The organism is Cellulosimicrobium sp. SH8 (genome assembly GCF_025818875.1).
Classification (GTDB): Bacteria; Actinomycetota; Actinomycetes; order Actinomycetales; family Cellulomonadaceae; genus Cellulosimicrobium; species Cellulosimicrobium cellulans_D.
This window is the reverse complement of record NZ_JAMXMH010000002.1, coordinates 57033-113864: the sequence shown is the minus strand read 5'-3', so window position 1 is coordinate 113864 and position 56832 is coordinate 57033. Positions and strand designations below refer to the sequence as shown.

The following is a 56832-nucleotide window of genomic DNA, read 5'->3' as shown; positions in this document are numbered from 1 at the left end:
GGATGGACACCGAGATCGAGAACACGACCGACGTCCTCGTCACCCTCGGTGCGGTCGCGGCGGGCGTCCTGCTGGCGTTCGTCCTGGGGACGGTGATCTCCGCGGTGGTCCGCCGGGCGGGCCGGCGCAGCGAGCTCGCCCGCGACCTCTCGCGGCGGCTGCGCCGGCCGGACCGGGCGGTGCTCACCGTCGTCGCGGTGTGGATCGCGGTCCGCCTGACGACGGACGCGTCCACGCCGTGGCGCCCCGCGGTCGAGCACCTCCTGCTCATCGCGCTCATCGTCGTCGGCGCGTGGTGGGTGGGCGCGATCGCGTTCGTGCTCGAGGACTCCGCGCTCCAGCGCTACCGCATGGACACCGCGGACAACCGGCACGCGCGCCGCGTCCGTACCCAGATCACGGTGCTGCGCCGACTGACCGTGGCGGTGATCGTCGTGTGCGCGGTCGCGGGCATCCTGCTCACCTTCCCGGCGGCGCGCGCCGCCGGGGCGAGCCTGCTCGCGTCGGCGGGGCTCATCTCGATCGTCGCGGGCCTCGCGGCGCAGACGTCGCTCGCGAACGTGTTCGCGGGCATGCAGATCGCGTTCACCGACGCGATCCGCGTGGACGACGTCGTGGTCCTCGAGGGCGAGTGGGGCCGGATCGAGGAGATCACCATGACGTACGTCGTGGTGCACCTCTGGGACGACCGCCGCCTCATCATGCCGTCCACGTACTTCACGACGACGCCGTTCCAGAACTGGACCCGCCGCGCCGCCGACCTGCTGGGGACCGTCGAGCTCGACCTCGACTTCGAGGTGCCGGTGGGCCCGATGCGGGCCGAGCTGCGGCGTCTGCTCGCGCTCACCGACCTGTGGGACGAGCGCGTCGGCATCCTCCAGGTGACCGACGCCGTCGGGGGCCTCGTGCGGGTCCGCGCCCTCGTGAGCGCGCACGACGCCCCGACGCTGTTCGACCTGCGGTGCTTCGTGCGCGAGGGCCTCGTCGACTGGCTCCAGCGCGCGGCGCCGCAAGGTCTGCCGCGCACACGGCTCGAACGGGCGGCGGACGCCGTCGACGTGGCCGACGACGGGTCGGTCGCCGCGGCGAGCGACGGCGCCCGAGGCGACGTGGCGGGCCCCGCCGAGGGCGGGGACGGAGCCCCCGTCGCCCCGGCGCGCCCGCCTCGCCTGCCCGCCGAGCGTGGCTCGCGGCGGGCCGACGCGCCCGTGGTCCTCGGGACGATCCGGCGCGCGGGGGCGGGCGCGGGCGCCGCGCCGAGCGAGGACCCGACGCGCCTCGTCGGGGTCGTGCCGGGCCCGGTGGGGCGACCGGACGAGCGGGACGTCGGCGCCCGCACCGGACACGACGCCGAGGTGCCGGGAGGGACCCGGCCGCTCCCCGTCGTCGGGCACGACGACGCGACGCCCGAGGCTGCGGAGTCCGCCTTCTTCAGCGGGACCCCCGAGGGGGAGGAGCGGTCGCGCGCGTTCGCGGGACCGGGCCAGGACGTCATCGAGGAGCGCGAGCGCACGGCCGAGCACGGCGCCGTACCCGACGAGGACACCACCGACGAGGCGAGATCGGGCGACCCCGCCGACGAGAAGGACGGCGTCCCCGGGGACGACGGGGACGGCGACCCGGGGGACGGCGACCGCCGCCCCCGAGGCTGAGGACCGGACCCGGACGCGTCCCCTTGCTCGACCGACCCCACGAACGGGTTCAGGTCAGGCCAGGGACCTCGACCGTCGCGTCGGCGTACGGCGCGACGAGGAGCGTCGCGGTGGCCCAGCCGCGCGTGAGCAGGCCCGTGTCGGAGTCGGGCTCGGAGTGCCGCTCCGTGCCGGAGTACTGGAGCACCAGGTGCCGGTCGCCGTCCTCGTGGATGTTCGCCTGCACGAGCCCGAACGTCGCGAGCGGAGCCTGCCGCAGCCCGCGCAGCCGGTCCGGCGGGACGTCGGGGACGTTGACGTTGAGCGTGCGCCGGTCGAGCGGGACGTCCCGCGCCGCGTCGTCGTCCATCCACGCGAGGACGTGGTCGGTGACGAGCCGCGCGGTGTCCCAGTGCTGCGGCTCCGCGGCGTCGACCGAGACGGCGAGCGACCGGATCCCGTGCGTCATCGCCGACAGCGCCGCGCCCACCGTCCCGGAGTGCAGGATCGCGTTCCCCGTGTTGGCGCCCTTGTTCGCTCCCGAGAGCAGGAGGTCCGGCCGGGGGCCGAACCCGCCGTAGGCGGCGACGAAGGCGATGAGCGCGGGGGCGGCGCGGACGGCGTAGGAGGTCACGTCGTCGGGCAGGCCCGGCGCCCGGCGGGGCTCGACGGCGAGCCGGCCGTCGCGCTCGGCGCCGAGCAGGGACGCGCTGGCGCCCGACGACTCGCGAGCGGGGGCCGCGACGACGACCTCGTAGCCGGCGTCGAGCGCCGCCCCGGCGAGCACCGCCAGGCCGGGGGAGTCGATCCCGTCGTCGTTGGTCACGAGGGCGCGCACGGTGGTTCTCCTCTGTGGTCGGGGGTCGGGGTCGGTCGGGTTCAGGTGCGGGCCTCGCGCACCGTGATGCGGCGCGCGAGGCGCTCGATCTGGTCGCGGCGGCCCGTGCCGAGCCCGCGCCGCGTGACGTTGAGCGCGCCCGCCGCGGCACCGAGGCGCACGGCGTCCGGGAGCTCGAGACCGCGGCCCAGCCCGACGGCGATGCCCGCCGTCATGGAGTCGCCCGCGCCGCGGTGGTCGACGGTCGTGATGCGCGGCGTGCGCACGGTGTACGTGTGCTCGCGCGTCACGAGCAGCGAGGGGTCGTGCGCGCGCGACACGACGACCGCGCGCGGCCCGGCGTCGACCATGCCGCGCGCGGCGGCGAGCAGGGCCGCCTCGGTGTCGTCGTCGGCGAACCCGCCGTCGACCATCTCCTCGTGGCTGATCTTGAGCACCGCGCCGGGTGCGTCGGCCACGGCGCGCGCCTGCTCCCCGGAGAGGTCGGCGACCACCTGGCGCTCCGAGGCGTGCAGGTCGCGCGCGAGCCGCCCGAAGAACGACGCCGGGACCCCGATCGCGGTCTCCGACCCGGTGAGGATGGTCACCGCGGCGTCGAGCCCGGACACGAGCACCGTCCCGTAGAGGTCGTCGACCTCGTGCCGGTTCAGCGGGAACGGGTCCATGGTCACGACCTCCTCCCGGTGCCCGCTGCGGCGGTCGTGGACGTACGCGCCGTTGCCGCCGGTCGTCGTCGCGCGCAGGTCGAGGTGCTCGGCGCGCGCGAGGTGCGCCGCGACCGTCCCCGTCTCCCCGCCGAACGGCCCGCACACCACGACCTGCGCGCCGAGCGAGTACGCCATGCGCGCGAGCCACAGGCCCTGGCCGCCGGGGTGGACGTGCACCTCGGGCGACGTCTCGAACGGCCCGGCGGGCTCGATCTCCACGGTGAGCAGCGGTGTCAGCGCGAGCACGCACACCGCCGGGACGCGTGCGGGTCCCTGTCCGGACGGGTCGGGCGGGGTGGGGAGCGGACCGGGCGAGGGCGTCGGGGTGGCGCTCATCCGTCCACGCTAGGGGCGCGGTGGCGGGCTCACCCGTCGAGATCCTCGAACCGCGCGTCGAGCCAGCCGGTGAGGCGGTCCGGGCGGTCGGTCATGATGCCGTCGACGCCCTGCACGAGGAGGTCGTCCCACTCGTCCGTCGTGTTCGCGGTCCAGACGTGCACGCGCAGCCCCGCCTCGTGGAGCGTGTCCACGAGGCCTGGCTCGTGCGCGAGGAGCGCGACCTCCGGGTTGCAGGCCACGACCCCCAGGTCGGCGCACACGCTGACGAGCTCACCGAGGCTGTCGGGGTGCAGCGCGAGGAGCAGCGCGCGGTCGAGGTGCCCCGCGGCGTCGCGCAGGGCGGCGACCGTGGGCGGCCAGAACGACTGGACGAGCACGCGCCCGGCGAGGCCCGCGTCGTCGACCTGCTTCGTCACGAGCAGGGTGTCCTCCACCGTCCAGACGCCCTTGAGCTCGACCAGCAGCCCGAGCCCGGGCCGCGCGGCCACGAGCCGCGCGGCCTCCTGGAACGTGGGCACGCGCTGGCCCGCGAACGCGCGCGAGAACGACGACCCGGCGTCGAGAGCGCGCACCTCGGCCAGCGTGAGCCCGTCCACGCGGCCGGTCCCGTCCGTCGTCTCGTCCACGACGTCGTCGTGCAGCACGACGACCTGCCGGTCGGCCGTGAGGTGCACGTCGAGCTCGATCGCGTCCGCGCCCGCGCGCGCCGCGGCCTCGAACGCCGCGAGCGTGTTCTGCGGCGCGACGGACGAGTTGCCGCGGTGCCCGACGACGAGCGGGCGGCCCCCGCGGTCCGCGGCGGGCTGGAGCAGGCGGGCGGGGTGCGGTGTCGTGCGCTGCTCCGGGGGACGACCGGCGGCGGTGGAGGGCATGGGGCCAGTCTCGCGCGCGACCGGCGCCGACGTCCTGCCGGGCCCGCCGCCGGGCGGACCGTTCCGCGAACGTTCACCCGGCGTGCGACCGTCAGCGGCGGCGGCCCGTGAGCGCGAGAAGGTGCGTGAGGTCGTCGGCGCCGTCGTCGACGTCGAGCGGGCCGCGGAACAGCGGGCCCGGCTCGAGGAACGTCGAGCGCGCCTCCGCGTAGTGCAGCGCCCACGCGACCAGCGCGGGCTCGCCGGTCTCGTCCGCCCCGACGGCGCGGGCCAGGTCCCACGCGTGCACCACGAGGTCGAACGTCATCTGGGCGCAGTACTCCGCGCCCGACTCGTCGCCGTAGGACAGGTGCACCCGGCGGTCCAGGGCGTCGGGTGCGAGGAACGCCTCGCGGGCCTGGACGGACGCGTCGACCCACCGGTCCACCGGGTCGTCGCCGAGCACGTCGCCCTCGAAGACGGTGCCGACGTCCTCGACCCAGCGCCCGGCGAGCAGCTCGGGCGCCCAGAGCTGCTCGGCCGTGAGGTGGTTGACGAGGTCGCGCACCGTCCAGTCGGCGTCCGGGGTGGGCAGCGACCACTGGTCGTCGCGCAGCGGGCGGACGAGCGCGTCGAACGCGCCGATCGCGTCGCCGTGGGCGGCGAGGACGTCCATGCGCACCTCCGGGTCCTCGTGAGCCTCCACCGTGGCACGCCGCGCCGCGCACCGCAGGTCGAGCGCAGGCGGAGCGGTCCGGTCGGTCAGCCCGCGCCAGCAGCGCGGCCCGCGGCCCCGGGGACGGTGGGGCCGCGGGCCGCCGTCTCACACCGACACGACGATCTTCACGTGGTCGTCCTTGTGGTCGATGAGCTCGCGGTACCCCTTCTCCACGACGTCCTCGACGGCGATGCGGCCCGTGACGAACGGGGCGAGGTCGACCTTGCCCTCCTGGACGAGCCGGATGACCGCGGGGTGGTCGTCCGCGTACCCGATGGCGCCCTTGATGGTGAGCTCGCGCAGCAGCACCGTCATGACGTCGAGGGTCGGCGGCGCGGAGAACAGCGCGACGATCTGGAGCGTCCCGCCCGCCTTGAGCGCGTGCGTCAGCGTGTCCAGCACCGGCTGCGCGCCCGAGCACTCGATCGCGACGTCCGCGCCGCGGCCGTCGGTGAGCTCGAGGACGCGTGCGGCGACGTCGACCTCGCGCGGGTCGAGCACGAGGTCGGCCACGCCGGTCTCCAGCGCCTTGGCCTTGCGCGCCCCGCTCACCTCGGTGACGACCGCGCGCGCCCCGATCGCCTGCAGGACGGCGCACGTCAGCAGGCCGATCGGCCCCGCCCCGCCGACGAGGACCGTGTCGCCCGCCCGCGCCCCGGACAGCCGGACGCCGTGGTACGCGACCGCGAGCGGTTCGATCAGCGCGGCCTGGTCCAGCGGGACGTCGCCCACGGGGTGCACCCAGCGGCGCTCGACCACGATGTGCTCGGACAGCCCGCCACCCCGGCCGGAGATCCCGATGAAGCCCATCTTCACGCACGCGTTGTAGAGGCCGTCGCGGCACGGCGGGCACTCGCCGCACACCATGAAGGGCTCCACGACGACGGCGTCCCCGACGGCGAGCCCGTCGACGCCCTCGCCGAGCTCCTCGACGACCCCGGAGAACTCGTGGCCGAACACGACGGGCAGCGTCTCGCCCGACAGCGGGTGCGGCTGGGTCTCGGACGGCGCGGGCGGGAACGGGCCCTCGAGATAGAGGTGGAGGTCGGATCCGCAGATCCCCGTCCACGCCGGCCGGATCTTCACGGTCCCCGGCCGGGTCTCGGGCTCCGGGACGTCCTCGATCCGGAGGTCTTCCTTGCCGTGGTACCGCGCCGCCTTCATCGTCCTCACCTCGTCCGTCGGGCCGCGCGCACCGCTCGGTGCGCGGCGGGCGGTCCCCGGACCGGTCCTCGGTGAGACCTCGGCGGGCCGTGGCGACCGACCGCACCTCCACGCTAGGCCGCGGTCCGGTCGGCACGCCGCGCCGAAGGTCCTCGGGTACGGGGCCGGTCGTCGTCGGTGCTCGCGCGAGAGCCGGAGGAGCACCGGGCACGAGCGCGGTGCGGTGCCGGAACGCGGTGCCTGAACGCGGTGCCGGAGCGCGTGCGAACGCGGCACCGGAGCGCGGTGCCGCGGGAGACGCCGCGATACTGGGGCGCGTGACCACGACCCCCGCCCGCGCACGCCGAACCGTCCCCGAGCCCTGCGGGGTGCGCGCGTGATCGACCGGTGGACGTGGCCGGCGTACGTCGGCGTGATCGGCGGGGCGCTGCTCTTCGCGGCGTTCCTCGTGCCCGCCCTCGCGTGGCAGTCGCGCCGGTACGGCGGGCTCAGCGGCCGCCGCCTGGTCGGGGCCGCGGCCGTCGCCGTCTACGGGGTGGCCCTCGTCGCGTACACGCTCCTGCCGCTGCCGAGCGGGGATCTCGCCGAGTGGTGCGCGCGGTACGGCGTCGCGGGCGCCGAGCTCGTGCCGTTCCACTCCCTGGCCGACATCCGTCACGACACCGCGGGCCTCGGACCCGGCGCGACCCTGCGCAGCGCAGCCGTGCTCCAGGTCGTGTTCAACGTCGTCCTGTTCGTCCCGTGGGGCCTCCTCGTGCGCCGCTACCTGGGGCGCGGCGTCGTCGTCGCGACGCTGTCCGGCCTCGCCGCGTCGCTGCTCGTCGAGACCACGCAGTACACGGGGATCTTCGGGATCATCCCGTGCTCGTACCGCGTCGCCGACGTCGACGACGTGCTGACCAACACGCTCGGCGCGCTCCTCGGGGCGCTCGCGGCCCCGCTCCTGCTGCGGTGGATGCCGCGCGCGGCGGAGCTCGAGGCGCGCCGGGGCGAGGCGCGGCCCGTCACGGTGTGGCGCCGCTGGCTGGGGATGCTGCTCGACGCGCTGCTCGTCACCGCGCTCGGCGTCGTGCTGCAGGTGGGCTACCGCACGGTGCTCCTCCTGCTCGGGCGTCCGCTGCCCGACGGGACGGACTGGCCGCAGTGGCTGCTCGGCACCCTCGTCCCGTTCGCGCTCGTGTTCGTCGTGCCCACGTTCCTCGGCAGCGGGGCGTCCTGGGGGCAGCGGACGGTGTGGCTCGCGCCGCGCTGGGCGGGCGGGCCCGGCGCGACGGCGCAGCGCGTCGCCCGCGCGGCCGCCGGGGGCGCGCTGTGGGGGGCGCTGGGCCTGCTCGCCGACCTGCCGACGGGCGTCCCGGCGGCGCTCGCGGTCGCGGGCGACGTGGCCGCGCCGGTCGCGTGGCTGTTCGCCCTGGTCTCGGTGGTCGCGGTCCCGTTCACGCGCGGGCGGCGCGGGCTCTCCGGGGTGGTGTCCGGCGCGGAGGTCGTCGACGCGCGGGACGAGGCGCTCAGTCGTGCGTGAGGAGTCCGACGGTCAGGGCGATCGCCCCCCAGATCACGAGGCCCCCGCCGACGGCGATCGCCATCCCGTTCGCCCCGGTGGACCCGGCCCGGCGCACACCGCGGGCGGCCGTCGCGGCGATCGCGAGGCCGGACACGACGAGCACAGCCCCTGCCACGATCCAGAACATCGCGAACACCGTCCCATACGTCCCCAGTGCTCCGCATCGTGGACGGGCGTCCAGGACAGCCGGACCGGGGAGCGCTCGCGCACGTGCACCGCGGCGACCTGCGGGTTCTCGGGTCGCCGCGCTTCACGGAGAGCGAACAGGTCGACGGCGGGGCGTGCCGAGCCGTGAGACGGGTTGCGCCGAGGCGCGGGCACCCCGCACGGTGTGCGGGTGCACCCGACCCCCGACGGCCCGCCCGTCCGCCGCGTCCTGTTCCCGGGGCGTCACCACGTCGTCACGCGCTACCAGGTCGACTACCTGCGGGCCATGCGTGCCGGGCTCGTCCGCGACCTCGACGGGCGCCGCGTGCGCTGCGCCCCGGACGTCGAGGTCGTCTGGGTCGTCACGTCCGCGAACCACGCGGGCACGCGCCGCAACCCGCTGCCGGGCCACCGCCGCGAGGCGCTCGTCGAGAACGTGACGACCCGGGAGGGGCTCCGGTCCGTCGTCGTGCCGGTGCCCGACGTCGCGCCCGACGACCGGTTCGCGCACCTCGTCGTGACGAGCGTCGCGACGGCGACGGGCGTCGCGCCAGACCCCGCCGACACCGTCGTCGCGTGCTCGACCCCCGCCCTCGTGGAGGCGTACCGCGCCCTCGGCTACCGCGTCGCGGGCGTGGAGCTCGACGCCGCCGAGCCCGGCGGCCGGCACCCCGCCCGGCCGTGGGACGTCGTCGAGCAGATCGCCGCGGGCGACGAGGGCTGGCGGGAGGTCGCGCACCCGGCCGTACCCGAGTTCTACGCGCGCTACCGGTTCGTCGAGGACGTGCGGCGGATCTTCGCCGACCCGGTCGTCTCCGGCGACGGCGACCTCACCTCGACGCGCGACTACCGCACCTACGCCGCCGCGTTCGAGGACGCGTCCGCGCGCAAGTGGGCCCAGGTGGCGCCGCACGTGCGGCCCGGGCGGATCGTCGACATCGGCTGCGCGACCGGCGGCCTCCTGGAGCACGTCGCGCGCGAGCCGCGCCTGCACGAGTCCGACCTGTTCGGGGTCGACGTCGCGCGGCACCTCGTCGCGGAGGCCGAGCACAAGAAGGCCCAGGGCGTGTTCGCGAACCCGCACGTCTGGTTCGTGCAGGCGAACATCCTCGACCGGTCCGTGATGCCCGACGCGACCGTCGACACGACCCTGACGATCGCCCTCACGCACGAGGTCTCGTCGTACGGCGCGGGCGTGCGCGACGTCGAGACGTTCGCGCGTCGCGTCCACGCCCACACGCGGCCCGGCGGGTTGTGGATCAACTCCGACGTGTGCGGCCCCGCCGAGCCGGACCGCGTCGTCGTGCTCACGCTGCGGACCGACGACGGCGCCGCAGCCACAGGGGACGGGCCTGGCGGGGCGCGGGCCGACCTCGACGACCTCGCCCGCGCGGACGTCGCCGCGTGGGTCGGGGCGCTGTCCACCGACGCGCGCCTGGTCCAGTTCGCGCACGACTTCCCGCGCCTGTCCGGCGCCGCGTTCGCGCCCGCGCGGCTGGGCCCCGGGTCGTGGCGCCTCACGCTGCGCGAGGCCATGGAGTTCCTGACCCGCAAGGACTACGTCGACAACTGGCTGTCCGAGTGCCACGAGCGGTTCTGCGACCTCACCGGTCCGCGGTGGGCGGACCTGCTCGCAGACGCCGGCTTCGAGCTCGAGCCGGGCAGCGGCGCGTGGCGCAACGAGTGGGTCGTCGACCACGCCCTCGCGCCCGTCGCCGCGCTCCACGACGCGGCGACCGGCGAGCCCGTCGACTGGCCCGACACCCACGTCCTCACCGTCGCCCGCCGCCCCGAGCTCGCCTGACCGGTCCCCGCTCCCTCGGGAGATCGGGGCGGCGGCGTCGTACGCTCGGAGGCGTGCTCCTCGACGCCCGCACGCTGCGCGGCCTCCAGGACGGGACGGTGACGCTGGCGTTCCGCCGCTGGACGACGCCGCGCGTGAAGGTCGGGACGCTCCAGCGCACGCGGGTCGGCGTCGTCGAGGTGACGTCGGTCGAGCGCGTACCCACCGGCGCGGACGGCGCGCCGCTCGTGTCCGACGACGAGGCACGCCTGGCCGGGATGGCCTCCCCGGAGGGCGTGCTCGCCCGGGGCGCCGCGCGCGAGGGCGACCTCTACCGCGTGGGCATCCGGCTCGCGGGCCCCGACCCGCGCGTCGCGCTGCGCGAGGATGCCGACCTGGACGCGGCCGCCGTCGAGCAGATCCGCGCGGCGCTGGACCGCAAGGACCGTGCCGCCGCGGCGCCGTGGACCCGGCAGTACCTCGAGCTGGTCGCGGCGAACGAGGGCGTCGTCGCGCGCGAGCTCGCCACAGGGCTGGGGATGGCGCGCGACGACTTCAAGGTGCGCGTCCGCCGGCTCAAGGAGCTCGGCCTCACCGAGAGCCTCGACGTCGGCTACCGCCTCTCCCCGCGCGGCAGGGCCTACCTCGACGCGACGACCCCCGACCCCTGACGGGGCGGAGGACGGACGCTTCGACGTGTCAGCGAGTGGTCGCGCTCGACCGCGACGACGCGCTGACAGGTTCGCCAGGGTCGCCGATCGCGGGGAGGCCGTCGATGCTCGTGGAGTTCTTGGTGACGCGGTAGTCGTCGAGCTGCTCGGGCGTCTTGCGACCGGCCCAGCGGTCGAGCAGGTCGCGGTCCTCGACGAGCTCGAGGTGCGGGACGGAGAACCCGCACGAGTCGGAGACGCGCGTGACGTCCACGACGACGACGCCGCGCTGCCCGGCGGTCTCCGCCTTGGCGAAGTGCCCGCGCAGCGCGTCGAACTCCGCGCTCCCGGCCTCGACGTACCGGCCGGTGCCGTGGAACCGGACGATGTTGGGCGGCCCGGAGAACGCGCAGAACATCACGACGATGCGGCCGTTCTCCCGCAGGTGCGCGGGAGCCTCCGCGCCCGACCCGGTGTAGTCGAGGTAGGCGACGCGGTGCGGGTCGAGCACGGCGAACGTGCCCGCCATGCCCTTGGGCGAGACGTTGACGTGCCCGTCGGCCGCGAGCGGCGCGGTGCCGACGAAGAACACCGGCTGCGCGAGGACGAACGACGCCAGCCGGTCGGTGATCTCTGCGTGCACGGTGCCCATGGGGGCGAGTCTGGCACCGGCGTGGGAGGGCGTCGGTAGTGTCCGGTGGATGAGCACGAGGACGGCACCCGACCACGACCCCAAGGCCACGCTGCTGCGGTACCTCGGCCGGGAGCGCGACGCGCTCCTCGCCAAGGCGGAGGGGCTGAGCGAGTACGACGTCCGCCGTCCCCTCACACGCACCGGCACGAACGTCCTGGGCCTGGTGAAGCACGTGGGCAGCGTGCAGCTCGGCTACCTGCACGAGGCGTTCGGCGGCACCCACGACCTGGAGCTTCCCTGGTTCGCCGACGGCGCGGAGGTGAACGCCGACATGTGGGCCACGGCGGACGAGAGCCGGGAGGAGATCCTGGAGCTCTTCCGCCGGTCGTCGGAGCTGTGCGACGCGACCGTGGCGTCGCTCGACCTCGACGCGCCCGGGCACGTGCCGTGGTGGCGCCCGGAGAACCGCGACGTCACGCTCCACCAGGTGCTCGTGCACGTGCTCGCGGAGGTGGCGCACCACGCCGGCCACGCCGACATCGTGCGGGAGCTCGTCGACGGCGTGGCGGGGGACGGACGGGGCAACCTGCCTGCGCTCGACGACGACGAGTGGGCCGCCTACCGGGAGCGGCTCGAGGCGTCCGCCGTCGAGGCCGCGCGGCGCGCGGGCGAGCGACCCTGACCGCGAGACCGACCCGCCCGCCGCCAGATCGGCCGTCGGAGGGTCGATCTCGGAGCGGGCGTCGCGACGACGCCGCGGTCAGGCGCGCTCGAGCAGGACCGCGACCTCGTAGTGCGACGTCTGCGGGAACATGTCCAGCACCCGGGCGGCTCGCGGGCGCAGCGACGGCATGAGCGCCAGGTCGCGCGCGAGCGACGTCGCGTTGCAGCTCGAGTAGACGACGTGCCCGACGCCGGACTCCTCGAGCCACGTGCTGAGCGTCTCCCCGATGCCGCGCCGCGGCGGGTTGACGACGACGAGGTCGGGCACGTCCTGCCGCGACAGCGCGAACGCCGTCGCGTCCTGGGCGAGGAACGCCGTGCGGTCGAGGCCTGCGTCCCGCGCGGTGAGCCGTGCGCTCGCGACGGCCTCGGCGCTCGTCTCGACGCCGACGACGTCCCTGTCAGGCCCGGCCACGTGCAGCGCGAATCCGCCCACCCCGCAGTAGAGGTCCCAGACCGTGGCGGGCACGGCGTCGTCCACCCACTCGCGGCCCTGGCGGTAGAGCGCCGCGGCGACGTCGGTGTTGGTCTGGAAGAAGCTCTGCGGGCGCAGGTGCAGGTCGATCCCGTTGACGCGCATGCGCAGCGTCTCGGCGTCCGTGAGGAGGATCTCCGTCTCGCCCTCGACCACGGCCTTGTGCTCGGGGTGCAGGTTCGCGGAGACGACGCGCAGCGACGGGAGCGCGTCGAGCAGGCTCGGCAGGTGCTTGCGGACTCGGGGGAGCGACTCCGTGGACCGGAGGACGAACCGCGCCATGAGGTCGCCGTCGGGGGAGAGCGTCACCAGCACGTACTTCAGCTCGCCGCGGCGGGTGCGCACGTCGTAGGGGACGAGCCGCGCGCGCGTGACGAACTCCGCGAACGCCGGGAACGACGCCTGGAGCGCGGGCGGGTAGAGCGGGCAGTCGGTGAGGTCGACGCCGCCGCCCTCGCCGAGGATGCCGAGCACCGGGGCGTCCGTCGTGCCCGTGACGACCATCTTCGCCTTGTTGCGGAAGCCCGACTCCGCCGAGTCGACCGTGGGCAGCCAGGTCAGGTCCGGCGCGAGCGGCGCGAGGAGGTCGGCGCAGTGCTCCTGCTTGCCGGTGAGCTGCGCCGGGTACGCCAGCTCGAGGAGGCTGCACGACCGGCACCGGCCGGCGTCGTAGTGGTGGCACTGCACTCGTTCGAGTCTACGGGCGTGCCGGAAAGGGTTCCGCCACCGCCGTGGGAGCGCTCCCTAGCGTGCGCGGCCGCAGTCCGCTACGGTCGTGGCAGCGCTCCCACACCGGTGTGGGACGGCGCTGTCGCCGGGCCGGTCCGGCGAGTGCGGTGACGACGGAGTAACCGAACAAGGAGCAGATCCGGCATGAATCTCGACAGGCGGAGAAGGAGCAGACGAGCGTGGGCCGCGCTGTGCGCGGCGGTCCTCGCGGTGAGCGGGGCGGTCGTCGGTACGGCGGCCCCCGCGAGCGCGGTCCCGGCGACCATCCCGCTCACGATCACCAACGACTCGGGCAAGGGGCCGATCTACCTGTACGTCCTCGGCGAGCGCGACGGCGTCGCCGGCTGGGCGGACGCGGGCGGCACGTTCCACCCGTGGCCCGGCGGGGTGGGGCCCGTGCCCGTCCCGGCACCCGACGCGTCGATCGCGGGCCCCGGCCCCGGCCAGTCCGTGACGATCCAGCTCCCGAAGCTGTCCGGGCGCGTCTACTACTCGTACGGGCAGAAGATGACGTTCCAGATCGTGCTCGACGGGAGGCTCGTCCAGCCCGCGGTCCAGAACGATTCCGACCCCAACCGCAACATCCTCTTCAACTGGACCGAGTACACGCTCAACGACGGCGGCATCTGGATCAACAGCACGCAGGTGGACCACTGGTCCGCGCCGTACCAGGTCGGGGTGAAGCGGTCCGACGGGCACGTCCTCAGCACGGGCATGCTCAAGCCGAACGGCTACGAGGCCTTCTACACGGCGCTGGAGGGCGCCGGGTGGGGCGGCCTCGTGCAGCGCGCGCCCGACGGGAGCCGCCTGCGCGCGCTCAACCCGTCGCACGGGATCGACGTCGGCAAGATCTCCTCGGCGTCGATCGACTCGTACGTCACCGAGGTATGGAACTCCTACCGCACGCGCGACATGGTCGTCACGCCGTTCTCCCACGAGCCGGGGACGCAGTTCCGCGGGCGGGTCGACGGCGACTGGTTCCGCTTCCGCAACGGGTCCGGGGCCGAGGTGGCGGCCTTCAAGAAGCCTGACGCGTCGAGCGTGTACGGGTGCCACAAGGACCTCCAGGCGCCGAACGACCACGTCGTCGGCCCGATCGCCCGCACGCTGTGCGCCGCGCTCGTCCGCACCACGGCGCTGACCAACCCGAACCAGCCCGACATGAGCAACGCCGGCTTCTACCAGGACTCGCGGACGAACGTGTACGCCAGCCTCGCGCACCAGCAGATGGCGAACGGCAAGGCGTACGCGTTCGCGTTCGACGACGTCGGCGCGCACGAGTCGCTCGTCCACGACGGCAACCCGACCGCCGCGTACATCAAGCTCGACCCGTTCACGGGCACCGCGACGCCCATCGGCGACGGCGGTGGCGGCACCGAGGAACCGAATCCGGGCGGCGGGCTGCCGACCGGCACCGGGACGATCCGCGCCACCACCGCGCTGTGCCTGGACGTGCCGTGGGCCGACCCGACCGACACCAACCAGGTCCAGCTCGCGAGCTGCAGCGGCAACGCGGCGCAGCAGTGGACGCGCGGGTCCGACGGGACCGTGCGAGCGCTGGGCAAGTGCCTCGACGTCGCCCGCAGCGGGACCGCGGACGGCACCGTCGTCTGGATCTACACGTGCAACGGCACGGGCGCCCAGAAGTGGGTGTACGACGCCGCGTCCCAGGCCCTGCGCAACCCACAGTCCGGCAAGTGCCTCGACGCGCAAGGCGGAGCGCCGCTCCACGACGGCCAGAAGGTCCAGCTCTGGACCTGCAACCAGAGCGCGGCCCAGCGCTGGTCGTTCTGACGCCGTGGGGTCCCTGACCCGGTAGCACGCCCGGTGCCCGATGACGCCCGCTCGCGGGACGTCGTCGGGCACCGGTGCGGGGCGCGACCGGGGCGACCCGCACGGTGTCCGCGGGGCGTCAGGCCGGCTTGGTCGCCTTGCCGTCGAGCCACAGGGTGTCGGACTCGTCGCGGTGCGTGCCGTCGGACCCCACGTGCTTCGACGAGATCTGCGGGCCCTTGGTGATGACGTGCACGATCGCCATGCCGTGACCGCGCCCGAGCCCGTAGTCGTCCTTGAGCCACTCGAGGATCGGCGTCGCCTTCGTGGACTCGTCGAACCCACGCACGTGCGCGAGGTCGACCAGCTGGCGCGGGGTGAGGCCGGTCTTGTCCTCGACCGCGTCGAGATAGGCCTGGAAGGACATGCGTGCTCCTCGTCGTCGGGGGCGGGCCGCTCGACCCGCCGGTGAACCTACCGACGGTCGCCCACACGTCGACTCATCGGTCGAGCCGCGGAGTCCTCCGAATGGGGCGGCGTGGTCGGTTGCCTGATCGCAGCACGTCCGTCACCGCGTTCTCCACCAGCACGGGGACGAAGTCGCGCACGTGCGCGGTCTGGTACCGCCCGAGCTCCGCGAGCACCTGGTCGCGGACGTCGTCCACCGGCACCTCCGGGAAGCGTGCGCTGATCCGCTCGACCACGACGTCGATCTCGCGGTCCTCGTCCTCGATCGCCATGACCCGACGTTCCGGCCCCGCAGCGTGGCGCACAACCAACTGCGGATGAACAGACGGCGCACGCGCCGCGCCGCCCGCATGCGGTCGTTGGATCCCGGTACGCTCGGGCAACCGATGTGGACGATCCTCGTGCTGTGCGCGTTCCTCGCAGCCACGACCGCGATGCTCGCCCTGGGCCTGATGCTCGACCGTGGCGCCTCGCGACGTCACCGACGACGGACAGCGGTACACGTGCATCGAGGAGCCGCTCGGCGGATTGAACCCGCTGTCGTCCGACGCGACCGACGCGTGCGTCCAGACCAATTGGATGACCGTCGCGCTCGTGCTGCTCGGGTGCGCGGCCCTGGTGGCCGCGGAGCACGTCGTCCTCCGCCGTCGTGCACGCTGACACGGCGCAGGATCCTTGCCGATCCGCCGACGTCGGTCGCGTCGGGAAGGACGCCTCCGTGATCGGGGAAGCCCTTCTGGGACGTTCCTGGTGGGCCCCGTGGGGCTCGAACCCACAACCTACGGATTAAAAGTCCGCAGCTCTGCCAATTGAGCTAGAGGCCCTGGACGCTCGGCGTCCAGGCACAGGTTACCCGCGCGCCTGAGGCGGCGGTTCGTGGCGAGTTCGGAAGCTCCGGTCGAGATCGGCAACCGGGATCGCCGACGTCGGCAGGAGCTGCCGACCTCGGTGTAACGAGCGCGCGGGCGCGGACCCTACGCGCGTCGTCGGGCGCTGTCACGCGCGGTCTTGCTCCGTGAGAAATTCGGTGAGAATCGGGCGATTCGCTTGCGAGTCGAGCCCGTTCTTGTTTCGGTGGAGTGGACCGAGGGGCCCGCGGGAGGGTGCACCGACGGCAGGTCACGCCGGCCAGGCGTGGGCCGCACGGACGTGTCCCGCAGGGCTCCGCCCGGCGACGAGAGGAGCTCTCGTGCTCACCCTGACCGACAACGCCCGTACCGCTGTCCACGACCTGCAGACCCAGGCTGGTGTCCCGGAGGGAGGCGGTCTGCGGATCGCCGAGTCCGCGGACCAGGCGGGGAGCTTCGAGCTCGCGCTCGTGCCCGGCCCGCAGCCTGACGACACGGTCGTCGAGGACGGTGAGGCGAAGGTGTTCGTGGAGTCCGCCACGGCCCCGACGCTCTCGAACCTCACGCTCGACACGGACCCGAACGCGCAGGGCCCGGCGTTCGTCCTGACTCCTCAGGGCTGACCCACCAGTTCCACCGGCGCCCGCGCCGGACGATCTCGACGACGCGTCCTCCTCCACGCGCGTCTCTGGTCGCACGACGGGCCGTCCGCTCCGGCGGGCGGCCCGTCGTCGTGTCCGCGGCTGTATCAGGACCTCGCACGACTGCTCCCTCCCTGACGTGGTTGTCCCGATCAACCGAACCCGGCCACCGGGCCGGCAGCGATGGGGGAGAGCGATGACGTCCAGCACCACGACCACCACACTCACTCTTCTCGCCGCGCTCGGCGTGGCGGCGCTCGCCGCCGGTTGCGGTGCGGCGCCCGCACCGGACGCGGAGCCCGCGATGGACGCGCCGACCGCGCGCGCTGCGCACGACTCGGCGGCACCGCCCGCCGAGCAGCACCTCGTCGTCGGCCCCGGGACCGAGGTCGACCTGGACGGGGAGACGGTCGAGCCGACCGCGCACGGGGTCGGCTCCGAGATCGCGTGGGACGGCGACCGGGTCGCGTTCCTCTCGGGCGCGACGCTCGTGGACGGCGACGTCGACCCTGCGTCGTGCGCGGACCGGGTCGCGGGCTACGAGGCGGCCGCGGGGGACACCCGGGACGTGCCGGGGAGCTCGCTGCCCGCGGCGCTGCTCGACGACGGCGCGCAGGTCTGCGTGCGGACGGATGAGGGGACCGTGCTCCACGTCGAGCTGCGTGGGCCGGACGTGCGCGACGAGCTCCAGGTCAGCGTGCGGGCCCAGCTCCCGCGCTGACGGGAGCCACCGGGGGAGCGGCGCTCAGGCCGCCGGTTCCACGATCCACGACCCGCCCAGGACCGCCGCACCGAGCGTGACGACGAGGAACACCCCTACCCAGAACAGCCCGGGCAGGTGGGTGAGGCGCGCGAGGATGTCGGCGTCGGAGGACGACGCCCGTCCGCGTGACCGCTCGCTCTGCAGCTCGAGCACCGGTCGGACTGCGCCGAGCAGCAGGAACCACGTGACGGCGTAGGCGACGGCGCTCTGCACGGCGGGCGTCGCCCACCACGACACGCCGACGAGCGCGGCGCCCGTGACGAGCACGGACCACAGCCCGAACCAGTTGCGGATCTGGAGCAGCATGAGGGCGAGCAGCACGACGAGCAGCCACAACAGCCCGACGGCGTAACCCTGGCGCAGGAGCGCCGCGGCGCCGAGCCCGATGAGCCCCGGGCCGACGTACCCCATGAACGCGGTGAGGATCATGCCGAACCCGCGCGGCCGGCCCGACGACACGGTGAGCCCGGAGGTGTCGGAGTGCAGCCGGATGCCCGACAAGCGCCGTCCGGTGAGCAGCGCGGCGAGCGCGTGCGACGCCTCGTGCGCGATCGTCACGACGTGCCGCGCGACGCGCCAGACGGGGGTCACGAGCACGACGGCCAGCGCGAGCGCGCCCATCGCGACGACGACGGCGGTCGCCGGGGGAGCGACGGGCGTCGTCGCGGCCTCCCACACCTGCCCGACGACGTCCCCCACGGAGGAAGCGACGTCGCCGCCCGTGGTGGTGCCGCCGTCGGACAGCACGGCTGGGGCTACGGCGAGGGAGGGCGTCAGCGCGGGCACGCGCGCCATTCCACCACAGCCTGCTGTGCCCGCGGACGGCGCGACGAGACGCATCTCACCCGTGCTCCGGCGTCGGGCATGAGACACTGGAGGTTCGAGGGCAGCGCGATCCCGCGCGCCCCGCGTCGTGGAGATCCCCCCGGATTGCGTGCGGCGGACCCCGACCTTGAGCCCCGAGAGGCCCATCACCTGTGACTTCCTTTGCCGATTTCGGCCTGCCCACCCCCGTCGTGCGCGAGCTCTCGCGCCAGGGCATCGACTCCCCGTTCCCCATCCAGACCGCCACGCTGCCCGACTCGCTGAAGGGCCGTGACGTCCTCGGCCGCGGCCGCACGGGCTCCGGCAAGACGCTCGCGTTCTCGCTGCCGACCGTCTCACGCCTGTCGTGGGCCAAGTCGTCGCGCCAGCCGCGCCGACCCCGCGCCCTCGTGCTGTGCCCGACGCGCGAGCTCGCCAACCAGATCAACGCCACGATGGAGCCGGTCGCCAAGGCGCTCGGCCTCGTGACGACGACGATCTTCGGCGGCGTCGCGCAGTCGCGCCAGGTCGCCGCGCTCGACAAGGGCGTGGACATCGTCATCGCGTGCCCCGGCCGCCTCGAGGACCTCCTGAACCAGCGCATGCTCACGCTCGACGCCATCGAGATCACCGTGCTCGACGAGGCCGACCACATGGCCGACCTCGGGTTCCTGCCCGGCGTCAAGCGCATCATGGACAAGACCCCCCAGCAGGGCCAGCGCATGCTGTTCTCCGCGACGCTCGACAACGGCGTGGACCAGCTCGTCAAGCGCTACCTCAGCAACCCGGTGCGCCACTCGGTGGACGACGCCGCGGCCGCGCCCCCGCAGATGACGCATCACATCCTCGCGGTGCGCGACGCGGACGCGAAGAAGCAGATCGTGCACGAGCTCGCCTCGGGCACGGGCCGCCGCGTGCTGTTCATGCGCACCAAGCACCAGGCGAAGAAGCTCGCGAAGCAGCTCACCGCGAGCGGCGTCCCGGCCGTCGACCTGCACGGCAACCTCGGCCAGGGCGCGCGCGAGCGCAACCTCGAGGCGTTCTCCTCGGGCGCGGTGAAGGTGCTCGTCGCGACGGACATCGCGGCGCGCGGCATCCACGTGGACGACGTCGAGCTCGTCGTGCACGTCGACCCGCCGGCCGAGCACAAGGCGTACCTGCACCGCTCGGGCCGCACCGCCCGCGCCGGGTCGGAGGGCGTCGTCGTCACCGTCATGCTCCCGGAGCAGCGCGGCGACGTGCGTGACCTCACGCGCAAGGCGAAGATCACGGCCCAGCCGAAGCCCGTCGCCCCCGGCGACGCGACGATCAAGGGCCTCGTCGGCGAGGTCGCGGAGTACGTGCGCCCGGCGGACATCACCCCGCCGCAGACGCAGGCGAAGCGCGGCACCACGTCCACCAACGGCGGGTCGCGCGCGTCGCGCCGCAACCGTGGCGGCCAGGGCGGCGGCCGTCCCGCGGCTCAGGGCGCCGGTCAGGGCACGACGGCGCAGCGCGGCCAGGGCGGTCAGCGTCCCGCGCAGCGCGCGTCGGGTGCAGCGCGCTCCGAGGGCGGCGGCCGGGAGGCCCGAGCCACGTCCGGCGCCGGGAACGGCTCGACGGGCCAGTCCGCGGGCCGTCGCCGCGGCGGCCGCGGCCGCGCGCAGCGCCCGGCCGGCGGCTCGAGCACGGTCTACTCGACGTCCAGCCCGCGCTGACGTGTCCCCCACCCGGTTGTGGGCATGAAATGGGCCCGGTCTTCTCGTCGAGACCGGGCCCATTTCATGCCCACAGCGGGGGGACGTCGGGAACACCGGGGCGGGGCGCGCGGTTGGGATGGTCGGAGGTGGATCATGACCAGCCAGACCCACGACAACCAGCCCTACGAGGTCGTCAAGACCGACGCCGAGTGGCGCGCCGAGCTGTCCCCGCAGGAGTTCGCCGTGCTGCGGCAGGCGGGGACCGAGCGCGCGTGGACGGGCGAGCTGCTCGACGAGAAGCGCGTCGGCGTCTACGCGTGTCGGGCGTGCGGCAACGAGCTGTTCCGCTCGGACACCAAGTTCGACTCGCACTGCGGGTGGCCGAGCTTCTTCAGCCCGCTCGCAGGTGACCGCGTCGAGCTCCTCACCGACCGCAGCCTCGGGATGGTGCGCACGGAGGTGCGCTGCGCGCGCTGCGGCTCGCACCTGGGCCACGTGTTCGACGACGCGCCCCAGACCCCGACGGGCGACCGGTTCTGCATGAACTCGGTCAGCCTGACCTTCCAGGCCGGCGAGGAGTAGCCGACCGGGCGCCGGCCCACGTGTCGACCGCGCACGCGAGCCCGACGCCCACCAGATAGCAGACCAGGTCCCGCACCGCGAACGTGCTGCCCAGCAGCCACGCCGCGGGCGGGACCGCGTCGTTCACGGCCGCGGCCAGACCCGTCGCCTGGAGCACCTCGACCGCCCAGCACCAGCCGAGAGCGACCGCGCCCCCGACGAGGGGGCGCACGCGCGCGAGCACGAGGATCACGAGGACGTACGTCGCGACGGCGTACAGGACGTCACCGCCGACGTCACCCCACGGGTCCGGCACGCGCGTCGCGACGACGAGCCCGGCGAGCACGACGAGGCCGAGCACGAGGGCGACGAGGAGGCGCCGGCGACGGGGCCGCGAGAGCACCGGTGCGACGCCGGGACGGGGCGAGCGGGCGCCGTCGGGCTCCGTCACGCGAGATCAGGGCGAGGCGTCACCTGTTCGCGGCCCAGCGCACGACGGCGTCGGAGTAGCGGTGCAGCAGGTCCGCGAGCGTCGCGACGTCGGCGCGGTCCCAGCCGTCGAGCGCCTCGGTGATCGAGATGACCCGCCCGCTGTGCGCGGCGTGGAGCCGGGCCTCGCCGTCGGGCGTGAGGGTGATGAGCTGCCCGCGCGAGTCGTCGGGGTCGACCTCCCGGGCGACGAGGCCGAGGGCGTGCAGCCGGCTGAGCTGGCGCGAGATGGTCGCGCGGCCGACGCCGAAGTGCGCGGCGAGCTCCGAGCCTCGGACGCCCGGGTGGTCGGCGATGTGCGCGAGGAGGGGATAGGCGCTCGCCTCGAGGTCGGGGTGGATCCGGCGCGCCATGGCCGTGGCGGCCGCTCCTCCACGGCGTAGCAGGACCCGCAGCTCGCGTTCGAGATCGACGTACGCGACGTCCGGCTCGGCGGCGCGGGCGGCGTCGGGAACGGGGCGGGTGGGAGCGGTCTCGGCGGGCACACGCCCATTCTGACGCCCGGGACGGCACGCGGTCACGCCCGTCCGGAAAACCTCACCCCCTCCGGGGCGACGAGACGACGTGGCGGGGTCGAGTATCCTTTCCCGGGCCCGAGGGTGGTCCGTGGGGGAGGTGAAGCCAGGTGAGGCGTCGTCCCGTGCGTACCGTGGTACTCCTCGCGGTTGTCCTCTCCACCATCCTGGGAGGCTGCTCGACGCTGGACGCTCCACGACGCCTCCAGGTCGTCGTCGCACCGCACCCGGACGACGACCTCCTCGGGATCGCGGCGGTAGACGACGACGACTACACCGTCTGGGTCGTCGGGACCCAGGGCGAGTCGACGGGATACTGCGAGCCCGACCTGCTGCGCCCGTCGGTCACGTCCCTCGGGGAGTGGCCCGTCCCGACGCCGGCCGGCCGCCAGAGCGCGGAGTGCCGGGCCGCGCGGCTCGCGTCCTGGCTCGGTTTTCACCGCGACCTCTCGGACCGTCAGGGGAGCGACGCGTTCGGCGCAGAGGCGGGACAGCTCCCGGAGCTCCAGGCGGTTCCCGCGCCGGAGCTGGCCACCGGGATGGTGCCGCGGTCGACCGACACCGACGATCAGGCCTCTCCGATCCTCTACTCCGCAGGGGCGGACGCCGCACTGGTCGCCTTCGACGGCGGCGACGGGAATCTGACGGCCGACGAGGTCGAGTACATGGTGGCGTGGGTGCTGGCACAACGCGGCACCCTCCTGCCTGAGCTCGACCTGTCACGCATCATCGGCGCGTCGTACTTCAACGACCCGTCTCGCGTCGTCGCGACGCCGGACTGCCGCCGGGAGCTCTGCACGGGCAACTCCGCGTTCGCCGACTACCCGCATCCGGATCACCTCGCCGTGTCGTCGGCACTCGCGCAGAACGACTTCGGTGCGGTCGAGGGGAACCTCGTCGCGACGTGGCCCCGGCCCATGGCGATCACCTACCGTCATGCCTTGGACGAGGACGCCTACTGCTCGTTGATGTGCGAGGCCCCGGACGACACCGGCGTGCCCGTCGGGCTGATGCAGTCGTGGTACGGCTGGCTCGCGTTCCCCGGTGACCACTGGCCGCAGACCGAGGTTCCTGTCCAGGCTGGGAACGGGCGGGCTCTCATCATGTCGCGTCAGCAGGCCTTCCTGAGCTACTACGGTGCGTGGAACCGGGTGGCACCGTGACGACCGCCCTTCGCACCCGGCCCTCGACACGGATCGCTGCACTTGACTGGCTCCGCGGCATCATGCTCGTCGCGTCCGTGACGATCAACAGCATGGTGATCCTGCCGCCATCGTTCCACCACTCCCCGTGGGACGGCGTGAACCTCGAAGACGTCATCTTCCCGATCTTCGTCACGCTCTCGGGCTGCGGTCTCGCCTTCGCCCTCAACAGACGTACCGACTGGCCCCGCTTCGCCCGCAGGGTCGTCGTCCTCTTCGGGCTCGGGCTCGTCTACAACTGGGTCGTCGACGGCACGCAGTCTTTGGGAGAGCTGCGCTTTACCGGGGTCCTCCAGCTCTACGCGGTCGTCGTGCTGCTCACGGCGCTAGGACACCAGCTCACCAGGACCTGGCGCGGGTGGCTCGGCTGGACAGCGTTCTACGCGTCCACGTACTCGGCGCTCCTCATGTGGTGGAGCACGCGGTGCCCCGACTCCACGCTCACTCGCGAGTGCAACCCGTCCGGAGCGATCGACAGCGCCGTCTTCGGCAGTCACATGTACGCGGGTGGTCTCCTGGGGCACGACCCGGAAGGTCTCGTCGCGATCTACGGTTCCATGGTGTCGGTCGCTGCCGGAGCGACGATCGGCCACCTGGTGCTCGCGATCCACCGGCGGTCGAATGACGTCCCCTTGCGTCGCTACGTCGCTCCGCTGACCCTTCTCGGCGCAGGCCTGCTGGCCGCGGCCTGGCTCCTTCCGCGTGCGGCCGACGTGCTCGGCACCGACCTCCCGATGATGAAGAGGCTCTGGACTCCGCCGTTCGCCCTGGCGATCGCTGGAGGCGTCGCGATCGCGATGGGCCTGGCGGTCGTCGTGACGCGCAAGATCGAGTCGCGTCCTGTGCTGGACGCCGCACTCCTCTACTGGTTGGTCGCGCTCGGGCGCAACAGCCTGCTCGTCTACTTCGGGTCCCACGTGCTCAGCTCGTTGTTGCGCCGTTACCCGGGTGGGCCGGGGGAGGGTGTCCTCTTTCAGGCCGTGAACGCGCTCGGAGGCGGCTGGGCCGGGCAGATCGCCGTGACACTCGCGCTGCTGCTCTTCTGGACGACGCTCGCCGTCGTGCTGCATCGCCGACGGATCTATCTGACGGCTTGATCACGGCGCACTGAGAGCCGCTCGGCCCAGCGCGAACGAGGGCGGTACCGGACCAGGTCCGGTACCGCCCTCGACGGAGCTGTGCGGGTGACGCTCAGGCCGTCGAGCGTGCCGACCGCTCGTCGTCGACCACGCCCGCGGGCTCGTACGCCTCGAGGAGCGTCGACTCCGTCTCCTCGGCCAGCGTCACGCGGCCGGGGGTCGCGTCGACCGGGGCCTCGCTGCCGGCGAGCGCCGCCTCCTTCTCGAGGCGCTCCTGCAGGCCGGTCTTGGTGCCGAGCGGCACCTCCTTGAGGAACGACACGGCGATGAGCGCGATCAGTGCGAGCGGCACCGCGACCAGGAAGATCTCGGCGATGCCGTCGCCGTAGGACTTCTCGACGAGGTCCTTGATCGGCGCGGGCAGGGTCGAGACGTCGGGGACGGCGTTGCCGCCGCCCATCGAGTCGGCCGGGATGCCGAGCTTGGTCAGGCCGTCCTGGATCGACGTCGTGACCTTGGTCGCGAGCACCGCGCCCAGCACGGACACGCCGATCGCGCCGCCGAGGCTGCGGAAGAACGCGACGGTCGAGGTGCCGGCGCCCATCTCGTCGACGTCGAGCGTGTTCTGCACGGCGAGCACGAGGTTCTGCATGAGCATGCCCATGCTGACGCCCAGGAAGAACAGGTAGACGCTGATGAGCGTGAAGCTCGTGTGGTAGTCGATCGTCGACAGCGCGAACAGCGACGCCACGAGGACCGCGCCGCCCGTGACCATGAAGGCCTTGTAGCGGCCGTAGCGCGTGATGAGCTGGCCGAACAGGGTCGACGCGACGAACGTGCCGATGATCATCGGGACCGTCAGGAGGCCCGACTCGGTCGGGGTCTTGCCGCGCGCGACCTGCATGTACTGGCTGAGGAACACGGCGGTCCCGAACATCGCGACACCCACCGCGACCGACGCGACGACCGCGAGGACGAACGTGCGGTTCTTGAACAGGTGCAGCGGGATGAGCGGCTCGGGGGTCACGCGCTCGACGAGCACGGCACCGACGAGCGCGAGGACCGCGCCGCCGACCATCGCGAACGTCTGCCACGACAGCCACTCGAAGTTCTGCCCGGCGAACGTCACCCACAGCAGGAGCGAGGACACGCCGGCGCTGATGAGGATCGCGCCCCAGTAGTCGATGCGCACGACGCGGCGCGCGACCTTCGGCAGGTGCAGCGTGCGCTGGAGCACGATGATCGCGGCGATCGCGAAGGGCAGCCCGACGAAGAAGTTGAGGCGCCAGCTCACCGCGTCCGTGAGCACGCCGCCCAGGAGCGGGCCGCCGATCTGGCTGACGGCCATGATGCCGCCCATGAGGCCCATGAACTTGCCGCGCTCGCGCGGCGAGATGATGTCCGTGATGAGCACCGTGGCGAGCGCCATGAGGCCACCCGCGCCGATGCCCTGGAACGCGCGGAGCGCGATGAGCGTCCCGACGTTCTGCGAGAGCCCCGCGAGCGCGGAGGACACGACCGCGACGACGAGCGCGACCTGGATGAGGACCTTGCGGTTGGTGAGGTCGGCGAGCTTGCCCCAGATCGGGGTCGAGATCGTCATGGCGAGCAGGGTCGACGTGACGACCCAGGTGTAGGACGACTGCGAGCCGTCCAGGTCGCTGACGATCTTGGGGAGCGAGCTCGAGACGATCGAGCTCGCGAGGATCGCGACGAACATGCCGAGGAGGATCCCGGAGAGGGACTCCATGACCTCGCGACGGGTCATGGACGACTCGGTTCCGCCGGGCGGGGCGGTGCGTTCTGGTGTGGTGCTGGTCATGAGGCGCTGAGGTTCCTTGCTCACGGGGCCGTGTCGGAGGGCTCGCGTGTCGTGGGGCGGTGTCAGGTGGTCTGGTGGCCGGTCCGCGCGGCGGCGCGGTCGGCGGTCGGGGGACGTGCCCGACGGCGGTGGTGCCGGCGGGCGCTGTCGGTCACCCGGTCGTACGGGGTGCGGCGTGGCCGGCGACGACCGCGGAGGCCACGCGCTCGATCTGGCGCGTGGCCTCGACGATCTCCTCGTCGTGCCACTCGGCGAACGTCGTCGCGGCGAGGGCGTCGATGTGCTCGTACGCCCGCAGGACGAGCCCGCGCCCCGCGTCGGTGAGCTCGACGGTCCGGGCGCGCCGGTCGTCGTCGTCCACGGTGCGGCGGACGAGTCCCTCGTCGACCAGGTGGCTCACCTGACGGCTGGCCACGGACAGGTCGACGCGGAGCTTCGCGGCGACGTCCCCGAGCTGGACGGGGCCGCACCGCTGGAGCATGCGGAGCAGCCCGAACGACGAGCGCGGGATGTCGAGGTCCCGTGCGATGCGCACGGCCGACTCGCGCTGGGCGCGGGCCAGCTCGTCGAGCGCGCGGATGAGGCCCGCCGCGGGGGACGGGTCGGGTGCGAGCTCAGGGTCCGCGGCGGTCGCGGGGGTGATGACGGGCACGGGCACTCCTTGGTTGCTGCAGGCAAGCATACGCCTTGCAGTTGCTTTCAGCAACCATTGTGCGGAGCAAGGAATTCCCGGGTGCCGCGGGTTCGGCCGGAAGGTGTTAGTGCGCGGCGCGACCCACGCGCTCGTCGCCCATGTCCTCGAGCTCGATGCCCTTGGTCTCCGGGACCTTGCTGAACACGAACACGAACGACAGCGCCGCGAAGATCGCGTACATGAGATAGGGGATCGAGGCGCCGAACGCCGACAGCATCGGCGGGAACGTGAGGGTGATCGCGAAGTTCGCGAGCCACTGCGCCATGGCCGCGACGCCGAGCGCGGCCGCGCGGATGCGGTTCGGGAACATCTCGCCCAGCAGCACCCAGACGAGCGGCCCCCACGACGCCCCGAAGAACACGACGAACGCGTTCGCCGCGACGAGGGCGATGGGTCCCCACGGGTCGGGCAGGGTGATGTTGTCGCCGCTCCCGCTGGACTGCGTGAACGCGAGCGCCATGATGCCGAGGGAGAGCGTCATGCCGGCGGAGCCGATGAGCAGGATCGGACGACGGCCCACCTTGTCCACGAGCGCGATCGCGATGAACGTCACCGCGACGTTCGTCACGGACGTGATCGTCGACACGAGGAACGACTGGCTCTCGTCGAACCCGACCGCCTGCCACAGCGTCGTCGAGTAGTAGAAGATCACGTTGATCCCGACGAACTGCTGGAACACCGACAGCAGGATGCCGACCCACACGATCGGCTTGAGCCCGAACGACGAGCCCTTGAGCGTCCCCTCCTGGGCGTTCTTCTCGTCGACCGCGATCGAGCGGTGGATCTGCGCGATGCGGTCGTCGACGTCCTCCTCCGGACCGAGGACGGACTCCAGCACCGCGCGCGCCTCGTCGTCACGACCCTTCGCCACCAGGTAGCGCGGCGACTCGGGGATGCGCAGGGCGAGGATGCCGTAGACGGCCGCCGGGATCACGCAGACGAGGAACATCCACCGCCACGCCTCCCACCCGAGCCACAGCTCGTTGGAGGCGCCGCCCGCCGTCTCCGCGAGGAGCTGGTCGGAGAGCAGGGCCGCGAAGATGCCGACCGTGATCGCGAGCTGCTGCAGCGACCCCATGCGGCCGCGCAGCCGCGCCGGGGCGATCTCCGCGATGTACGCCGGAGCGATGACGGAGGCGATCCCGATGCCGACCCCGGCCATGAAGCGCCAGATCGCGAGGTCGAACGCGGACCACGCGATCGCGGACAGGATCGAGGACGCGAAGAACAGGATCGCACCGAACACCATCACGCGCGTGCGGCCCCAGCGATCGGCCAGGCGGCCGCCCGACCAGGCGCCCAGCGCGCAGCCGAGGAGCGCGATCGCGACGACGAGCCCCGTGACCGCCGAGTCGAGGTCGAACTGACCCTCGATCGCCGCGACCGCCCCGTTGATGACCGAGCTGTCGAAGCCGAAGAGGAACCCGCCGACCGCGGCCGCGACGGCCAGACCGATGGCCTTGCGGTGGGCACTGCGTGCGCTCACGGTCGCGTGACCTGCTGCGTCGCTGCTCGACATGTCATCCTCCGCTCCGTCCGGAGCCGGTAGCGGGCCCCTCTCGTCACTGTAGGGCGGGGTGCTTTCGGTGGCGCGGCGAACGGGCCGCCGCCTCACGAAGGCATCGCCCCGCGCGCGGCGGCCGCCGCGGCACGTCGCTCGGCCGGTGCGACCGGGCGGCCGCCGGGTGGAGACTGGGCGCGTGCCCGACGACGTCCCCGCCACCCCCGCAGACCGGCCCGACCCCGGCCGGTCCGACCGCACGCGACGACCTCGCCGCCCGGCCATGCTCGACCCGCGCGACGCCGACGAGCTCCCCGGCGAGCTCGACCCCGCGCTGCGCGACCAGGTCGCGCACACCACGGCGCGTGCGATCGTGCACCGGGCCCGCGACGCCGAGGACCCCCAGGTCGTCGAGCGCCTGGTCCACCTCGTCGAGACCGAGGGGCTCGACGTCGTGGCAGGCCTCTGGTCCGACGCGGCGCCGAACTCTCTGCCGGGCGCGCTCTGGCGGCTCTACGTGCTGCGGGAGTGGGTCCGCCGCGACCCGCAGACGGTGACGCTGCGGTACCGCCTGGGGGTCGACGCCGCCCCGGTCCACGAGGCGATCGCCGGCGTCCCGCGGCCACCCGGCCCCCAGGACGTGCGCGACCTCGTCGACGCCGTGCTCTCCGGCGTGTTCACCGGCGACCTCGCCGTCGCGCTCGAACGGGCCGGGTCGTTCTGTCGCATCCTCGCCACCGGCGCCGCGTTCGACGCCGACGCGCGCGAGGTCGCCGACCCCGACGGCGCGCTCCGCATGACTCGCGGCGCCGGGTCGCTGCTGCGCACCGCCCAGGAGCTCGAGCACGCCGCCGAGCTCTGGCGCGCCGACCGCCTCGACTGACCCACCGACCGCCGAGGGAGACCTCTGGTCACCCTCGGGGGCCGGGGTTCTGCCTCGGCTGGCGGGGGCGCAGGGTGCGGGATCCGGGGGCGGTGCGCACGTCGGGGGGCCGGGGTCTCGCGGAGCGCGAACACGGGGCCGGCTGGGTACCTCGGGGGCCGGTCGGCACGTACGATGGTTCACGACGCCGGGCCGCGGTAGCCCCGGGCTCCACACTCAGCCGCTACGAGCGGCCACGCGCCGAGAGGCGCTCCCGGTCCGGCGTCGCCAACTTCCCTCGCCCTCCCTCCTCCCGCGCCCACGGCGTCGCGCACGGGACGGCTGGCCGGACCCGGCGATGACGCCGGGTGCGGGCTGTGAGCGTCCTGAGGATCCGGGACCTTCGCCCCGACGATTCCAGCATCGCTCCGCGCGTCGGCTACATTTGACGAGAGTTCGACGTGCGTTCATCCAGAGATCATCCGACCCGAGATCGTGACCACCCCGGCCGACCGGCCCGTCCGGCGGCCGAGCGGCCCTTGTGGCCGACGCCAGCTCAGCCCCTACCCCGCGTCCCTTCCGGAGCCTCCCGTGCGCCTGCGCCTGACACCGCGCGACACCTCGTTCTTCGACCTTCTCGCCGCCTCGGCGCAGCACCTGGTCACAGGGTCCACGCTCCTGGCGGAGCTGCTGGGCGCGGACCGCCCGACGCGCAAGCAGCTCGCGAAGCAGCTCAGCGAGACGGAGCACCTCGCGGACGACGCGACGCACTCGATCATGCGGCGGCTCAACCAGACGTTCGTCACGCCGTTCGACCGGGACGACATCTACGCCCTCGCGTCGGCGCTCGACGACTGCATGGACTACATGGAGGAGGCGGCCGACCTCATCGTCCTCTACAAGGTCGACGAGCTCCCGGCCCGCGTGTCCGAGCAGGTCCAGGTGCTCCAGCGCGCGTCGGAGCTCACGGCCGAGGCGATGCCGCGCCTGCGCTCCATGGACGACCTCCCCGAGTACTGGGTCGAGGTCAACCGCCTGGAGAACCAGGCGGACAAGGTCCACCGCAAGCTGCTCGCCGAGCTGTTCGACGACGTGTCCGACCCGGTCCTCCTCATGAAGCTCAAGGAGATCGTCGAGGTCCTCGAGCAGGCGGCCGACGCCTTCGAGAAGGTCGCGAACACGGTCGAGACCATCGCCCTCAAGGAGTCCTGAGCCCCGTGGAGGCAGTGCTCGTCGTCGTCGTCGTGGCCTTCGCCCTGGCGTTCGACTACACCAACGGGTTCCACGACGCCGCGAACGCCATCGCGACCTCGGTCTCGACCAGGGCCCTTACGCCGCGCGCGGCGCTCCTCATGGCGGCGGTGTTCAACCTCATCGGCGCCCTGCTCGGCACGGCCGTCGCGCAGACCATCGCCGAGGACATCGTCGCGGTCAACGACGTCCCACCCCATCAGGGCCTCGTGATCGTGCTGTGCGGTCTCGTCGGCGCGATCACGTGGAACCTCATCACGTGGTGGCTGGGGCTGCCGTCGTCGTCGACGCACGCGATCATCGGCGGCCTCGCGGGCGTCGGGATCGCGTCGGGGATCACGGTCCACTGGGACGCGATCCTCGACAAGGTCGTGCTCCCCATGGTCTTCTCGCCGCTCATCGGCTTCGGCCTCGCGTTCGCGCTCATGGTGCTCCTGCTGTGGGTGTTCCGGAACGCGGCGCCCGCCCGGGCGTTCCGCCGCTTCCGCATCGCGCAGACGGCGTCGGCGGCGGCGATGGCCCTGGGCCACGGTCTTCAGGACGCGCAGAAGACGATGGGCGTGATCGTGCTCGCGCTCGTCGCGGGCGGGTTCCAGGACGACAACACGATCCCGCTGTGGGTCAAGCTGTCCGCGGCGACCGCGATCTCGCTCGGCACGTACGCCGGCGGGTGGCGCATCATGCGCACGCTGGGCCGCAAGATCATCGAGCTCGACCCGGCGCGCGGGTTCGTCGCCGAGTCGGTCTCCGCGGTCGTGCTGTACGCCAACGCGTTCATCTTCCACGCGCCGGTCTCGACGACGCACACGATCACGTCCGCGATCATGGGCGTCGGCGCGACGAAGCGGCTGTCTGCGGTCCGCTGGGGCGTCGCGAAGAACATCGGCGTCGCGTGGGTCCTCACCATCCCGGCGGCCGCGCTCGTCGCCGCCGTCGTCTACTGGATCCTCAGCCCGATCCTGCTCTGACGCCGCGCGCCGGACGCGCGCACCGCACGCTGCGACGAGGACGGCGCTCCGCCGAACCGGGTTCCGCCCGGGTCGGCGGAGCGCCGTCCTCGTCCTGGTCTCAGTGCAGCGGCGGGGCGACCTTCTCCGCCGCGACGACGCGCGGGCCCCGGGGCGTGCGGGCCACGTGGGCGACGATCATCTCGCCCGGCTCGAGGAACGGGTCGTGCGTCGGCAGGGCGTTCGCGACGGGTCGCCGCGAGTGCTGCCCGAGCACGTCGAGCACGGTCGGCAGCACGGGCCGGTGGGTGCACAGCACCGACGACCGCTCGGCCTCGAGGAGCTCGCGGACGGTCCGCGCGACGCGCGCGGGGGAGCGCTCGTGCTGCGCCTCCGTGAGGTGGTCGATGCTCACGGTCTCCAGCCCCGACGCGCCGGCGTAGGGCGCGATCGTCTGGGCGCAACGGTCCCAGCGGCTCGTCACGACGGTCTCGACCCCGTACGCCGCGAGCACCGGCACCAGGGCGACGGCCTGGGCGTGCCCCGCGGGGGTGAGCGGCCGGTCCTGCTCGTCGCCGTGCCACGCCGAGCGCGCGACGGCCTTGCCGTGCCGGGCGATGACGACGACGTGCGTCGCCAGCCGGCCCTCCTCGCGCTCGCGCACGAGCGCATCGAGCGGGGCGCGGTCGGCCTGGCGCGTGAGGCGCTGCGCGGCGTCGTCGGCCGACAGCCACGCGGCGCGGTCGATCTCCTGCGGCGACACCGGCGGGACGGGGGCGCGCGCGGCGAGCGCACCGGCGTCCGCCTTCTGCGACGCCCGGCGCGCGGCCCAGTAGTGCACGCGCTTCACGCGGCCCTCGGGCGTGAGGTACTGCAGTCCCGGCAGGGGGACGCCCAGCACGACCGGCTTGCCCGTCTCCTCGGCGACCTCGCGTGCCGCGGCGGCCTGGAACGTCTCGCCGGGGTCGAGCTTGCCCTTGGGCCACGACCAGTCGTCGTACCGGGGCCGGTGGACGAGGCGGACCTGCAGGTCGTCGTCGCGCACGCGCCACACGAGGGCACCGGCGGACTCGATGACCGGGGCGTGCGAGACATGGGTCGGGCCGAGGGCGTCCACGAGGGGCAGACCGCTGCGCAGGGCGGGGGAGGGCACACCCATCCGCTACCGCCTCCCGACGAGCCGGCGGCGCTGCCGCTGCACGAGGCTCGCCTGGAGGTCGACGAGGGGCGTGCCGTCCGGACCGGACTCCGGCCGGTGCCACGTGCCGTCGGCGTCGAGGTGCCACGACGCGGTGCGCTCGGACATCGACGCGTCGAGCAGGTCGAGCAGCTCGATGACCTGGTCGGGGTCGGTGATGCGCACGAGCGCCTCGACGCGGCGGTCGAGGTTGCGGTGCATGAGGTCGGCCGACCCGATGTACACCTCGGGCCCGCTCTCCGGGCCCTCGCCGATGGCGGGACCGGCGGAGTTGGCGAAGGCGTAGATGCGTGAGTGCTCGAGGAAGCGGCCGAGGATCGAGCGGACCCGGATGTTCTCGCTGAGCCCGGGGACACCGGGGCGGACGGCGCAGATGCCGCGGACGACGAGGTCGACCTTCACGCCCGCCTGCGACGCGCGGTAGAGGGCGTCGAGCGTCGTCTCGTCGACGACGGAGTTGACCTTGATCTTCACCCACGCGTCGTGCCCCGCCCGTGCGGCGCTCGCCTCGCGGTCGATGCGCTCGACGAGCCCGGACCGCACCGTGCGCGGTGCGACGAGCAGGCGGTGGAACCGCGACTGCGGCGCGTACCCGGAGAGCTGGTTGAACAGGCGCGTGAGGTCCTGCCCGACGTCGGGGTCGCACGTCAGCAGACCGTGGTCGGTGTACAGGCGCGCGGTCTTCGGGTGGTAGTTGCCCGTCCCGACGTGGCAGTAGCGGCGCAGGCCGTCCGACTCCTGGCGCACGACGAGCGAGAGCTTGCAGTGCGTCTTGAGCCCGACGATCCCGTACACGACGTGCACGCCCGCCTGCTCGAGCTTGCGCGCCCAGGAGATGTTGGCCTGCTCGTCGAACCGCGCCTTGATCTCGACGAGCGCGAGCACCTGCTTGCCCGCCTCGGCGGCGTCGATGAGCGCGTCGACGATCGGTGAGTCGCCGGACGTCCGGTACAGGGTCTGCTTGATCGCGAGGACCGCCGGGTCCGCCGCGGCCTGCTCGAGGAAGGTCTGCACCGACGTCGAGAACGAGTCGTACGGATGGTGCAGCAGGACGTCGCGCTCGCGGATCGCGGCGAACACATCGGTCGGCGTCGAGCTCTCGACCTCCGCGAGGAGGCGGTGGGTGGTGGGGACGAACGGCGGGAAGTGCAGGTCCGCGCGGTCGAGGTCCGCGATGAGGTTGAGGCCCGTGAGGTCGAGCGGCTCGGGCAGCTCGTACACCTCCTCCTCGACGACGCCGAGCTCGCGCACGAGCAGCGCGCGGATGCGCGGGCTGATCCCGTGCGTCAGCTCGAGCCGCACGGGCGGGCCGAAGCGGCGGCGCAGGAGCTCCTTCTCCATCGCCTGGAGCAGGTTCTCCGCGTCGTCCTCCTCGACCTCGACGTCCTCGTTGCGCGTGACGCGGAACAGGTGCTGCTCGCGGACCTCCATGCCGGGGAAGAGGTGGTCGAGGTGCTGGGCGATGACCTCCTCGATCGGCACGAACGACGTCGGCCCGCGGTCCGGGGCGGCGGTCTGCGACGTCGGCGCGCTCGGGCGTCCCCGCGCGTCGACGGCGATGAACCGCGGCAGCAGCGGCGGCACCTTGACGCGCGCGAAGTGCTCCTTGCCGGTCGTCGGGTTGGCGACCACGACGGCGAGGTTGAGCGACAGCCCCGAGATGTACGGGAACGGGTGGGCCGGGTCGACGGCGAGCGGCGTGAGCACGGGGAAGATCTGCTTGCGGAAGAACTTGTGCAGGCGCTCCTGCTCGCGGGTCTCGAGCTCGTCCCAGTGGACGAGCGTGATGCCCTCGGCGGCCAGGGCCGGCTGGACGTCGTCGGCGAACACGCGCGCGTGCCGCGCCATGAGGTCGTGCGCGCGCTCGCTGATCGCGTCGAGCACCTGGCGGGGCGACAGGCCCGAGGCGGCGGTGACCGCGATGCCGGTCGCCATGCGGCGCTTGAGACCGGCGACCCGGACCATGAAGAACTCGTCCAGGTTCGACGCGAAGATCGCCAGGAACCGCACGCGCTCCAGGAGCGGCTGGCTCGGGTCCTCCGCGAGCTCGAGCACGCGCTGGTTGAACGCGAGCCAGCTCAGTTCGCGGTCGGCGAACCGGTCGTCGGGCAGCGGGCCGAGGTCGAGCTCCGCACCCACCGGCTCGATCTCCGGCTCCTCCGCGATGTGCTCGGCGATGTGCGCGGCCAGGTCCGGGTCGAGCGTGCGCTGCGTGGACGTGTCGGTCATGGGTTCATGGTGGCACCAGTTGGTGAACGGTGCGTGACACGGGTCACCGTGCGGTCGGGCGCGCGTACTGCACGTGCACCGCGCGCCGCGTGAAGCCCGCGCGCTCGTACGTGCGGACGGCGGGCGCGTTGTCGCCGTCCACGTAGAGCACCGCGGTCGTGGCCCCCCGGTCGGCGAGGTGCGCGAGCCCGACGGCGGTCAGCAGCCGCCCGAGCCCCTCGCCCTGGGCGGTCGGCACGACGCCGACCACGTAGATCTCGCCCTCGCGTGCGCCGTCGGGCTGGTCGGCCGGGATCTTGGTCCAGACGAAACCGACGAGCCGGGCCGTACCGTCGCCGGGCGACGGGTCGCGCTCGAGGAGCAGGAGGCCGGCGGCGTCGAACCAGTCCTCGCGCATCCGCGCGTGCAGGTCGTCGACCGTGAGCCGGCCCTGCTCCGGGTGGTGCGCGAAGGCGGACGCGTTGGCCGCGACCCACGCGGCGTCGTCGTCCCCCGGCACGAACGCGCGCAGCCGCAGGCCCGCGGGGACCTCGGGACGCGGGTGCGCCACCGGCCCGTCGAGGGGCCGCTCGAGGACGAGCAGCTCGCGCACGACGTCGTACCCCGCCCGCGCGGCGAGGCCGCGGGCCGCGGGGAGGTCACCGTGGGCCCAGACGCGCAGCGGAGGGCGCGACGCCCGCGCAGGCTCGCCGTCCGTCTCCGCGCCGGGGCGCGGCTGCCCGTCGTGGTCGTCGTCGTGGTCGGCGCCGCTCGGACGTGGCTCGGCCGCGCGGTCGGCCGCGCTGCCGAGCAGGTGGAACCCGAGCCCGTGCCGCCGGTGCTCGGGGCGGACCACGAGCTCGGCGCTCGGCGCCTCGCCGCGCTTGTCCACCTGCGCGTACCCCGCGAGCTCGCCCGCGCGCCACGTGAGGAGGTGCACGACGTCGTCCGTCGCCTCGCGCAGGTTGAGGAGCGGCTGCTCCGAGAGGGCGGCGACGCCGTCCGCGCGCTCGGCCGCGGCGGCGAGGTCGTGGACCTGCGCGATCTCGACGTCGTCGATGAGCGGCCCGGTGTGCCAGAGGATCGCGGTCTCCACCGGTCCATCTTGCCCCCGGCTCCCCGCGCGGCCGAACCCGAGGCGCTCGCCCGACGCGTCGTGCCTGGTCGGGAAGGTTCCGGGAAGGGTGACGGTTGTCACGTCCGACGGTTCGCGGCATCGACGACGGAGGACAGGGGGCGCGATGGGTGCGTGCGCGGTGGAGGAAGCGACGGAGCAGGTGCCCGGGGCGTCGCCCGCGACGGTGGCCCCGGTGCCCGCGGTGCGGGACAGGCCCGGACCGGCGCCGTCTCCGGGCGAACCGCGTGAGCCGGCGATCTGGACCCGGAACTTCCGGTACTACTTCACCGCACGCAGCGCGGGACTGCTGAGCTGGGCGATGCTGCCGGTCGCGGTCTCGGCCGGACTGCTCAGCTCCGGGTACGGGCTGGCCGTCGCGGGGTACGCGATGGCGTTCCTCGTCGCCCCGTTCGCGGGCCTCGTGCTGTTCGGCGGGGTCCTCGCGGACCGGTTCACCGCCCGCCGGATGATGATCGTGGCGGACCTCGCGAACCTCGCGGCGCACGTCCTGCTCGCCGTCCTGTTCGTGCGGGGCATCGAGCACCTGTGGCACCTGTACGCCCTGCTCGTCGTGGCGGGCACCGCCAACGCGCTCTTCCAGCCGGGCGCCGCGTCGACCGTCCCGCTCGTCGCGCGCGACGTGCAGGGGGCGAACGGCATCCTGCGGACCTCCGAGGCGATCACCGGGCTGGGCGGCCCGGCCCTGGCCGGGGTCCTCGTGGGGTTCGGGTCGACGGGCTGGGTGATGATCCTCTCCGCCGTCGCCTACGGGACCAGCGCGCTGTGCCTGCTCGCGCTCCGGCTCGGCGTCGTCCCCGCGCCGCCGGCCGGGGCGGGCCTGTGGCACAACCTCGCCGTCGGCTGGCACGAGTTCCGCTCCCGCACCTGGCTGTGGGGCGTCATCGTCATCTGGATGGTCTACGCCGTGCTCGCGTGGGGGCCGCAGCTCCCCGTGGCGGCGGGCGTCGTCGTGCCCGAGCACGGCGCGACGGCGTTCGGCGTCCTCAACAGCGCGCTCGGGGTGGGGACGGTCGTCGGCGGGCTGCTCGCGATCCGCTTCAAGCCCGGGCGACCGCTCGCGGCCGGGGCCGTGGCGCTCGTCGCCTACCCCCTCTACCCGCTCGGCCTCGTGCTCGGCTGGCCGGTGTGGGCGCTCTCCGTCGCGCAGGTGCTCGTGGGCGTCGGGGTCGGGGTGTGGGGCGTCATGTGGGCGACGAGCGTGCAGACCCAGGTGCCGGGCGACGTGCTCAACCGGGTCCACGCCTACGAGGTCGCGGGGTCGGTCGGCATGTACCCGATCGGCGCCGCGCTGGCCGGGCCCGCCGTCGCCGCGTTCGGGACCGACCGGGTCCTCCTGGTGGGCGCGGTCGTCGGGACGCTCACGGTCGTCGCCCTGCTGGCGGTCCGCCCGATCCGCACGCTGCGGCGCGTCCCGGACCGGGCCTGAGCGCACCTCGCCGCACCCGCCCGCGGCGGCGCGCCGTCGAGCACGGGGTTGTCCGCCGTCGACCACGTGGTTGCTGTCGTTCAGGGCGCGAGAACGACGGCAACCTCGTGTTCGACACGTCACCTGGGTGGCGGGGAAGGTTCGGGTGGGCCGGGTCGTTGAGGGGGGCGTGAGCTCGGTGACGGACGTGCGGGAGACGGCGGGCACGGGTGCGGGGGGCGCCGTGCGCGACGTCGTGGTCGTCGGTGCCGGGCAGGCGGGGCTCTCCGCCGCGTACCACCTGCGGCGCGCCGGGCTCGACCCGCTCGTGCTCGACGGCGGTCGTGGCCCCGGGGGTGCGTGGCAGGAGCGCTGGGACTCGCTCACGATGGCGGAGACGCACGCCGTGCACGACCTCCCGGGCGTCCCCCTCCCGGCGGGCGACCCCGGGGAGCGCGCCAACGTCGCGGTGCCGCGGTACTACGCGGCGTACGAGCGCGAGAACGACCTGCGCGTCGTGCGCCCGGTCACGGTCGACGTCGTGGCGCAGGACCCGGACGACCCCGCCCTGCTGCGTGTGCGCGCGACGGTCGACACCGGGCCGGACGCGCACGGGCTCACCGTGCGGACGCGCACCCTCGTCAACGCGACGGGCACGTGGACCCGGCCGTTCTGGCCCCGCTACCCGGGGATGGAGACGTTCCGCGGGCGCCAGCTCCACACGCACGACTTCCGGTCCGCCGAGGACTTCGCGGGGCAGCACGTCGTGGTCGTGGGCGGCGGGGCGTCGGCGACGCAGCTCCTGCTCCAGATCGCCCCGCACGCGTCGGGGACCACGTGGGTCACGCGCAGGGAGCCCGTCTGGGTCGAGGAGGAGTTCTCGCCCGAGCTCGGGCGCGCGGCCGTCGCGCGCGTCGCCGAGCGGACGTCGGCCGGCCTCCCGCCGGGGAGCGTCGTCTCGGTCACGGGCCTGCCGCTCACGCCGCGCTACCGCGCGGGCATCGCGAGCGGCGTGCTGCGGCGCCGGCCGATGTTCGAGCGCGTGACGGCGTCGGGCGTCGAGTGGACCGCGGGCGCGAACGACGACGGCCTGCTGTTCCAGCCCGCCGACGTCATCCTCTGGGCCACCGGGTTCCGGGCGGCGCTCGACCACCTCGCGCCGCTCGGCCTGCGCGCGCCCGGCGGCGGGATCGTCCTCGACGGCACGACGGCGGCCCGTGACCCCCGCGTGCAGCTCGTCGGGTACGGCCCGAGCGCGTCGACGATCGGTGCCAACCGCGCCGGGCGCGAGGCCGCGCGGGGCGTGCTGCGTGCGCTCGGACCGCGCCCCGAGCACCACGGCGCGGCAGGATCTCGGCGTCCGGTGGCGGCGTAAGGGCTCGTCAGGGCGACCCGCCGGGACCTACCGTGCTCCGATGAGCACCGAGCCGCCCGCCCCCGATCCGTCGATGCCGCCGTCGACCCCGACCTCGGGCGTCCGTGACGACCTCCCCGCGCTCCCGACGCAGCGCCGCACCCTGACGACCCTCGCCGCGACGCAGGTGCTCTCGGGCGTCGGCGTCGCGAGCGGGATCGCGGTCGCCCCGCTCGTCGCGTCCGCGCTCTCGGGGTCGGACGCGATCGCGGGCCTCACCTCGACGTCGGGCGTCGTCGGCGCCGCGCTGGTCGCGCTGCCCCTCGCGCACGTCGCGGGACAGCGCGGACGGCGGCCGTCCCTGCTGCTCGGGTTCGGCGTCGCGACCGGCGGGGCGGTCCTCGCGACGGTCGCCGTGCTCGTCGGCTCCTGGCCGTTGCTCGTCGTCGCGATGCTCTTCTTCGGGTCGGGGACGGCGGCGGGCCTGGCGTCGCGCTTCGCGGCGACCGACCTCGCGACGCCGCAGCGGCGGGCGCGGGACCTGTCGGTGGTGGTGTGGGCGACGACGGTCGGGTCCGTCGTCGGCCCGACGCTCGCCGGCGTCGCGGACCGTGTCGCCGGGCCGGGCCTGCGCCTCGGCGGCGACGGGCACGCGCAGCACGGCGCCACGGCCCCGAGCGCCGCACCGTTCGTCCTCGCGGCGGTCGCGTTCGCGCTGGCGGCCGCCGTCGTCGTGGTCTGGCTGCGACCGGACCCGCTGCTCGCGTCGCGCGCGACGGCCGACGCGGTGTCCGACGCAGGGCCCGGTGCGGTGCCCGGCGCAGGGCCTGGTGCGGTGCCCGGCGCAGGGCCTGGTGCGGTGCCCGGCGCAGGGCCTGGTGCGGTGCCCCGTGCGGCCCCGGGTGCGGCGCCAGGGGCGGGACCGGGCGACGGCAAGGGATCGTCGTGGCGCGACGGCCTGCGCGCCGGGTGGGCCGTCGTGTCGGCCAGCCCGACGGCGCGCCTCGCCCTCGGCGCGATCGTCCTCAGCCACCTCGTCATGGTCGGGCTCATGTCGATGACGCCCGTCCACATGAACCACGGCGGCGCGACGCTCCAGGTCGTCGGGCTCGTCATCAGCGCGCACATCGCGGGCATGTACGCGCTGAGCCCGGTCGTGGGGTGGCTCGCGGACCGGGTCGGGCACGCGCGCGTCCTCTACGTCGGGGGTGCGCTGCTCCTCGCGGCGGCGGTCGTCGTCGCGGGCGCGCCGGGCGAGGACTCCGCGCGGCTGACGGTCGGCCTCGTGCTCCTGGGGCTCGGGTGGTCGTGCGGGCTCGTCGCCGGGTCGGCGCTGCTCGTCGACGCCACGCCCGGGCCGTCGCGCACGTCCGTGCAGGGGCTCTCCGACCTCGCGATGAACACGGGCGGCGCGGTCGGCGGCATCCTCGCCGGGGCGATCATCGGGTTCTCGTCGTACGGCGCGCTCGCGTGGGGCGCGGCGGCCCTCGTCGTCGTGTGCGCGGTGCTCGCGGCCCCGCTGGCGCGGCGGGCCACCCTGCGCTGAAGGAGGCCGGGCTGACGGAGGCCGGGCTGACGGAGGCCGACGAGATCGGCGCTCCCGGCGCAGATCGGCAGTCGCGGCTGCCGATCTCGACAGGGAGTGCCGATGTCGCGGTGCCCCAGGTCAGGGGCGGAGCGCGGCAGGGAGGGTCGTGCGGTCGTCCCGGCGGACGGCGCCCGCCTGCGCCGGGGTGAGGAAGAGCGCACGCGCGAGGTCGGCACCGCGCGCGTCGGCGCCGCGCAGGTCCGCGCCGAGGAGGTCGACGGCGTCGAGCCGGCCCCCTCGTAGGTCCGCGCCGAGCAGCAGCGCGCCGCGGAGGTCGGAACCGGTGAGGTCGAGACCGCGCAGGTCGGCGCCGACGAGGTCCGCGCCGGGCCGCAGCCGGCGTCGCAAGCCACCGTCGGGCGCCCGGTGCACGACGACGGAGCCTGGCGCGCCGTCGCGGCGACCGCCGGTGGGTCCTCGGCCGCGCGTGCTCCGCGACCGGGCGTCGGCCGCTCCCCGACGCGGAGGGCGGCGGGACGCGGTGGCCCGGGCCGCGTCGCGCACGAGCGTGCTCGCACGGTCGACCAGCGGCCCGACGTCGCGGCGGACGGCACCGACGTCGAGCGCGAGGAGGTCCGCCGGGGCGAGGTCCGCGAGGGGCGCGGTCCGCGCGAGGGCCCGCCGTGCGTCGTCGTGCACGGGCGCTGCGGCGGGGAGCGACAGCACCTCGGCGAGGTACCAGAGCAGCTCGTGGAGCTGCGTGACGAGGGGGAGCGCGGCGAACGCGTCGTTCGCGGCGGCCGGGTCGTCACGCCACGTCGCGCCGTCGTGCGCGGACCGGACGGCCGCCGTCACGCGCTGGCCGGCCCCGAGGCAGTCGTACGTGACGCAGCCGGGGAACCCGGACTCGCGCAGCCGTGAGTGGATGCCGCAGCCGAAGTCGTCGCGCAGGTTCGGGCAGGGCGTGCCCGCGGGCTTGTCGATCGCGAAGTCGGCGGAGCGCACCAGGTGCAGCCCGACGCAGCACAGGCCGGTGCAGCGCGAGCAGTCGCTGCGCAGGCCGAGCTGCTCGACGAGGAGGGCGCGACCGTCGGCCGCGGGAACGGGTGGCACGTCCCGACGCTACGCCGTCCGCGGGACGCCGGGCACGGGCATATCGGCGGGCGAGCGCGGGACCGGTGACCGGATCGGCGACCCGGTCGCCGGCCCCCCGCGCGCGGGGCGCGGGCTCAGGGAGCGGTGCAGGCCGCCGCGGGGGCGGTGGTCGGGGCGGCGCCCGTCGCGATGAACCCGGCGGTCGCCGTCGCGCCCGCGGCGAGGGCGCCGTTCCACGCGGCGTTCGTCACCTGCTCGCCGGAGGCGGAGGTGCTGTGCACCCCGCCCCAGACCTGCGCGACGGCGGTGCCCGACGGCAGCGCGAACGTCGCCGTCCAGCCCGTGACCGCCGCGTCACCCGCCGTGACGACGAGCTCGCCCTGCCACCCGCCGGGCCACGCGCTCGCGACACGGACCGTCCCGGAGCACGCCCCGTCGTCCGGCGGGTCGGTCGGGTCTGGCGGGTCGGTGGGGTCCGGAGGGTCCACCGGTCCGTCGCCGCCGAACCACGACGCCTCGACCGCGGTCTCGCGCAGACCGCCCGGACCGTCGATCACGCGCGTGCCCCACGCGCTCGGCGCCGCGGCGTCGAACCCGAGGACCAGGTCGAGGTACGGATCGGTGTTGCCGCTCCACGACCACGCGAGCCAGCCGAGGTCGAGGCGGTTCGCCTCCGCGATGACGACGTCCGCGTCGACGTCGCCCTCGGCGCGCTTCCAGCCGAACTCGCCCACCATGATCGGCAGCCCGGCGTCCACGAAGTCCTCCAGGTAGTCCGTGACCGTCGCCGCCTGCGCGTACACGCCGTACATGTGGATGGAGAAGATCGTGTTCGCGTCCGGGTCGGCGTCGAACACGCCCTGCGCCTCGGCGCGCATGACGTTCGTCCAGTCCTGCCCCCAGTTCGGGGCGTCGACGACGATCGCGTGCTCGTAGCCGATGCCGCGCAGCCGCTGGATCGCGGCCGACGTCTCGGGCGCCCACCGCTGGTTGACCGTCGCGTCGTTACCGAACGGCTCGTTGCCGATGTTGACGAGGACGAAGTCCTCCGTACCGGCGAGCGTCGGGTACAGGTCCTCCCAGTAGTCGACCGCCTGGTCGAGCGTGCCGGCGTCGGGTGCGTACTGGTCGCCGTAGCCCGTCGTGTCGTGCACCTCGAGGACGCACACGAGGCGGTTCTCCTCGCACAGGTCGACGACGTGCGCGACGTCCTCCGGGGAGTTGCGCGTCCACTGGTCACCGCTCGACAGGACGACGCGGACCGTGTTGGCGCCCGTGGCCTTGATGTCGGCGAAGGACCCCGTGGTGTGGGTGTACCAGGTGTGGGCGTGGTTGACGCCGCGCAGCACGAGGTCCGTGCCATCGGCCTCGACGACCCTCCCGTCCGCGACGTGGATCCCCGGCGGGGTGTCCGCCCCGGCATCTGTCTCGGTGGCCGCCGCCGACCGCGCGGTGACCGTCGCGACCGCGCCGCACGTGGCGAGGACCGCGGCGGTCACGAGCGCGGCGACGAGCGGGGCGGACCGTCCGGTCCCGGGCGGTCGGGCGGCGTCGGCGTCGGGTGCGGGAGCGGTGCGGCTCATGGGACGACCTCGTCTCTGTCGGCTGCGCACGCCCGGGTCGGCGTGCCCCGACATCGTGGGGTCGGGGCGCCGCCGTCGGGCAGACCTGAACCGATTAAGCGACGTCGCCCGGCGACGAGAACGGGCCCGCCCGCCCACGAGAACGGGGTTGGTGTCCTTCTCCGCCGGAGAACGACACCAACCCCGCGGTCGGCGGTGGGCCCGTCAGTCGTCCGAGGACGACGGCTTCTGCAGGCCGGCCGAGATGAGGTCCATCACCGACGAGTCGGCGAGGGTCGTCGCGTCGCCGACGGTGCGGTTCTCCGCGACGTCGCGCAGCAGGCGGCGCATGATCTTGCCGGACCGCGTCTTGGGCAGCTCCGGCACGACGAGGATGCGCTTCGGCTTGGCGATGGGCCCGATCTCCTTCGCCACGTGGTTGCGCAGGTCGGTCTGCACCGCGGCGGCGCCGTCGGCGTCCGCGGCCCGGGCCGCGTGCTCGCCGCGCAGGATGACGAACGCGACGACGGCCTGGCCCGTGAGGTCGTCGCTCGCGCCGACGACCGCCGCCTCGGCGACGATCTCGTTCGACACGAGCGCGGACTCGATCTCCGTCGTGGACAGGCGGTGGCCCGAGACGTTCATGACGTCGTCGACGCGGCCGAGGAGCCAGATGTCGCCGTCCTCGTCCTTCTTGGCGCCGTCGCCAGCGAAGTAGATCCCCGGGAAGCGCGACCAGTACGTGTCCTTGAAGCGCTCGAGGTCGCCCCAGATGCCGCGCAGCATCGACGGCCACGGCTCGGACAGCACGAGGTACCCGCCGCCCCCGTTCGGCACGGAGTGCGCCTCGTCGTCGACGACGTCCGCGACGATGCCCGGGAGCGGCACCTGGGCGGAGCCCGGCTTGGCGGCCGTGACGCCCGGCAGGGGCGAGATCATGATCGCGCCCGTCTCCGTCTGCCACCACGTGTCGACGATGGGCGTGCGGTCGCCGCCGATGACGCGGCGGTACCACATCCACGCCTCGGGGTTGATGGGCTCGCCCACCGAGCCGAGGACGCGCAGCGACGCGAGGTCGAACTTCGCCGGGATCTCCTCGCCCCACTTCATGCACGCGCGGATCGCGGTCGGCGCGGTGTAGAGGATCGAGACCTTGTACTTCTCGACGATCTCCCACCAGCGGCCCTGGTGCGGGGAGTCCGGGGTGCCCTCGTAGATCACCTGCGTCGCGCCGTTGAGCAGCGGCCCGTAGACGACGTACGAGTGGCCCGTGACCCAGCCGATGTCGGCGGTGCACCAGTAGACGTCGCTCTCGGCCTTGAGGTCGAAGACGTTGCGGTGCGTGTACGCGGCCTGCGTGAGGTAGCCGCCGGTCGTGTGCAGGATGCCCTTGGGCTTCCCGGTCGTGCCGGACGTGTAGAGGATGAACAGCGGGTGCTCGGCCTCGACCCACACGGGCGTGTGCGTCGTGTCGGCCGACTCGAGCGCGTCGTGCCACCACACGTCGCGGCCCTCGGTCCACGCGGTGTCCTGGCCCGTGCGACGCACGACGAGCACGTGCTCGACCGTGGTCGGGTCCGCGCCCTCCTTGGGTGCGAGCGCCTCGTCGACCGCGGGCTTGAGGGCCGAGGCCGCGCCGCGGCGGTACCCGCCGTCGGCCGTGATGACGAGCTTCGCCTCGGCGTCGGCGATGCGGCTGCGCAGCGCGTCCGCCGAGAACCCGCCGAACACGACGGAGTGCGGCGCGCCGATCCGCGCGCACGCGAGCATCGCGACGACGGCCTCGACGACCATCGGCAGGTAGATGACGACCCGGTCGCCCGTCTCGACGCCGAGGGACGCGAGCGCGTTGGCCGCGCGCGACACGTCGCGCTGCAGCTCCGCGTACGTCACCGTGCGCGTGTCGCCCGGCTCGCCCTCGAAGTGGATCGCGACCCGGTCGCCCAGGCCCGCCTCGACGTGGCGGTCCACCGCGTTGTACGCGGCGTTGAGCGTGCCGTCCGCGAACCAGCGCGCGACGGGGGCCTGCGACCAGTCGAGCGTCTCGGTGAACGGCGTGCGCCACGTGACGAGGTCGTTCGCCTGCCGCGCCCAGAACGCGAGCCGGTCGGCCCGCGCCTCCTCGTAGAGCTCGGGCTGCGCGTTCGCCTGCGCGGCGAACTCCGGGCTCGGCGGGAAGCTCCGGGTCTCGTGGAGGAGGTTCTCCAACCCGGGCTGGGCGGTGGTGGACTCGTTCTCTGGCACGCTGACCTCCGGTGCGCATCGACTCTGGTGCGGCGCCCGTGCGTGGGCCACCGGGGGAGCGGAGGCGGACGCAGGGCGGCCGGACGCCCACCGTGGCGGGCCCCGACCTTCGGGAGTCTAGACCCGTTGACGTGAGCGCGGTCACTGAGGTCCACCATTCGGCGGGATCGCTCGCAAATGCCCCGAGGGTGGGACCCGCACCGCGGGCGTGGACCCGGAGCCAGCCCGCGTCAGCGTGCCCGGCGCTGGCGCACGGCCTCGTACAGCACGACCGTCGTGGCGCTCGCGGCGTTGAGCGAGCTCGCCGAGCCGAGCATGGGGATGCGGACCATGACGTCGCACGCCTCGCGCCACCCGGCGCTGAGGCCGGACGTCTCGTTGCCGGTCAGGACGAGGGTCGGCCCCGTGAGGTCGTGGTCGGCGAGCTCGACGTCGCCGTGCTCGTCCGTCCCGAGCAGGGTCAGCGGGACCCCGGCGGAGCGCTGTGCGGCGACCCAGTCGAGGACGTCGCGCCCGGCGGGGACGCGGACCGTCGGCACGGAGAAGATCGAGCCGGTGCTGGCGCGCACGGCGCGCGGGTCGTACGGGTCCGCGGCGTGCCCCGCGACGACCAGCCCGCCGCCGCCGAACGCGTCGAGCGAGCGCGCGACGGTCCCCACGTTGCCCGGGCTCGTGGGGCGGTCGAGCACGACGCCGAGGAACGCGGCGTCGTCGTCCCCTCCGGCTCGACGGCCCGTGGCGATCCGTCCCAGGTCGTCGGGCGGCGTCGCGACGACCGCGAGCAGCTCGGGGGCGTCGTCGTCCTTGCCGCCGAGCTCGCGCATGAGCTCCGACGACACGGCGAACCGCTGGGTGCGGACGCGGTCGAGCATCGCGTGCGCCCAGCTCGACAGCGACCGGTCCGCGTCGACGAGCCACGTCCGCACGGTCCAGCCCGACTCGACCGCGAGCGTGATCGGGCGCACCCCCTGGACGAGCGTCTCGCCGGCGCGGTGCCGCTTGGTGCGGTTGGTGAGGAGCGCCTCCCACTGCTGGAACGCGGCGTTGCGGGTGGTGACGCGCTGCACGGTCAGGCCTCCGGGGTGGTGGTCGAGGTCGGCGAGACCGACGGGGGCACCGTCGCGGGCGCGACGCGCGGGAGCCCGCCGGTGAGCGCGGCGGGCTCGGCCTCGTCGGCCTCGCGCGCGGCGCGCTCGACCGCGGCGGCGACGAGGGTCGTCACCTCGGGGTTGAACACGCTCGGGATGATGTAGGTGGGGTTGAGCTGGTCCTCGTGGATCGCGGACGCGAGCGCGCGCGCCGCGGCGAGCAGCATGCCGTCGGTGATGCGGTGCGACTGCGCGTCGAGGAGGCCGCGGAACACGCCCGGGAACGCGAGGACGTTGTTGATCTGGTTCGCGAAGTCGGAGCGCCCGGTGCCGACGATCGCCGCGTGCCGCGCCGCCTCGACCGGGTCCACCTCCGGGCGCGGGTTCGCCATCGCGAAGACGATCGCGCCGGGTGCCATGCGCGCGACGTCGTCGCCGGTGATGACGTCGGGCGCGGACACGCCGATGAAGACGTCCGCGTCCACGACGGCCTCGCGCAGCGTCCCCGTGACGTGCCGCGGGTTGGTGCTGACCGCCGTCCACGCGAGCGACGGGGACAGGCCGGGACGCCCGGGATGCACGACGCCCTCGACGTCCGCGACGACGACGTCGTGCGCGCCCGCCGCGAGCAGCAGCTTGAGCACCGCGGTCCCGGCGGCGCCGGCGCCCGACAGGACGATGCGCACGTCGGGCAGCTCCTTGCCGACGACCTTGAGCGCGTTCGTCAGCGCCGCGAGCGCGACGATCGCCGTGCCGTGCTGGTCGTCGTGGAACACCGGGATGTCGAGCTCGGCGCGCAGCCGCGCCTCGATCTCGAAGCAGCGCGGCGCCGAGATGTCCTCGAGGTTGATGCCCGCGAACACGGGCGCGATGGCCTTGACGGTCCGCACGATCTCGTCGACGTCGGTCGTGTCGAGCGCGATGGGGAACGCGTCGATGTCCGCGAACCGCTTGAACAGCGCAGCCTTTCCCTCCATGACCGGGAGCGAGGCGAGCGGCCCGATGTCGCCCAGCCCGAGCACCGCCGAGCCGTCGGTGACGACCGCGATGGTGTTGCGCTTGATCGTGAGCCGCCGCGCGTCGTCGGGCTTGGCCGCGATGGCCTCGCACACGCGCGCGACGCCGGGCGTGTAGATCATCGAGAGGTCGTCGCGGTTGCGGATCGGCACCTTGGACTCGATCTTCAGCTTGCCGCCCAGGTGCAGCAGGAACGTGCGGTCGGAGACGCGGTCGACGACGACGCCCGGCAGCGCGCGCAGCGCCTCGACGATCTGCCCGGCGTGCTCCTCGCCGCGCGTCGCGACCGTGACGTCGACCGTGATGCGCTCGTGGCCCGACGCCGTGACGTCGAGCGCGGAGACGATCCCGCCCGTGTGCTCGATCGCCGTCGTCAGCTCGCTCACGGCGGTGGGGCGCGCCTCGACCTGCAGGCGGACGGTGATGGAGGAGGAGACACTCGGCGCTGACGTCATGGGCCCCAGTATCGCGCGGCGGCCCTGCGCCCGGCACGACGACGGCGCCCCCTCAGGAGCGCCGTCCCGCCAGCATCACGGCGGCTATCAGGCGTGCACATGTGTCCGCTGCAACGGCGCGAGGCGGCCGTCGTGGCCGGGTCTCGTCCGGTCAGCGAGTCCCTACGTGGACTTCCTGCGCGTGGGTACCGCCGGGATGCTGTTGTCCCTCCATCACAGCCCGGGCGACCGCCGAGCGCAACCGCTCCCCGGGTACTTCCACACCGTGTTCTACAGCCGTTCGAACAGCCCCGAGCGGTTGGTCCGGGAGGTCCGGATCGGGCCCTTCGGCGGGCGCCCGGTGGATTCGTGACCTCGGCCCGGCCCCGTTCAGCCCCGGCTGCGGCGGCGCAGCGCGCGCCAGACGACCCACGCCACGACGCCGAGCGCGACGACCCCCGCCGCGGCGAGGACCGGCGTCGAACCGGCGAGGTGCGACCGCAGGGCGACGGGCTTCGAGAACGTCAGGGCGCCCCAGCCGTGCTCGGCGGCGAGCCGGCGCAGCGTCCGGTCGGGGTTGACGACGAACGCGTGCCCGACGGCGCCCAGCATGGGGGCGTCGGTCACGGAGTCGGAGTAGGCGTAGCTCGCCTCCAGGTCGTACCCCTCGCGCTCGGCGAGCTCGCGGAGCGCGACGGCCTTGTTCTCGCCGTACGCGTAGAAGTCGATCGCGCCCGTGTACCGGCCGTCCTCGACGGCCATGCGGGACGAGATCGCGTGGTCGGCGCCCAGCACCGCCGCGATGGGCTCGACGACCTCGCTCCCGGAGGCGGACACGATGACGACGTCGTGCCCGTGCTCGTGGTGGGACTCGATGAGCTCGACCGCCTCCGCGTAGACGACGGGGTCGATGTGCTCGTGCAGCGTCTCCTCGACGATGCGCGACACCGTGGCGACGTCCCACCCGGTCACGAGGCTCGACAGGTGCGCGCGCATCCGCTCGGTCTGGTCCGCGTCCGCGCCGCCGACCATGAAGAGGAAGTGCGCGTACGCGCTGCGCAGCACGTCCCCGCGGTTGATGAGCCCGCCGGCGAAGAACGGCCGGGAGAACGCCGCGGCCGACGACGTCGCGATGATCGTCTTGTCCAGGTCGAAGAACGCGGCGACCCGGCCGGTGCGCGGCGGGTGCGGCGGGTCCGGGAGCGGGGTCACGGTCGCGAGCCTAGCGGCGGAACGTGGCCGTCCACAGGAGCGCTCGCCGGGGCACCCGTCCACAGGTCGCACGCGCGGCCCGACGACGACCGGCGGGTCACGGCAGGGTGGGCGCCGGTCGACGGGCGGCGGGGGAGGACGTGATGGGCGGAGCGGTCGTGGCGGTGGTGGGGGCGCGGGGCGGGGCAGGGGCGAGCGTCGTCGCGTCCTCGCTCGCCCGGGCGGTGGCGCGACGTCGCGCACCCACCTGCCTGGTCGACCTCGCGCTCGTGGGCGGTGGCCTCGACGTGCTCCTCGGCGTCGAGCAGGACCCGGGCGTGCGCTGGCCCGACCTCGCCGACGCGCGCGGCCGGCTCGACGGCGAGGACCTCCTCGCGCGCCTGCCGCGGTGGGGCACGGTCCCCGTCGTCAGCACCGAGCGGGGCGGTGGCCCGGAGCCCGCGGCGCTCGGGGACGTCGTGGCGGCGCTCGCCGAGGTCACGTCGGGGCGGTCGGGGGTGCTCGTGCTCGACGTCGACCGTGCCGCGCTCGGGTCCGGTGCCGCGGTCGCGGGGCTGCTCGGGGCGTGCGACGAGGTGCTGGTCGTGACGCCGCTCGACGTGGCCGGGGTCGCGGGCGCCGCGGCGGTGCGCGACCGAGTCCCCGGTCGAGCGGCACTCGTCCTGCGCAGGCCCGCTCCGGGGCGGTTGTCCGGCGGCGAGGTCGCGGACGCCGTCGGGCTCGACGTCGCCGCGACGGTCGGCTGGGACCGGGCGCTCGCCGGGGCGATCGAGCGCGGCCAGGGTCCGTGCGTCGGCCGGGGGCCGGTCGTCCGCGCGGGTCGGGACCTCGCGGCGCGGTACGCGGGGAGCGTCGGGTGAGCGGGCGGGACTCCGCTCCCGGGCGGACCGCGCGGGGACGCGGCCCGCTGCTCGACGGCGTCCGGGACCGCCTCGTGCGGGCCGGCGCCGAGCCGGGAGCCGGGTCGGGAGCGGGCCCCGACGACGCGGCCGTCGCCGACGCGCTGCGGGCGTCCGGGCGCGTGCTCGGTACCACCGCGCTGCGGGAGCTCACCCGCACGGCGCACGCGGAGATCTTCGGCGCCGGCCCGCTCCAGCGCTACCTCGACGAGCCGGGCGTGACCGACGTGCTCGTCAACGGTCCGGACGAGGTCTGGGTCGACCGTGGCGCAGGGCTCCAACGGGTCGTCGTCCCGATCGGCGGGTCGGACGCCGTGCGGTCGCTGGCCGTGCGGCTCGCCGCCGCGGGCGGCCAGCGCCTCGACGACGCCTCGCCCGTGGTCGACGCCCGGCTCCCCGACGGGACGCGCCTCCATGCGGTGGTGGCGCCCGTGTGCGCAGCCGGAGCGGTGATCTCGCTGCGCGTGCTGCGGACGCGGACGTTCGGGCTGGCCGACCTCGTCGCGTCCGGCACGGTCCCGCGCGTCTGGGAGCCGGTCCTGCGCGGGCTCGTCGCCCGGCGCGCGAGCGTGCTCGTGTCCGGCGGGACCGGGACCGGCAAGACGACGCTGCTCGCCGCGCTGCTCGCGCTCGTCCCGCCCGACGAGCGCATCGTCTGCGTCGAGGAGGCGCGCGAGCTCGACCCGGACCACCCGCACGTCGTCCCGCTCACCGCGCGCCGGGCGAACGTCGAGGGCGCCGGCGGGGTCGACCTCGCCGACCTCGTGCGCGCCGCGCTGCGGATGCGGCCCGACCGCATCGTGCTGGGCGAGTGCCGCGGCGCCGAGGTCCGGGAGGTGCTCATGGCGCTCAACACCGGCCACGAGGGTGGGTTGGCGACCATCCACGCCAACGACGTCGAGGCGATCCCGGCCCGGCTGGAGGCGCTGGCGGCGCTCGCGGGCATGGACCGGGCCGCCGTGGCGGCGCAGGCCGTCGGCGGGCTCGACGTGGTGCTGCACCTGCGCCGCGTGCGCGCGGGCGGCACGACCCGGCGCGTGCTCGCCCAGGTCGGGGTCGTGCGTGGCGACGAGCGGGGCGGTCTGCGCGTGGACGTCGCGGGGTCGTGGGACGGGGTGCCGGGCTCGCGCGGTGGGTCTTCCGGCGGCGGTGCCGGACCGGTCGCGGGCCCGGCCTGGGACGAGCTCGTGGCGCGGTGGTGCGCGTGAGGCCCGCATGACGGTCCTCGTGGGCGTCCTCGTCGGGGCCGCGACCTGGTGCGTGACCGTGCGGGGCGGGCGGCGGGCCCGCGGCGTCGTCGGCTCGCCGTCGCCGCGTCCGGGGCGACCGCCGTTCCTGCGGCGCCGGACCCGGACGCAGGCGGTGCCGGAGCTCGTGCGCGTCGTCGTGACGCAGGTGGGGTCGCTCCTGCGGTCCGGCGCCGCGCCCGGCGCCGCGTGGGAGCGAGCGGTCGGCGTGCGGGTCGACGCCGCGGGCGTCCCCCGGGTCGTCGACCTCGCGCCCCACGTGGGCGGGCCCGCGACCGCGCGGGCCCTCGTGGCGGCGTGCCGCCTCGCGCTCGAGGTGGGTGCGCCGCTCGCCTCCGTGCTCGACGAGGTCGCGGCCTCGGTGGCGGCGGACGCCGAGGCCCGCGCGGAGCGGGACGCCGCGCTCGCCGGACCCCGGGCGACCGCGCGCGTGCTCCTGTGGCTCCCGGCGGTGGGCGTCCTGCTGGGCTACGTCCTCGGCGCCGACCCGCTCGGCACCGCGACCGACGGCGGCCTCGGTTCGGTCGGGGTGCTGCTCGGGCTCCTGCTCCTGCTCGCCGGGCGCACCTGGTCCGCACGGCTCGTCGAGCGGGCACGCGTCGCGGGAGAGGACCGGTGACCGCGCTCCTGGTGGCGGCGTGGGTCCTGGTGGCGACGACGCCGTGGTGGGTGGCGCGGTCGGCCGTCGGGCGGCGGGTCGTCGGGGTCGCGCGACGTGCGGCGAGCGCCGGCGGCCCCCCTGACGGCGCGTGGGGCGAGGGGGAGCGGGGGACCGGGCGCGGAGGCCGGGGGCGCCCGGACGACGCCGGGACCGCGATCGAGACCGGCGTGCTCCTCGAGCTCCTCGCGGCGGCGGTCCGCTCCGGCGCGGCCGTCCCGCGTGCCCTGGACGTGGTCGGGTCGTGCGTCGGGGGTCGGGACGGTTCCGGGCTGCGGGCCGCGGGGGCGGCCCTCCTCCTCGGCGCCTCGTGGGACGCCGCCTGGGTGGGCGCCCCGCCGCGGCTCGCGGTCGTGCAGCGCGCGCTGCGCCCGGCCTGGCTGCACGGTGCCGCCCCCGCGCCCGCGCTGCGGGCCGCGGCGCAGGCGTCGCGGCAGGACCGGACCGCCGCGGCCAAGACCGCCGCGGCGCGCCTCGCCGTGCACCTCGTCCTCCCGCTCGGCGCCTGCTTCCTCCCGGCGTTCGTGCTCGTCGGGCTGGTGCCCGTCCTCGTCTCGCTGGGGTCCGGTCTGCTGGGCGGGTAGCCGTCGACTGCCGGACTGTCGGCTCGACGTACTGGGCGGACTGGCCGCTCACTACAGTGAGTCCATGGAAGCGACTGCCGTCGGCCCGACCGAGCCGGGAGGCCTCGACCAGGGGCTCTGGGAGGAGGTCGGTAGCGGCGAGTCGTCCGCCCGGGTCTTCGTGAGCACGGACGGGGCTCGGTACGCCAAGGTCGTGGACGGCGACGAGGTGGTCGCGCTGGCCGGTGAACGTGACCGCGTGCGGTGGGCCGGTGACCAGGGGATCCCCGGGCCACGGCTGCTGGGATGGGTGGAAGCCCCAGACGAGGCGGTCCTGACGACCACCGCGGTGGCGGGGACGCCCGCCGACCAGGTCGGTCCCGACCAGGCGCGCCGGGCGTGGGCGAACATCGTGGTGGCGGTCCGGGCGCTCCACGACGTCCCCGTGGGCGGCTGCCCGTTCGACCGAGGGCTGCGCACCATGTACGCGCTGGCGCAGGACGTGGTGGCGCGTGGCGCCGTGCGGCGGGAGTTCCTGCGTCCCGAGCAGGAGTCCCGGTCCGGCCACGACCTCCTCGCCGAGCTCACCGCAGAGCTGCCGGTGCGCCAGGAGCAGGAGGTGGCCGACCAGGTGGTCTGTCACGGCGACCTCTGCCTGCCCAACATCCTGCTCGACCCCGAGACGCTGGAGGTCTCCGGGTTCGTCGACCTCGGTCGCCTCGGAGCGGCCGACCGGCACGCCGACCTCTCGTTGCTGCTCGCGAGCGCGCAGGACACCTGGCCGGGCGAGGCGCAGCACCTCCGGGATCAGCTCCCGCCGCTCTACGGGTCTCCGGTAGACGCGGACCGGCTCCGGTTCCACCTCTTCCTGGACCCGCTGACCTGGGACTGACGGCCCGCACGCCCGCGGGGTACTCGGCATGACGAACGGCGCGACCGGCGGGTGCGGAGCCTCGGCGCGCGCACGCGCGCAGGGGTTCCCGGCACGGAGATGCCCCGAGGAGCGGGACCGTCGCCGTCCACAGGTCCGTCGCGCGAGGGTCCCGTCCACCGGCGGCGCGGCGCCGGGTGCGGACCCGGTCGGCAATCCGCCACGGTGTCCTGGACCGCCCGCGGACGCGGGCCACGAGAGGGGAGACCTGACATGCCAGGACGGGTTCGGCGCGCGCTCGCGCGCCTGACGGGGACGAGCACGGGACAGGACGGCGAGGCCGGTCTCGCGACCGCGGAGTACGCGATCGCGACCGTCGCGGCGGCGGGATTCGCCGGGCTGCTCATCGTCGTGCTCAAGAGCGGCGAGGTGCGCGAGCTGCTGCTCGGCATCGTGCGCAGCGCGCTGTCGTTGGGCTGAGCCGTGCGACGCGACGCAGGCACGGGCACTGGTGCGTGGGGCTGGCCCAGGCCGTTGGCGCTCTGCCCGCGGGAGGCCTGCCCGCGGGAGGCCTGCCCGCGGGAGGTCGGTCCGCGTGAGGTCCGTCCGCGCGGGGCCCGGTCGCGCGACGACCGGGAGCGGGGTGCGGTCACGGCCGAGCTCGCCGTCGCGCTGCCGGCGGTCGTCCTCGTCCTCGTCGTCGTCCTCACCCTCGCCGCGGCGGCGGGCGCGCAGATGCGCTCCGCCGACGCGGCGAGGGCCGCCGCCCGTGCTGCGGCCGTCGGCGAGGACGACGCGACCGTGCGCGCGACGGCGCTCCGGGTGGCCGGGGACGGTGCGACCGTCGGCGTCGTGCGCGGCGACCCGTGGGTCGAGGTCCGCGTCACGACGCCCGTGGTGGGCGGGTGGCTCTCGGGATCGCCGCTGCGCGCCAGCGGCGAGGCCGTCGCGTGGGTCGAGCCATGACCCGTGACGCGACCGACGGGAGGAGAGGTCGCGCCGCGAGCGCCCGGCGGTCCCGCAGCACCCGTCGCCGCGCGGCCCAGGTCGGGATCGAGCGGCACGACGAGGCGCCCGACGCGGCGTCCGACGAGGAGCGCGGCGCGGGCACGGTGCTGGTGCTCGGCATCGTCGCCGCCGTCCTCGTGCTCGCCCTCGGCCTGGCGGCGCTCGCGCACGCCCAGGCAGCCCGCGGGGCGGCCCAGACCGGGGCCGACCTCGCGGCGCTCGCAGCCGCCACGGCCGCTCGGGATGGCTGGGACCCGTGCGGACGCGCCCGCGAGGTCGCGGCACGCAACGCGGCGGCGGTCACCACGTGCGCAGAGCAGGGCGGCGGCGTCGTGCGGGTCGACGTCGCCTCGACCGCCGGCGTCACCGTCCTCGGTGTCGCGCTGGGCGGGGCGACGGCCGCCGCCCGCGCGGGTCCGGCGACCGCGCGCTGAACGAGCGCGCTGGTCACGGTGACCGCCCACCCCGACCACCCCAGGCGACCACGCGCCGTCGGGCACAGAAACCCGGTTCTACCTCGCGCACACCACGGCTCTACCTTGCGCGACCACGGCTCTACGGGGTGGGGGCGTGGGCGAGGACGGCGTCGAGCAGGCGGACGGCGGCGGCCTTCTCGAGCGGGGCGTTGTACGACCCGCACTTGGGGGACTGCACGCACGCCGGGCAGCCGTCGTGGCACGGGCAGCGCGCGATGGCGTCCCGCGTGGCGCGCAGCCACGTCGCGCCGAGCTCGTACCCGCGTTCGGCGAAGCCCGCTCCGCCGGGGTAGGCGTCGTGCACGAACACGGTCGCCTCGCCGGTGTCGGCGTGCAGGGCGGTGGAGACGCCGCCGAGGTCCCAGCGGTCGCACGTCGCGAGGAGCGGCAGGAGGCCGATCGACGCGTGCTCGGCGGCGTGCAGCGCACCGGGCAGCTCGTCGACGTCGACCTCCGCCTCCTCGATCACGGACGCGGGGACCGTCCACCAGACGGCCATGGTCGGCAGCGTGCGCTCGGGGAGGTCGAGCGTCTCGGTGCCGAGCACCTGCATGTCCGGGAGGCGGCGGCGCTGGAAGCTCACGACCTGCGAGCACACGTCGACCGGGCCGTACCCCCAGCCGACGGGCCCCCAGTTCCGCTCGACGACCTCTCGCCCGGCGGCGACGTCCCCGTCCGCGGGCTCGTCGACGATCGTGATGGACGTGGTGGACCGCGACCACGTCCCGTGGTCGACGTCCTGGCGCCGCACGAGCGCGACGTGGTCGGTCAGGTCGAGGTGCTCGACGACGTAGGTGCGGCCCTGGTGGACGTACACGGCGCCGTCGTGCACGGACCCGTCCGCGGACGCGGCGTCGACCGTGCCGAGCAACCGGCCGGTGCGGGCCTCGGCGACCCGTACGGGCGCGCCGCCCGAGCCGCGCAGGTCCGTCATGCCCGACGCGGGCTGCGCGTGCGTCCAGTACCAGCCGGACGCGCGACGGCGCAGCGCGCCGCGAGCGACGAGCACGTCGAGCAGCCCGCGCACCGCCGCGGGGTCGCCGAACGCCGCGAGGTCGTCGGAGCGCAACGGGTTCTCGGCCGCGGCCGCGCACAGGTGTGGCGCGAGGACGTAGGGGTTCGCGGGGTCGAACACGGTCGCCTCGAGCGGGGCGTCGAACACCGCCTCGGGGTGGTGCACGAGGAAGGTGTCGAGCGGGTCCTCGCGCGCGACGAACGCCACGAGGCCGTCGGCGCCCGCGCGCCCGGCACGGCCTGCCTGCTGCCACACCGACATGCGGGTGCCCGGCCACCCCGCGATGAGGACGGCGTCGAGCCCGGAGATGTCCACGCCGAGCTCGAGCGCGTTGGTCGTCGCGAGGCCCAGGACGTCGCCCGTGCGCACGGCGTCCTCCAGCTCGCGCCGCTCCTCGGGCAGGTAGCCGCCCCGGTAGGCGGCGACGCGTCGCACGAGCCGCGGGTCGACGACGCGCACGCTGTCCTGCGTCTGGACCGCGACCGACTCCGCGCCCCGGCGTGAGCGCGTGAACGCGAGCGTGCGCGCCCCCGCGATGACGAGGTCCGCCAGGAGGTCGGCGGCCTCGGCGGTCGCGCTGCGTCGCGGGTGCTCCGCCGCGGCGTCGACCGTCGTCGGGACGGTCGGGTCGTCCTCGCGGCCCTCGGCGGGCGCGTCGGAGGGTCCGGCCGTGGACGACGCGTCGAAGCCCACGACGACGGGCGGCTCCCACAGCGCGAACGTCTTGCGCCCCGCGGGCGAGGTGTCCTGAGAGACGGTCACGACGTCGTCGGGCTCGACCCCCACGAGCCGCGCGGCGCTCGTCGCGGGGTCGGCGGTCGTGGCCGACGCGACGACGAACGTCGGCGGCCGGTCGCCCTCGCGCGCATAGTGGGCGGCGAGGCGCCGCAGGCGTCGCAGGACGAGGGAGACGTGCGCGCCGAACACCCCGCGGTAGGCGTGGCCCTCGTCGACGACGACGTAGCGCAGGTCGCGCAGCAGCCGCGACCAGCCGCGGTGGTACGGCAGGAGCGCGAAGTGCAGGAAGTCGGGGTTGGTCAGCACCACGTCGGCGTGCTCGCGGACCCAGCGCCGCTCGTCCTGCCCGGTGTCGCCGTCGCACGTCGCGACCCGCACGTCGCGCGTCCCCGCGGCGTCGAGCAGCCGCTGGAGCCCCGCGAGCTGGTCCGCGGCGAGCGCCTTGGTGGGGGAGAGGTAGAGCACGGAGCCACGGCGTGCGACCGACTCGATGCGGCCGGGGTCGAGGACGCGCGCGGCGGCGTCGGCCCGCACCGACGTGAGCGCGGGCAGCCAGAACGCGAGCGACTTGCCGGACCCCGTGGACGTGGCGAGAGCGACGTGCCGGCCCGACCACGCGGCGTCGGCCGCGACGACCTGGTGCTCCCACGGGCGGTCGACGCCGAGCGTGCGGTACCCCGCGACGAGCGACGTGTCGGCCCAGCCCGGCCAGTCGGCCTGCGTGCCCTCCCGCGCGGGCAGCTCGCGCACGTGCAGCAGCCGCTCGTCGCGCCGCCCGCCCGCGCGCAGCACGTCGAGCAGGGCCGCGCTCGTCGGTCGCAGGGAGGCGGGGGAGGGGGCGTGCGGCACGCCTCCGAGTCTCCCACCTCCGGCCCGTCCTTCGGCCGACGGCGGCCGTGCTCGGGACCTCCGGCCCTCGCGCGGCACGTGCCCCGCGGCCGAGGATCGACGCATGGGAGCGGTACGCGGGGTCCGGGTCGTGGCGACGACGGCGCTCGCCGTCGGGGCGCTCCTGCTCACCC

At 74.6% G+C, this 56832-nt stretch carries 54 protein-coding genes and 1 tRNA gene (1 of these 55 cut by a window edge); 28 read left to right on the top strand and 27 right to left on the bottom strand.

Annotation, left to right across the window (positions count from 1 at the left end):
• Positions 1-2 precede the first annotated feature (2 nt).
• A complete protein-coding gene (locus NF338_RS03220; protein ID WP_264029474.1) occupies positions 3-1652 on the top strand; it encodes a mechanosensitive ion channel family protein in 1650 nt (549 codons plus the stop codon).
• 49 nt (positions 1653-1701) lie between these two features.
• On the opposite strand, the gene surE is transcribed toward NF338_RS03220, so the two are convergent.
• The 5 genes from surE to NF338_RS03195 form a co-directional block, all read right to left on the bottom strand.
• Positions 1702-2469 carry a 5'/3'-nucleotidase SurE gene (surE, locus tag NF338_RS03215; protein WP_264029473.1) on the bottom strand — a complete coding sequence of 256 codons (768 nt, stop codon included), beginning with the start codon at positions 2467-2469 and terminating at the stop codon, positions 1702-1704.
• A gap of 41 nt (positions 2470-2510) precedes the next feature.
• Positions 2511-3512 carry a 1-phosphofructokinase family hexose kinase gene (locus tag NF338_RS03210; protein WP_204539656.1) on the bottom strand — a complete coding sequence of 334 codons (1002 nt, stop codon included), beginning with the start codon at positions 3510-3512 and terminating at the stop codon, positions 2511-2513.
• Between the two features lie 29 nt (positions 3513-3541).
• Positions 3542-4387: a glycerophosphodiester phosphodiesterase gene (locus NF338_RS03205; protein WP_264029472.1), complete on the bottom strand. Its 846-nt coding sequence runs from the start codon at positions 4385-4387 to the stop codon at positions 3542-3544.
• A 91-nt stretch (positions 4388-4478) separates the two neighbouring features.
• On the bottom strand, positions 4479-5042 hold the full coding sequence (locus tag NF338_RS03200; protein WP_264029788.1) for a TIGR03086 family metal-binding protein: 564 nt from the start codon (positions 5040-5042) through the stop codon (positions 4479-4481).
• A gap of 147 nt (positions 5043-5189) precedes the next feature.
• On the bottom strand, positions 5190-6248 hold the full coding sequence (locus NF338_RS03195; protein ID WP_264029471.1) for a 2,3-butanediol dehydrogenase: 1059 nt from the start codon (positions 6246-6248) through the stop codon (positions 5190-5192).
• 376 nt (positions 6249-6624) lie between these two features.
• Here NF338_RS03195 and NF338_RS03190 point away from each other — a divergent pair, with 376 nt between their 5' ends.
• Entirely contained in the window at positions 6625-7770 is a 1146-nt protein-coding gene (locus NF338_RS03190; RefSeq protein WP_264029470.1) for a VanZ family protein, read from the top strand.
• Here NF338_RS03190 and NF338_RS03185 read toward each other — a convergent pair.
• Positions 7757-7939 (bottom strand): hypothetical protein, encoded by a 183-nt coding sequence (locus tag NF338_RS03185; protein WP_264029468.1) that lies wholly within the window; start codon positions 7937-7939, stop codon positions 7757-7759. The genes NF338_RS03190 and NF338_RS03185 overlap by 14 nt on opposite strands.
• Before the next feature lie 210 nt (positions 7940-8149).
• On the opposite strand from NF338_RS03185, the gene NF338_RS03180 reads away from it, so the two are divergent.
• Both NF338_RS03180 and NF338_RS03175 read left to right on the top strand, forming a co-directional pair.
• Positions 8150-9763 carry a class I SAM-dependent methyltransferase gene (locus NF338_RS03180; protein ID WP_264029466.1) on the top strand — a complete coding sequence of 538 codons (1614 nt, stop codon included), beginning with the start codon at positions 8150-8152 and terminating at the stop codon, positions 9761-9763.
• Between the two features lie 53 nt (positions 9764-9816).
• Positions 9817-10413, top strand: coding sequence for an ASCH domain-containing protein (locus NF338_RS03175; protein WP_264029465.1), 597 nt, complete (start codon positions 9817-9819; stop codon positions 10411-10413).
• 28 nt (positions 10414-10441) lie between these two features.
• On the opposite strand, the gene NF338_RS03170 is transcribed toward NF338_RS03175, so the two are convergent.
• Complete coding sequence (locus NF338_RS03170; protein ID WP_264029464.1) at positions 10442-11044, bottom strand: pyridoxamine 5'-phosphate oxidase family protein; 603 nt, start codon at positions 11042-11044, stop codon at positions 10442-10444.
• Positions 11045-11093: 49 nt separating this feature from the next.
• On the opposite strand from NF338_RS03170, the gene NF338_RS03165 reads away from it, so the two are divergent.
• Positions 11094-11708 (top strand): DinB family protein, encoded by a 615-nt coding sequence (locus tag NF338_RS03165; protein WP_264029463.1) that lies wholly within the window; start codon positions 11094-11096, stop codon positions 11706-11708.
• A gap of 78 nt (positions 11709-11786) precedes the next feature.
• Here NF338_RS03165 and rlmC read toward each other — a convergent pair whose 3' ends face one another.
• Positions 11787-12911, bottom strand: a complete 1125-nt coding sequence (gene rlmC, locus NF338_RS03160; protein WP_264029462.1) for a 23S rRNA (uracil(747)-C(5))-methyltransferase RlmC — start codon at positions 12909-12911, stop codon at positions 11787-11789.
• Between the two features lie 186 nt (positions 12912-13097).
• Here rlmC and NF338_RS03155 point away from each other — a divergent pair, with 186 nt between their 5' ends.
• Entirely contained in the window at positions 13098-14747 is a 1650-nt protein-coding gene (locus tag NF338_RS03155) for a glycoside hydrolase family 64 protein (protein ID WP_264029461.1), read from the top strand.
• 118 nt (positions 14748-14865) lie between these two features.
• Here the strand turns inward: NF338_RS03155 and NF338_RS03150 are convergent, their stop codons facing one another.
• Positions 14866-15153: a DUF4287 domain-containing protein gene (locus NF338_RS03150; RefSeq protein WP_264029460.1), complete on the bottom strand. Its 288-nt coding sequence runs from the start codon at positions 15151-15153 to the stop codon at positions 14866-14868.
• 73 nt (positions 15154-15226) lie between these two features.
• Positions 15227-15466, bottom strand: coding sequence for a three-helix bundle dimerization domain-containing protein (locus tag NF338_RS03145; RefSeq protein WP_264029459.1), 240 nt, complete (start codon positions 15464-15466; stop codon positions 15227-15229).
• Positions 15467-15656: 190 nt separating this feature from the next.
• Here NF338_RS03145 and NF338_RS03140 point away from each other — a divergent pair, with 190 nt between their 5' ends.
• Entirely contained in the window at positions 15657-15854 is a 198-nt protein-coding gene (locus NF338_RS03140; protein ID WP_264029458.1) for a hypothetical protein, read from the top strand.
• An 88-nt stretch (positions 15855-15942) separates the two neighbouring features.
• On the opposite strand, the gene NF338_RS03135 is transcribed toward NF338_RS03140, so the two are convergent.
• Positions 15943-16018, bottom strand: a tRNA-Lys gene (locus NF338_RS03135).
• Between the two features lie 365 nt (positions 16019-16383).
• Here NF338_RS03135 and NF338_RS03130 point away from each other — a divergent pair.
• Together NF338_RS03130 and NF338_RS03125 are read left to right on the top strand one after the other, a co-directional pair.
• Entirely contained in the window at positions 16384-16665 is a 282-nt protein-coding gene (locus tag NF338_RS03130; RefSeq protein WP_264029457.1) for a HesB/IscA family protein, read from the top strand.
• A 214-nt stretch (positions 16666-16879) separates the two neighbouring features.
• Positions 16880-17404 (top strand): hypothetical protein, encoded by a 525-nt coding sequence (locus NF338_RS03125; protein WP_264029456.1) that lies wholly within the window; start codon positions 16880-16882, stop codon positions 17402-17404.
• Positions 17405-17428: 24 nt separating this feature from the next.
• Here NF338_RS03125 and NF338_RS03120 read toward each other — a convergent pair whose 3' ends face one another.
• Positions 17429-18145, bottom strand: coding sequence for a M50 family metallopeptidase (locus NF338_RS03120; RefSeq protein WP_264029787.1), 717 nt, complete (start codon positions 18143-18145; stop codon positions 17429-17431).
• A 278-nt stretch (positions 18146-18423) separates the two neighbouring features.
• Between NF338_RS03120 and NF338_RS03115 the strand changes: the two genes are divergently transcribed.
• A complete protein-coding gene (locus NF338_RS03115) occupies positions 18424-19947 on the top strand; it encodes a DEAD/DEAH box helicase (protein ID WP_264029455.1) in 1524 nt (507 codons plus the stop codon).
• A 135-nt stretch (positions 19948-20082) separates the two neighbouring features.
• Complete coding sequence (gene msrB / locus NF338_RS03110) at positions 20083-20511, top strand: peptide-methionine (R)-S-oxide reductase MsrB (RefSeq protein ID WP_264029454.1); 429 nt, start codon at positions 20083-20085, stop codon at positions 20509-20511.
• Here msrB and NF338_RS03105 read toward each other — a convergent pair.
• The gene (locus NF338_RS03105; protein WP_264029453.1) at positions 20480-20941 is read right to left on the bottom strand and encodes a DUF2809 domain-containing protein; all 462 of its coding nucleotides are present in this window, start codon (positions 20939-20941) and stop codon (positions 20480-20482) included. The genes msrB and NF338_RS03105 overlap by 32 nt on opposite strands.
• A gap of 19 nt (positions 20942-20960) precedes the next feature.
• Positions 20961-21464 carry a MarR family winged helix-turn-helix transcriptional regulator gene (locus tag NF338_RS03100; protein ID WP_264029452.1) on the bottom strand — a complete coding sequence of 168 codons (504 nt, stop codon included), beginning with the start codon at positions 21462-21464 and terminating at the stop codon, positions 20961-20963.
• Positions 21465-21619: 155 nt separating this feature from the next.
• Between NF338_RS03100 and NF338_RS03095 the strand changes: the two genes are divergently transcribed.
• Together NF338_RS03095 and NF338_RS03090 are read left to right on the top strand one after the other, a co-directional pair.
• Entirely contained in the window at positions 21620-22657 is a 1038-nt protein-coding gene (locus tag NF338_RS03095) for a hypothetical protein (protein ID WP_264029450.1), read from the top strand.
• A complete protein-coding gene (locus tag NF338_RS03090; RefSeq protein ID WP_264029449.1) occupies positions 22654-23793 on the top strand; it encodes a heparan-alpha-glucosaminide N-acetyltransferase domain-containing protein in 1140 nt (379 codons plus the stop codon). The genes NF338_RS03095 and NF338_RS03090 overlap by 4 nt, the downstream gene beginning before the upstream one ends.
• A 94-nt stretch (positions 23794-23887) precedes the next feature.
• Here the strand turns inward: NF338_RS03090 and NF338_RS03085 are convergent, their stop codons facing one another.
• The 3 genes from NF338_RS03085 to NF338_RS03075 all read right to left on the bottom strand — a co-directional run bounded on the left by NF338_RS03085 (position 23888) and on the right by NF338_RS03075 (position 27810).
• Entirely contained in the window at positions 23888-25543 is a 1656-nt protein-coding gene (locus NF338_RS03085) for an MDR family MFS transporter (RefSeq protein WP_412846129.1), read from the bottom strand.
• A 205-nt stretch (positions 25544-25748) separates the two neighbouring features.
• Complete coding sequence (locus NF338_RS03080) at positions 25749-26249, bottom strand: MarR family winged helix-turn-helix transcriptional regulator (protein ID WP_264029448.1); 501 nt, start codon at positions 26247-26249, stop codon at positions 25749-25751.
• A gap of 106 nt (positions 26250-26355) precedes the next feature.
• Positions 26356-27810, bottom strand: a complete 1455-nt coding sequence (locus tag NF338_RS03075) for a sugar porter family MFS transporter (RefSeq protein ID WP_264029447.1) — start codon at positions 27808-27810, stop codon at positions 26356-26358.
• A 265-nt stretch (positions 27811-28075) separates the two neighbouring features.
• Between NF338_RS03075 and NF338_RS03070 the strand changes: the two genes are divergently transcribed.
• The 3 genes from NF338_RS03070 to NF338_RS03060 all read left to right on the top strand — a co-directional run bounded on the left by NF338_RS03070 (position 28076) and on the right by NF338_RS03060 (position 30873).
• Entirely contained in the window at positions 28076-28675 is a 600-nt protein-coding gene (locus NF338_RS03070; protein ID WP_087471046.1) for a hypothetical protein, read from the top strand.
• Positions 28676-29245: 570 nt separating this feature from the next.
• Positions 29246-29866, top strand: a complete 621-nt coding sequence (locus tag NF338_RS03065) for a DUF47 domain-containing protein (RefSeq protein WP_021482999.1) — start codon at positions 29246-29248, stop codon at positions 29864-29866.
• A 5-nt stretch (positions 29867-29871) separates the two neighbouring features.
• A complete protein-coding gene (locus NF338_RS03060) occupies positions 29872-30873 on the top strand; it encodes an inorganic phosphate transporter (protein ID WP_047231396.1) in 1002 nt (333 codons plus the stop codon).
• Positions 30874-30973: 100 nt separating this feature from the next.
• On the opposite strand, the gene NF338_RS03055 is transcribed toward NF338_RS03060, so the two are convergent.
• Genes NF338_RS03055 through mshD form a run of 3 tightly spaced genes read right to left on the bottom strand, consistent with a single transcriptional unit; the run spans position 30974 to position 35354 of the window.
• On the bottom strand, positions 30974-32011 hold the full coding sequence (locus NF338_RS03055) for an NUDIX hydrolase (RefSeq protein ID WP_264029446.1): 1038 nt from the start codon (positions 32009-32011) through the stop codon (positions 30974-30976).
• Positions 32012-32014: 3 nt separating this feature from the next.
• Complete coding sequence (locus NF338_RS03050) at positions 32015-34279, bottom strand: RNA degradosome polyphosphate kinase (protein ID WP_264029445.1); 2265 nt, start codon at positions 34277-34279, stop codon at positions 32015-32017.
• A gap of 43 nt (positions 34280-34322) precedes the next feature.
• Positions 34323-35354, bottom strand: coding sequence for a mycothiol synthase (mshD, locus tag NF338_RS03045; protein ID WP_264029444.1), 1032 nt, complete (start codon positions 35352-35354; stop codon positions 34323-34325).
• 160 nt (positions 35355-35514) lie between these two features.
• On the opposite strand from mshD, the gene NF338_RS03040 reads away from it, so the two are divergent.
• The 3 genes from NF338_RS03040 to NF338_RS03030 all read left to right on the top strand — a co-directional run bounded on the left by NF338_RS03040 (position 35515) and on the right by NF338_RS03030 (position 39701).
• Positions 35515-36822: an MFS transporter gene (locus NF338_RS03040; protein ID WP_264029443.1), complete on the top strand. Its 1308-nt coding sequence runs from the start codon at positions 35515-35517 to the stop codon at positions 36820-36822.
• 178 nt (positions 36823-37000) lie between these two features.
• On the top strand, positions 37001-38176 hold the full coding sequence (locus NF338_RS03035; RefSeq protein WP_264029786.1) for an NAD(P)/FAD-dependent oxidoreductase: 1176 nt from the start codon (positions 37001-37003) through the stop codon (positions 38174-38176).
• Positions 38177-38216: 40 nt separating this feature from the next.
• Entirely contained in the window at positions 38217-39701 is a 1485-nt protein-coding gene (locus NF338_RS03030; protein ID WP_264029442.1) for an MFS transporter, read from the top strand.
• A gap of 120 nt (positions 39702-39821) precedes the next feature.
• Here NF338_RS03030 and NF338_RS03025 read toward each other — a convergent pair whose 3' ends face one another.
• The 6 genes from NF338_RS03025 to NF338_RS03000 form a co-directional block, all read right to left on the bottom strand.
• On the bottom strand, positions 39822-40796 hold the full coding sequence (locus NF338_RS03025; RefSeq protein WP_264029441.1) for a pentapeptide repeat-containing protein: 975 nt from the start codon (positions 40794-40796) through the stop codon (positions 39822-39824).
• Positions 40797-40912: 116 nt separating this feature from the next.
• Positions 40913-42361: a cellulase family glycosylhydrolase gene (locus tag NF338_RS03020; RefSeq protein WP_264029440.1), complete on the bottom strand. Its 1449-nt coding sequence runs from the start codon at positions 42359-42361 to the stop codon at positions 40913-40915.
• 204 nt (positions 42362-42565) lie between these two features.
• A complete protein-coding gene (gene acs, locus NF338_RS03015; RefSeq protein ID WP_264029439.1) occupies positions 42566-44584 on the bottom strand; it encodes an acetate--CoA ligase in 2019 nt (672 codons plus the stop codon).
• Between the two features lie 230 nt (positions 44585-44814).
• The gene (locus tag NF338_RS03010) at positions 44815-45651 is read right to left on the bottom strand and encodes a TrmH family RNA methyltransferase (RefSeq protein ID WP_318782940.1); all 837 of its coding nucleotides are present in this window, start codon (positions 45649-45651) and stop codon (positions 44815-44817) included.
• A gap of 2 nt (positions 45652-45653) precedes the next feature.
• Positions 45654-47144 carry an NAD-dependent malic enzyme gene (locus NF338_RS03005; protein ID WP_264029437.1) on the bottom strand — a complete coding sequence of 497 codons (1491 nt, stop codon included), beginning with the start codon at positions 47142-47144 and terminating at the stop codon, positions 45654-45656.
• A 369-nt stretch (positions 47145-47513) separates the two neighbouring features.
• Positions 47514-48335, bottom strand: coding sequence for an HAD family hydrolase (locus NF338_RS03000; RefSeq protein WP_264029436.1), 822 nt, complete (start codon positions 48333-48335; stop codon positions 47514-47516).
• Between the two features lie 143 nt (positions 48336-48478).
• Here NF338_RS03000 and NF338_RS02995 point away from each other — a divergent pair, with 143 nt between their 5' ends.
• From NF338_RS02995 to NF338_RS02960, 8 genes are all read left to right on the top strand, one after another.
• Complete coding sequence (locus NF338_RS02995) at positions 48479-49195, top strand: pilus assembly protein FlpE (RefSeq protein WP_264029435.1); 717 nt, start codon at positions 48479-48481, stop codon at positions 49193-49195.
• Positions 49192-50442, top strand: coding sequence for a TadA family conjugal transfer-associated ATPase (locus tag NF338_RS02990; RefSeq protein WP_412845961.1), 1251 nt, complete (start codon positions 49192-49194; stop codon positions 50440-50442). The genes NF338_RS02995 and NF338_RS02990 overlap by 4 nt, the downstream gene beginning before the upstream one ends.
• Positions 50443-50449: 7 nt before the next feature.
• Positions 50450-51100, top strand: a complete 651-nt coding sequence (locus NF338_RS02985; protein ID WP_264029434.1) for a hypothetical protein — start codon at positions 50450-50452, stop codon at positions 51098-51100.
• Positions 51097-51723, top strand: a complete 627-nt coding sequence (locus NF338_RS02980; RefSeq protein ID WP_264029433.1) for a type II secretion system F family protein — start codon at positions 51097-51099, stop codon at positions 51721-51723. Before NF338_RS02985 ends, NF338_RS02980 begins: the two co-directional genes overlap by 4 nt.
• Before the next feature lie 64 nt (positions 51724-51787).
• Positions 51788-52594: an aminoglycoside 3'-phosphotransferase gene (locus NF338_RS02975; RefSeq protein WP_264029432.1), complete on the top strand. Its 807-nt coding sequence runs from the start codon at positions 51788-51790 to the stop codon at positions 52592-52594.
• Positions 52595-52846: 252 nt separating this feature from the next.
• Positions 52847-53053: a DUF4244 domain-containing protein gene (locus NF338_RS02970; RefSeq protein ID WP_167551039.1), complete on the top strand. Its 207-nt coding sequence runs from the start codon at positions 52847-52849 to the stop codon at positions 53051-53053.
• Between the two features lie 3 nt (positions 53054-53056).
• Positions 53057-53539: a TadE family type IV pilus minor pilin gene (locus NF338_RS20960; RefSeq protein ID WP_318782939.1), complete on the top strand. Its 483-nt coding sequence runs from the start codon at positions 53057-53059 to the stop codon at positions 53537-53539.
• Positions 53536-54015 (top strand): Rv3654c family TadE-like protein, encoded by a 480-nt coding sequence (locus NF338_RS02960; RefSeq protein ID WP_264029431.1) that lies wholly within the window; start codon positions 53536-53538, stop codon positions 54013-54015. The genes NF338_RS20960 and NF338_RS02960 overlap by 4 nt, the downstream gene beginning before the upstream one ends.
• Before the next feature lie 121 nt (positions 54016-54136).
• On the opposite strand, the gene NF338_RS02955 is transcribed toward NF338_RS02960, so the two are convergent.
• Positions 54137-56659 (bottom strand): DEAD/DEAH box helicase, encoded by a 2523-nt coding sequence (locus NF338_RS02955; RefSeq protein ID WP_264029430.1) that lies wholly within the window; start codon positions 56657-56659, stop codon positions 54137-54139.
• A 103-nt stretch (positions 56660-56762) separates the two neighbouring features.
• Between NF338_RS02955 and NF338_RS02950 the strand changes: the two genes are divergently transcribed.
• Positions 56763-56832: the start of an SRPBCC family protein gene (locus NF338_RS02950; protein ID WP_264029429.1), read on the top strand. It continues 587 nt past the right edge of the window; the window shows 70 of its 657 coding nt (coding positions 1-70); its start codon is at positions 56763-56765; the stop codon falls past the right edge of the window.

Bases quoted from the DNA above. Each gene is read 5' to 3' on its own strand.
- NF338_RS03220 (WP_264029474.1), top strand. From the start codon at position 3: ATGGACACCGAGATCGAGAACACGACCGACGTCCTCGTCACCCTCGGT.
- NF338_RS03210 (WP_204539656.1), bottom strand. From the start codon at position 3,512: ATGAGCGCCACCCCGACGCCCTCGCCCGGTCCGCTCCCCACCCCGCCC.
- NF338_RS03205 (WP_264029472.1), bottom strand. From the start codon at position 4,387: ATGCCCTCCACCGCCGCCGGTCGTCCCCCGGAGCAGCGCACGACACCG.
- NF338_RS03200 (WP_264029788.1), bottom strand. From the start codon at position 5,042: ATGGACGTCCTCGCCGCCCACGGCGACGCGATCGGCGCGTTCGACGCG.
- NF338_RS03195 (WP_264029471.1), bottom strand. From the start codon at position 6,248: ATGAAGGCGGCGCGGTACCACGGCAAGGAAGACCTCCGGATCGAGGAC.
- NF338_RS03185 (WP_264029468.1), bottom strand. From the start codon at position 7,939: ATGTTCTGGATCGTGGCAGGGGCTGTGCTCGTCGTGTCCGGCCTCGCG.
- NF338_RS03170 (WP_264029464.1), bottom strand. From the start codon at position 11,044: ATGGGCACCGTGCACGCAGAGATCACCGACCGGCTGGCGTCGTTCGTC.
- NF338_RS03165 (WP_264029463.1), top strand. From the start codon at position 11,094: ATGAGCACGAGGACGGCACCCGACCACGACCCCAAGGCCACGCTGCTG.
- NF338_RS03155 (WP_264029461.1), top strand. From the start codon at position 13,098: ATGAATCTCGACAGGCGGAGAAGGAGCAGACGAGCGTGGGCCGCGCTG.
- NF338_RS03150 (WP_264029460.1), bottom strand. From the start codon at position 15,153: ATGTCCTTCCAGGCCTATCTCGACGCGGTCGAGGACAAGACCGGCCTC.
- NF338_RS03145 (WP_264029459.1), bottom strand. From the start codon at position 15,466: ATGGCGATCGAGGACGAGGACCGCGAGATCGACGTCGTGGTCGAGCGG.
- NF338_RS03125 (WP_264029456.1), top strand. From the start codon at position 16,880: ATGACGTCCAGCACCACGACCACCACACTCACTCTTCTCGCCGCGCTC.
- msrB (WP_264029454.1), top strand. From the start codon at position 20,083: ATGACCAGCCAGACCCACGACAACCAGCCCTACGAGGTCGTCAAGACC.
- NF338_RS03085 (WP_412846129.1), bottom strand. From the start codon at position 25,543: ATGACCCGTCGCGAGGTCATGGAGTCCCTCTCCGGGATCCTCCTCGGC.
- NF338_RS03075 (WP_264029447.1), bottom strand. From the start codon at position 27,810: ATGTCGAGCAGCGACGCAGCAGGTCACGCGACCGTGAGCGCACGCAGT.
- NF338_RS03070 (WP_087471046.1), top strand. From the start codon at position 28,076: ATGCTCGACCCGCGCGACGCCGACGAGCTCCCCGGCGAGCTCGACCCC.
- NF338_RS03055 (WP_264029446.1), bottom strand. From the start codon at position 32,011: ATGGGTGTGCCCTCCCCCGCCCTGCGCAGCGGTCTGCCCCTCGTGGAC.
- NF338_RS03050 (WP_264029445.1), bottom strand. From the start codon at position 34,279: ATGACCGACACGTCCACGCAGCGCACGCTCGACCCGGACCTGGCCGCG.
- NF338_RS03030 (WP_264029442.1), top strand. From the start codon at position 38,217: ATGAGCACCGAGCCGCCCGCCCCCGATCCGTCGATGCCGCCGTCGACC.
- NF338_RS03020 (WP_264029440.1), bottom strand. From the start codon at position 42,361: ATGAGCCGCACCGCTCCCGCACCCGACGCCGACGCCGCCCGACCGCCC.
- NF338_RS03005 (WP_264029437.1), bottom strand. From the start codon at position 47,144: ATGACGTCAGCGCCGAGTGTCTCCTCCTCCATCACCGTCCGCCTGCAG.
- NF338_RS02995 (WP_264029435.1), top strand. From the start codon at position 48,479: ATGGGCGGAGCGGTCGTGGCGGTGGTGGGGGCGCGGGGCGGGGCAGGG.
- NF338_RS02985 (WP_264029434.1), top strand. From the start codon at position 50,450: ATGACGGTCCTCGTGGGCGTCCTCGTCGGGGCCGCGACCTGGTGCGTG.
- NF338_RS02975 (WP_264029432.1), top strand. From the start codon at position 51,788: ATGGAAGCGACTGCCGTCGGCCCGACCGAGCCGGGAGGCCTCGACCAG.
- NF338_RS02970 (WP_167551039.1), top strand. From the start codon at position 52,847: ATGCCAGGACGGGTTCGGCGCGCGCTCGCGCGCCTGACGGGGACGAGC.
- NF338_RS02960 (WP_264029431.1), top strand. From the start codon at position 53,536: ATGACCCGTGACGCGACCGACGGGAGGAGAGGTCGCGCCGCGAGCGCC.